Origin of the sequence: Paenarthrobacter sp. YIM B13468 (genome assembly GCF_042788025.1) — a bacterium.
In the GTDB taxonomy this organism is placed as follows: domain Bacteria; phylum Actinomycetota; class Actinomycetes; order Actinomycetales; family Micrococcaceae; genus Arthrobacter; species Arthrobacter aromaticivorans.
Genome location: NZ_JBHZPI010000004.1, coordinates 54802 through 109787 on the forward strand (window position 1 = coordinate 54802; position 54986 = coordinate 109787).

Here is a 54986-nt window from a genome sequence, read left to right on the forward strand (position 1 = left end):
GAACAAGGTCAACTTCTCCAACCCGATCAACCTGACCACGGCTGCTGTTGCCCTGATTATCGGCATTGCGGATTACACGTGGACTATTGGCGAGCTGAAGTTCACGGGCATTGCCTTGGGGTCTGCCGCCGCCCTGGTGATCTACCACGGCATGAAGGGCTTGGCTCGCTGGCGCGGCACGGTTGCGGAGCCCGAGACGGAAACGGCTGGGTTGCCTCCTGCCGTGAAGTCCGCGATGAACGCTGCGGCGAAGAGGACCGGGAAGAAGAAATAGGGGGTTAGGCCGCCCCGGCGTCCTCCTCTACCTCAGCTTCCCACCGCAGCAGATCCCCTGGCTGACATTCCAGCACCTCGCACAGCGCTTCGAGCGTAGTAAACCGCACTGCCTTTGCCCGCCCATTCTTCAGCACAGCCAAGTTGGCAGGTGTGATTCCAACCCGTTCAGCGAGCACGCCCACGGGCATCTTCCGCTTGGCCAGCATGACGTCGATGTCCACGATGATGGGCATCAGATCACCTCGTCGAGCTCGGAGCGCAAGCGTGCCGCTTCCACGTCGCGTTCCACAGCTTGGGCAAGCAGCGCCCGCATCACCAAAACAAGAAGCGCCACACCGCCGATCATCAGCGAAGCCCCGCAAATCAACAGCACAATCCCGGGCGCAATATCGCCCGGAGCCAAGATCACCGCGATGCCGAACATCAACACTGCGGCAATGGAAACAGCTCCGAAGATCACGTCTACGAACCGGAAGGCCGCGTGGGAGAAGACCGTTCCCCGGCGCACCATCGTGAGCAAACGCCACACGCAGACTGCAACAACCTGAACACAGAGAATCCCCAGGACCACGATCACCAGCAGTGCGATACGTGGACCGTCGGGGGCGCCAGCCTCAACAAGGTCGGCAGAGAACAGCGGCACCATCCACACCTGAACGAACAGTGAGCCAGCCAAAACCATCGCAATAACTACCCGCAACGCGAGGATTGTTAGCTTTCCCATGTGAGCTCCTTTTTATCGAACAACAATGTGATTCTATCGATATTCGATCGTTAAGCAATCAGCATCCCAGCGTTGGTCAATAGTCAGGTTGCTTACTAAAACGTCCTCCCCTAGGCTTGAACAGGTCAGACAAACAACTCTCACAGCGGCGGCTAACGCCCGCGCGCAATCGCAAGCGAACGCAAATCCGCCGCGCAATGGAGGAGGAACGATGTCAGAACACAGCATCACAGGCAAGAAGATCGCATTTCTGCTGACCGACGGCGTGGAGCAGGTTGAGCTCACCAGCCCGTGGCAAGCCGTGAAGGACGCTGGCGGCCAGCCAACGCTCGTGGCACTTTCAAAGGGAAAGCTGCAGGGATTCAACGGCGTGGAGAAGGGCGACACCTTCGACGTCGATCTCGCAGTAGCTGACGCCAACCCATCGGATTTTGACGCCCTGGTACTCCCAGGCGGCGTGGTAAATGCAGATCATCTCCGCGTGGACAAGGATGCGCAGAACTTCACGCGCGCCTTCTTCGAGCAGCACAAGCCCGTAGCCTCGATCTGCCACGGGCCGTGGATCCTCATCGACGCGGGCGTCATCAGGGGCCGCAACGTCACTTCGTACCACACGCTCCAGACGGACCTGAAGAACGCGGGCGCCAACTGGACCGATGAGGAAGTCGTCGTGGACCAGGGCCTTGTCACCAGTCGGAACCCGGACGACCTCCCAGCGTTCAACAGCAAGGTTGTAGAGGAAATCTCCGAGGGCCAGCACGCTGGCCAGACTGCTTAGCGCCACGCTCCCAAGGTCCTTCCCAAGCACGCCGTCACAACATAGCGTGATGCCTGAGAACCCGATGGAGGTACGTATGCGTAAAGTTACCGCTGGGCTGTTCCACTCCGTGGATGGCGTAGTTCAGGACCCGTTCAAGTTCCAGTTCGATAGCTTCGACGAAGAGCTGGGCAAGGGCCTGACCAAGATGATCAACACCGTGGACACGGTGGTTCTGGGCCGCGTCAGCTACCAAGAGTGGGCCGGATATTGGCCGAACGCGTCGCAGGACGAAGATTTTGCCGCATTCATCAATCCCGTGGAGAAGTTCGTCGCGTCCCGCACGCTCTCCGAGCCCCTCGAGTGGGAAAACTCGCACCTCATCGAAGGACCGCTGGAGCAGTTCATCACTGACCTGAAAGGGCGTGACGGTGGGGAGATCGCAGTCTGCGGCAGCATCTCCGTGGTTCACCAGCTGCTGTTCGCGGGGATCCTGGACGAGCTGACGCTCATGACCCACCCTGTGGTGGCCGGCAGCGGTCGGCGGCTTTTCGAAGACGGCGACCCCCTGAACAGACTCGTCCTGGAAGACCAGTACGCCACGAGCAAGGGCAACGTTGTGAGCACGTACAGCCTGCGAAGGGATTGACCTGCTGCTGCCGTAACGACGACGGAACCCCCGCGGTAGGCGGGGGTTCCGTCGTCGTGTGCGTTTAGGAAATTGTTTACGTCTAGGATTTTGAAGGGACCTCGACGGCGGCGCGCCGGGCCTGCGCGACCCGCACGAGACCGCTGGAGACGAGCGCCCCCACGAGGGCAAGTGCCGCGAGCACGATGAACACGATGTGGTAGCCGGCAGCTCCCGGGTTGGCATCCAGGATGGAGCCGTAGACGATGAAAGCGAACATCCCCGGCGCATAACCCACGAGGCATGCGATCCCGAAGGCGGTGCCGCTGGTCTCCTCGGGGATTCCAACCTCGTCCATCGGGGCCCAGAACACGCCGCGCATGGTGAAGATGATGAGTGAGAACAGCAGGGTGACGATCATGGCCGGAATCTGGCTGCCCGGATCAGCCGGGAGGAGCAGCAGGACCGCTACCACCGGGATCAGGCACAGGAACGCCAGTCGGATGTACCTGCTGGCACCCTTGAATACCTTGTCCACCAGGACGCCGCCGATGGGGCCGCCGAGGATCTTCAGGCCGTACTGGTTGATGATGCCGTAAGCGCCGACGAGCGCGACGGGAAGTCCGTAGACGTAGGTCAGATAGGGGATGAAATAGGTGAGGCCACAGTAGACCACGTACACCATGAACACGGTGAAACTGACCCACCAGAGCTGAGGCAGCTTGGCCGCGCGCCAGATTTCAGCGAGACCAGCTTTATGTTTCCTAGGCGTTGGATTCTCACTGGTCTGGTTGCGAAGCAGCAGGAACAGAAGCACACCGACGGCAATGTCAAGGATCGCATAGAAGGCGATGGCCGCTCGGAAGCCACCAACCCCCGAACCGAGCCAAACGAAGATTCCCAGGGCGGAGAAGGCCACCGCAGTGTCAACGACGCCGCGCCCGCCCTCGAGCAGGCCGAAGAGCCGCCCCTGCTCCTTGGAACCACCGAGCTGGCGGATGCTCTTCAGCAGCGCCGGCCAGACCAGGCAGTCTGAGCACACAGCGAGCAGCGAGCAGCGCGAAGACCACCAGGAGCGTATTGAATCCGGGGAAGGTGCTGAGGAACAGACCCAGCGCTCCGCAGCCTACGAGTCCGAGCGGGATGAGGACCCGCGTGGAGAAGCGGTCCGCGAGGTAACCGCCCACAACGAAAAGGGCCGTTGCGACGATCGAGTTTACGCTCAGCAGCGTCCCGATCTCGGTATGGCTGAGGCCCATGGCCTCCTGCATGGGAACGTAGAACGCGTCCTTGAGGTTGGAGAGCTTATAGATCGTACCGCCCGCCATGACGAGCAGAGCGAAGCGGATCCACTTGCTCCAGTCGATGCTTTTCGTCGTCTTCTCGGGGGCTATCGCGCTCATCGTGCACCTTCCAAGGACTTGTTTGTTTCCAGCAGCGAGACAGCGATATCGCGTAATGAGGCCAGCAGGCCTTTCACATACTTCACTTGGTCGTCGGCCCACCCGGGTTCGGCAGCGAGCAGATCCTCCCTGGTCCACCCTGCAGGGATTCCTGTTGTACTGAAATCCCGGTATGGGATGAAGGGGTCCTCTCCCTCGCCGGCGTGCCGGAACGCAGGCGCGTAGTACAGGTTCTCCTGCTCAAGAGCCAAGGCGATCACCTGGGGCTCGTCCTTGCCGAGCATCAAGAGCTCGAAGAGCATCCGCGCGCCGGGCAGGTCGTCCTCCGGACTTCCTTGGAGCACTCCGCGGTGGCCATACCCGTCTCCCTCGGGGAGAATGTGAACACCTTTCAAGTGTGCCTGAAGAATGTGCGGTGCGAGCGTCGATAGGGCGTCCATCGGTCTCTCACAGGCATTGATCATGTTCCCGAAATCGAACATAGCGTGAAGTCGCGGGTGGGAGATGCGGCGCAACAGCCCGGCAATCTCGGTTGATCGCAGCTCCTCGTGCTGCTCGAAGGAAAAATGCAGGCGGTGCTCGTCGGCCAGCTCAGCGAGCCAGCGCAGGTCTTCCTCTATCCGAGCTAAGACATCGGAGAGTACGCCTTCGAAACGCGAGTAGACGCGGATGTTTTGGACGCCGAGGAACCCGGCAATGCGGACTGCTTCCTCCACGTCCGGGCGTGCGGTGGTGCTGATCTCCAGGTGGATGCTGAGACCCAGGCTGCGGGCGCGGTCCGCGAACTGGCGCAAGCCGTCATCGCTCATCCGCCCCAGGCTCCGCTCCTCGCCGTCGAGGACGTGGATGCACACACCCGCCAGGCCATGGCGATGCGCGAAGTCGAGGACATCGTGCGGCGAATAATCTCCGTACGTCAGGTTGCCCAGGAGGGCGTAAGCATGGCCGAACAGTCGGGCGCCATCGATTCGGTCGATCAGGGTTCGGGCAAGCTCGTCGGTCAGTCGCGGCAGCGAGTCGATTTCCTCTTCATTGAGGCGAGGTTTCAGGAGCTCCTGAAATCGGGTGTCGGAAGGGGGCATGGCTGGCTCCTTGGGAGGCGTGCGAAGGGCGGTGAGGATTGTCACACACCATTTGTACGCGGGTAATGGACGTCGAAAAAGATCCATTATGAGCATTGCTGTTAAGTCCATTCAGGACCTTGCGCCGAGCTGCTCCCATCGATCCCAAGCAGCGGCCATCCTGCCCACCGCCTCAGGCATATGATCTTCAGCGGTCCCCGCGAACCCGATCAACAGGGCGGGCGGAAGGCGGCGGGTTACCCGGTATTCGCCGAGGGGGTAGGTGTACACGCCACCCGCAGCAAGCCCTCGCGCCACCTCGATGTCGTCCAAAGGTTCCCGGAGCCAGCCCATGACGTGCAGGCCCGCGTCCACCTGTTCTGCTTGGATCCTGCGGCTTAGGCGCTGATCGATCGCTTCGAGCAGGGCGTCCTGACGGGCCGCATACAGACGCCGGGTCCGGCGAAGATGCGCATGCAAATGCCCTTCTGAAAGGAAATCCGTAAGGGCCGCCTGGAGGACCGTCGCGGGCGGGCGGCCGATGATGGATGATGCGGACGCGAACGGCTCCACCAAATCCTCCGGCAGCACGCAGTAGCCGAGCCGGATGGATGGCGCGAGCACCTTGCTGAACGAACCCACCGTGATGACATGCCTGCTCAGATCGAGTCCGAACAGGGTGGGAAGAGCCTTACCGCGGTAGCGTAGCTCGCTGTCGCAGTCGTCCTCGACGATCCAGCTTCCGTTTCGTTCCGCCCAGGCGATCCACTCCGCCCGCCGTGCCGGACTCATTGCTATGCCGAGCGGATGCTGCCGCGCTGGAGTCAGGCAGGCAAGACGAGCCGGGGACTCGCCGTCGTTCTCGTCCGGAAGGACCGCCCCCTCCGCGTCAACGGGGACGCCCCGGACCGGGCAGCCTTGGGACTGGAAAGCGAGCCGTCCGGAGATATGGCCCGGGTCCTCGACGACGACCGTGTCGCCGGCGTCGAGCAGGAGCACCGCGAGCACATTGAACGCCTGCTGGGCGCCCGAGGTAACGATGACCTGGTCCGGCGTGCAGCCCAGACCCCTGACGTCGTTGACGTAGTCCGCGATCGCCTCCCGCAATGGACGGTGGCCATGCGGGTCGCCGTACCCGTTCATGAACTGCTCGGTGCTGCCGGCATGGCGCCCCAAGAGGCGTTTCCACGTAGCCGCGGGGAAGGCCGACGCCGCGACCTGGCTGGCGACGAATGATTCCGACTCGGTCGGCGCCCAAGCCTGCGGCGCCTCCCCGGACAGATCGGCGCCACGTGAAGAGGTGGCCGCTCCGCGTTCGGACAGCGGTGGCCGGGACAACGGCTGCCGCGGAGCGTTGTCACTCCATAAGGTGTCCACGTACGTGCCGTCGCCCGCGCGCGAGCGTAGGAAGCCCTCGGCGGTGAGTTGCTCGAACGCCGATACCACGGTGATCCTGGAAACACCGAGCTCAGCGACCAATGTGCGGGTGGAGGGCAGGCGGGTTCCGCTTGGCAGTGAGCCCGTCAGGATCTGCGTGCGCAATTGCGCGTAGAGTTGCCGGTGCAGGGGCTGGGCCGCGTCGCGGTGGAGTTCGAGCCCGGCAAGGAGACGGCCGCCGGCGCTCTTCATCCCGCGGACCGCAAAGCTGATTTCACTTCTTCCCCGCCTTCAAATCCGATACGACCTTTGCGATCCGCCGGGCACGGGTCTCCTCCGTTTTGGCGTCCCTAATCGGCTCCACGTATCGGCGTTGGGCACTGTAGTTCAACGTTCCGTAGAAGGCCTTGGCCTCGGGCTCAGCCTCAAGGGCCGCTGCCAGATCGTCCGGAACCTCGATCACCCGCGGTTGGGTGTCCACTTCCAGATCCACGTCCACGGTGTCGCCAGCGGACGCCCCGGTCAGGTCCCTGTTCGCGGAGCTGACACCCACCATGTATTTCCCACCCATTACGGCGATGCTGCTTCTGTAGCTCTGGCCATTGATGGTGACAACTACTGGGGGCCGTTTGCCGGCATCGAGCGCACTAACGATTTCCTCCGGAACCTCAATGCCGGCCTTGTTGCCATCGCCGATGATGGTCGTGGTGAATTTCATGTCCCAAGTATGCCGTCGGCCACCCGTAGACGCATCCCGCCAGCCAGACTACGTTCGTATAAGCAACTATCCAGTGAACCAAGGAGAGCAAGCCATGGACGAACAGGATCTTCTGGAACGGATTCAGTCACTCGTGGAAGAGGAGCACCGGCTGCGGGATGCAGCGACGGGCGGCGGAACGGAGGAGGCTGTGGACAGCGACGGCAGCCGCGCCCGCTTGGCCCAGCTCGAGGCTCAACTCGACCAGTGCTGGGACTTGCTCCGCCAGCGCCGGGCCAAGAAGCACGCTGGTGAGGATCCCGACGACGCCGAACCGCGGCCCATCAGCGAAGTCGAAGGCTACAGGCAGTAGTCTCGCCCAGCGACGAAGAAACTATGCCCCCTCAAGTACCTGACTGGTAGCCCAGGCAACATACTTGGCCGCGTTGGCAACGGCGTCGGCGACATCCGGAACACCGTCCTTGCGCTGAGCGACGTCCAACAACTGGGCCGCAGCTACTATCCCGTGCTTGGCGAGATCCTCAGGCGTCACTGTGATTCGGCCTGCCACAGCCACAACGGGGATTCCGTGCACGCTTGCGGCGTCTGCCAAGGCGATGGGCGCCTTACCGGTGAGTGACTGCTCATCCATCGAACCCTCCCCCGTAATCACCAGGTCCGCCTCGCCAAGGTGGGACGCCAAGCCGGTCAGCCCGGCGACCAGCGCGAAGCCGCCTTCGAGCGCGGAGTCGGTAAAGGCAAGGAACGACGCCGGGAAACCGCCTGCCGCTCCAGCTCCCGGAACGTTTACGTCCCGGCCCGTGGCTTCCCGAAGGAGCGACGCCCAGTTACGGAGGCCGGCGTCGAGCCGTTCAACAGCATCTTCGTCCGCTCCCTTCTGGGGGCCGAAAACATGAGCGGCACCGTCCGCGCCGAACAGCGGGTTCTGGACGTCGACGGCGATCCGGAACTTGGCTTGCGAAAGCCGCGGATCCAGCCCGGAAACGTCCAGGGCAACCACGTCCGCAAGGAAACCTCCGCCGAGGGGCACCACATTTCCGGCAGCGTCCACGGGCTTGAGCCCCAGCGCACGCAAGGCGCCACTACCGGCGTCGGACATGGCTGAACCGCCAAGTCCTAATACGATCTCGGTGGCCCCGGCGTCGAGCGCCGCAGCGATGAGCTGTCCGCAGCCGTAACTGTGGGCGCGCAGCGAATTCTCGGGGGTGGGCTCCATGAAGGCCAAGCCGGAAGCCTGGGCGGTTTCGATGACGGCGGTGGCTCCGCCGAAAGAATCTTTGCGGATGGCCCACGAAGCTCCCACCGGCTTGAGAATTGGACCCACAACGGCGTGGTTCCGCTCTTCGTAGCCAGCGGCAATGGCGGCGTCGAGTGTTCCTTCGCCGCCGTCAGCTACGGGAAATTGGGTGGTTACAGCGTCCGGATAGACGCGCAGTGCGCCCTCGGCCATGGCTGATGCGGCTTCCGCGGCGGTCAGGGACCCCTTGAACTTGTCCGGGGCGATGAGGATACGCATGGGTCCATCTTGCCAGCTTTGCCCGGAAAGCGATTCCCGGTTACGAAGATTGCGTCACTCGTTCAGTGGGCGAATGGGGGCACCCTCGAGCCACCCCTTGACGTCCTCGAATGCGCCACCGTAAAACTGCCGGTAGCTCTCGTGCGTCACGTAACCGATGTGTGGCGAGAGCACGGTTCGCGACGAATGAAGCAAAGCATGTCCAGCGGGCAGCGGCTCCTCGTCAAAGACATCCATGGCAGCGCCACGAATCCAGCCTTCCTCCAGCGCCCGAATCAGCGCTGCCTCATCCACCAGTGGCCCCCGCGCGGTGTTGACGAGCACCCCTTCGGGACCCAGGAGCCTCAGCTCTTCCGCTCCTACGATGCCCTCGGTCCGCTCAGAAAGCCGCAGGTGCAACGTCACCACATCGGACTCCCGGAACAGCTCCTCTTTGCTCACCTTCCGGGCTCCGGCGGCCTCGGCCGTCTCCGCCGTAAGGTTCTGGCTCCATGCCAAAACATCCATGCCAAAGGCTTTCGCGTAGCCCGCAATGCGCTTCCCAATCTTGCCCAGGCCGACGATTCCCAGCGTCTTGCCTTCGAGTTCAAACCCGACGGCGGTCTGCCAGCCGCCTGCCCGCAGCGAGTTTTCCTCCACCGCCAGGTTGCGGGCAAATGCGAGCAGCAACGCCCACGTCATCTCCGGTGCCGCTGCTGGCGAACCGCCAGTTCCGCACACCAGGATGCCACGCTCGGACGCTGCCTCAAGATCGATCGCAGCATTGGCCATGCCCGTGGTCACAAGCAGTTTCAGGTTGGTCAATGACTCAAGCACACGGCGAGGGAAACGCGTCCGTTCGCGCATCGCCACAATGATGTCGAACGGTGCCAAAGCTGCCACAGCCTGCTCTTCCGAAACAAAAGGTGCGCTGAAAACGCTGACCTTCACGCCGTCGTCGAGCAGTGAATCCCAAGGTGCGTAGTCGCTGGCGACCTGCTGATAGTCATCAATGATGGCCAAGCGGAAACTCGTCACGTCAATCTCCTCGCGCGGCGGCTAGTGGTAGAAACACCATCTCACGTGCGCTGGCGGGTGGGTGCACATTTTCCGGTGATGCGCTTGACTGGAAATCGAACCCCTCCACTTTCGAAGGAGATGCGTTGACACAGCCAAACTCGATGCCGGCCCTTCCCAAGCCCGAGCATCCCCGTCCCCAATTTGTCCGCGAAAACTGGATCAACCTCAATGGAATCTGGGGTTTTGAGATCGACGCCGGTGACTCAGGTTTGGAGCGCGGCCTCGCCAAGCGGGAGCTCACCGGTGAGATTCTGGTGCCGTTCGCGCCGGAATCGGTCCTTTCCGGAATTGAGCACGTGGATTTCATGGAAGCGGTTTGGTACCGACGCACCGTGACCATTCCCCAGGAGTGGGCTGGCCACAACGTGCTCCTGCACTTCGGCGCCGTGGATCACGACGCGACTGTCTGGGTCAACGGCATTGAAGTGGCCCGCCACAGGGGTGGTTTCACCCCCTTCACTGCCGATCTTGGTGGAGTGGCCGAGCCCGGCACGGAAGCGGTCATCGTTGTCCGGGCACGTGACTCGCGGCACGAGATGCAGGCACGGGGCAAGCAGGCAACCTGGTACAACAACACTCATTGCCAGTACACCCGCACCACTGGAATCTGGCAGACGGTCTGGATGGAAGCCGTCCCGGAGGTCCACGTTAAACGCCTCCGAATGACTCCCAACCTGGCCGGGTCAAGCATCACGGTTGAGGTTCCGATCAGCCAGAACCGCGCGGGGCATACGGTGACTGCTGTCCTCAGCGATAAGGGCGACGTAACTGTGGAAACCACGGCCAGGGCCGACTTGGATCTCACGCCAACATTGCGGCTGAGCATTCCCGCCGAGTCACTGCGCCCTTGGTGCATCGAGGACCCGTTCCTTTACGACCTTGAGGTGACAGTCCGGGACACTGCCGGAGCCGTCGTTGACCGCGTCAGCAGCTACGCAGCCGTTCGTTCAGTGGCCCTTGACGGCAAAGTGGTTCGTGTCAATGGCAAGGCCGTGTTCCAAAGATTGGTGCTGGACCAGGGCTATTGGCCGGAGTCGCTGATGACCGCGCCGGACGAGGCTGCGTTGGTCAAGGACATCGAGTTGTCCATGGCGGCAGGATTCAACGGTGCACGACTCCACCAAAAGGTGTTCGAGGAGCGTTTTCTCTATCACGCAGACCGACTCGGCTACCTGGTCTGGGGTGAGTTCGGCGATTGGGGCGTCTCCGGAGGAGGAACCATTGGCCACAACCAGAAGCCGACAACGAGTTTCGTAGCCCAATGGCTTGAGGTTCTGCAGCGGGACTTCAACCATCCTTCGATCATCGGATGGTGCCCGCTCAACGAAACGCACCAGGTCCTGCATGATCGACTGACGGTATTGGATGACGTCACGCAGGCCATGTTCCTTGCCACGAAATCAGCTGATCCCACGCGGCCGGTCATCGACGCATCCGGATACTCCCACCGCATCCGCGAAACCGACATTTACGACTCCCATTCCTACGAGCAGAATCCGGAGCAGTTCCGGATCGAGCAGCAGGGCCTTTCAGACGGGAAGCCGTTTGTTAACAGGAATCCACAGGGTGAGGAATACTCCGTGCCTTACGCCGGCCAGCCGTATTTCGTGTCCGAATTCGGCGGCATTTGGTGGAATGAGACGGAGGCGCGCCAAGCGGCGGCGGAAGCTGGCCTCGGATCGGACGTATCGACGTCGTGGGGTTACGGCCAGCGCGTCAGCAACGAGGATGAGTTCTACGCCCGTTTCGACGGACTGTGTGGCGTACTCCTGGATAACCCGGACATGTTCGGCTATTGCTATACGCAGCTGACGGACGTTTTCCAGGAAAAGAATGGCATCTTCACCTTCGATCGCAGAAGCAAGTTCGATCTCGAGCGGATCCGGGCCAGCCAAGTCCGTACGGCAGCCATCGAGATGGCCCCCTAAACCCAGTGCCCCCTGCGCACCATAAGGTCCTTCAGCAGGTCCAGCCTGTCGGACACGATGCCGTCCACACCCAGATCCAGTAGACGCCCCATTTCAGCGGGCTCGTTGATGGTCCAGACGTGAACTTGGATACCCAAGCGATGGGCGCGACGAACAAATCCGGAATTCACCACGGGGACTCGCCCATAGCGGACCGGCACTTGGAAAGCATCGACGCCGGTGAGCACCTTGCGGGCCAAACGCGCCGGCAGTACGGGTCCAAGAAGTACGAAAAGAGCGGTCAGGCTGCTGCCAGCCGAAGAAGCCGTCGGCTGGCTGAGGAGTTTCAAGACTGCACGACGACGCCGGTCGGAGAAGCTCGTTACCAACACCCGGCTATGGATGCCGTGCTTCTCGATAGCCTCGGCCATCGGTTTGACGGAATTCCAGTCCTTCACGTCCAGGTTCAGGCGGGCATCGGGGAAAGCTGCCACCAACTCGTCAAAGGTTGGCACAGGTTCCACTCCCCCGATGCGGGCCTGCGCCACCTCGGCCGCTGTGAGCTCGGCGATCCGGCCAGAAGAATTGGTGACCCGATCCAAGGAAGAATCGTGGAAAACGAGGAGGACCCCATCGGAGGTGGTGTGCACGTCAGTTTCAAGGTGCAGGTTTCCCAGCTCAACGGCGGCACGAAAAGCAGCCATGGAGTTCTCCAACCCATTCATGGAGAATCCGCGGTGAGCCAAGGCCAGCGGCCCCACGGTGCCGTCCTTGCGGAGGAAATATGGCAGCGTCACATCCGAAGCGTAGCCCATTGCGCATAGGCGCCTATGACTCCTCCGTGACCGTCGCCTTCTCCAGGGGTACCACCGCCACGTCATCGCTGATGTGCACCAGCGTGCGGCCCCGACCGCCGTCGAGCTCCACCCAAACTGCTGTTGCATCGCCCGTAATGGCATCCACTATGCCAGCCGATTCGTACCCCGGCGTCAGGGTTATGCTCACGCGGTCGCCTTGGCGAAGCGACCTCCAGTGGTGATCCGGCTCGATCCGCCGCAATGGAGCGGTGTTGAAGTCGTTGATCCTACGCTTGGCCATGATTCCCCTACATCCAAACAAGCTAAACGGGTCTGTGGCTGAAAGCCTATGGGCGCAAGTTGAACGCGGGTTGTATGGAGTCTGGGAAGTTGGTGACAGCTTGGCGGAGCATTGGGGCTGCGAAACTAGTGGCATGACTGTGTTGATTGCCGGGTGCGGCGACCTTGGGACCGAAGCCGGATTGCGATTCGCAGGGCTGGGCCATGACGTGATCGGGCTGCGCCGCTCCCCGGAAAAACTTCCCGCCGAGATCCGGGGCATGCAGGCGGACCTCGCCCGTGGAGTCCCGGTCATCCCAGCAGATGTGAACATCGTTGTGGTCGCAGTCGCCGCCGACTCTTCCACCGAGGAGGCATACCGGGCGGCGTACATCAACGGGTTGCGAAATGTTCTGGACGCCCTGGACCGTGATTCTGTTGAACCGGAACGTATATTGTTCGTCTCCTCCACAGCCGTCTACGAGGATTCCGACGGAGCGGTGGTGGACGAGACCACACCCACCGAGCCCACACGGTTCAGTGGCAAAGTGCTGGTGGAGGCTGAAAATATGCTGTTCGCCCGCACCCAGGGAACAAATATTCAACCCATCTCCCTGAGGCTCGGCGGCATTTATGGTCCCGGGCGAACGCGCCTGATCGACCAAGTCCGGTCAGGCCAAGCCGTGATTCCAGCGCGACCCCGGCACACCAACCGCGTTCACAGGGACGACGCCGCGGCCATAATCGCCCACCTCACCACCATGGATCAAGACCCGGATCCTGTCTACGTAGGCGTAGACGACCATGCGGCCGAGATGGGTGACGTCATGCGGTTTCTTGCTTTGGAAATGGGAATCCCCGAACCACCGACGGCGTCGGAAGACGCCCACGCTGGCCCCGGAGACAAACGCTGCTCCAATAAGAGGCTGCGCGGGACTGGCTTCGAGTTGGCCTTCCCCACATACATGGAGGGCTACCGCGCAGTGCTGGCAGGTCGCGGCGTCCGGCATCCGTGATGCAGGGGCTTTAGACCGTTTGCTCCGCCAGTATCGCTTCCAGGATCTGGGCCACGCCGTCGTCGTCGAAGTGTGGCGCCTGCTGCCCCGCAGCGAGTATGGCTTCCGGGTGGCCGCTGGCCATCGCGTAGCCGTGACCGGCCCAACGAAGCATCTCGATGTCGTTGGGCATATCCCCGAACGCCACGACGTCGGCGGCCTCGATGGCCAGCGACTCGGCGTACTTCGCCAGGGTGACGGCCTTGTTGATGCCGGGCACGGACATCTCAAGCATTGCGGTGCGCGGTGCCGAGTGCGTGGTGCTGACCAGATGGGCAACGGCAGGCTGAACTTCGGCAAGGAATTCGTCCGGGGTGCCTCTACGGGTTATCGCCAGGAACTTCACGACGGCGGCATCCGCCGCCAGCGTCTGATCCAGCGGTGCAGGGGTGAACTCGGCGAGCAGTTCGCTTGTTTCGTTCTCGAGGAAGCCCGGCTCCAGTTGAAAACCAGTCAGCGTTTCCACGGCGAACAAAGCGTCCGGCCGCAGGGACTTGATGATGCGTCGCGCTTCAAAAATGGAGGTGATATCCAACGTGCAGGAAGAAATGGGCTTCTCAGTTTCAAGATCCCAGACCACGGCCCCGTTGGAGCAGATCACGATACCGCTGTGTCCGAGTTGTTCCTGGAGCGGGTACAACCAGCGCGGCGGGCGGCCCGTGACGAACACAAGCTCCACCCCAGCGTCCCGGCATGCTTTGAATGCCTTGACGGTCCGATCACTGATCTTGCCGTCATGACCGAGGATGGTGCCGTCAATATCACTTGCTACGAGGCGCATCATGTCAGTCTACGTGGCTGTTGAGAACCCAAATGCCGCCGCTAACGCTCGAACATGCCCGTGATGGTGCCGCGCGCCAACGTGTGCGCAGGAAGGGCTGAAGCAAGTATGCGCGCCTCGGAATCCTTTTCGATGCCCAGGTCCTCCACGTTCAGAGCATGCACGGCCACTATGTACCGATGCGGTCCATGCCCTCTGGGTGGCGCCGCCCCAACATAGCCGCTGCGGCCGCCGTCGTTCTTTAACTGGAAGGCACCAGCAGGCAAGGCGTGGCCGTCTTGGCCACCGGAACCGGCCGGAAGGCTAGATACCTCAGGTGGAATATTAAGCACCGCCCAATGCCAGTAGCCACCAGGATCGGGAGCATCGGGATCCCACATTGTGACAGCGAAACTCCTTGTCCCCTCCGGAGCTCCGCTCCAGCTCAGCTGGGGAGACATATCTTTGCCGCCCGCACCTAGAATGCCGCTCCGCTGATCGGGACCCAAGGTGTCGCCGTCGTTGAACGACTCGCTCGCGACCTGTAATTCCGGCGCGGGCGTCAGGGCGGAAGGATCGTGGTCTTTCATAACGCACCTCCTCTTGGCCGGAAATCACCGGCAACGGTTCTGGCTGGCAACAGTTTTAGCTTGCAACAGCACGATGGTTGAGCTCAGCCCGCGTGGGCGGATTAGCCCCTGCCCGCGACACCGTGACGGCGGCAGCACGGGTCGCGTGGTCCATGATGGCGGCAAGGGTCTCAGCCGGCATGGCCCTGAGAGCCCCGCGGTTTTGCGCACCGTCCAGACCGTGGTCAACTATGGCCGACAGCAGCCCGGCCATGAACGAATCGCCGGCACCAACGGTATCCACCACGGTCACGGAAGGCGCCGGGACCTGGGTCTCACCGACGGCCGTGATTCCCCACGGACCGCGCGCCCCCCGCGTTACCACCACAAGGGCGGGTCCTTCCGTACCTCCCAGCGACAACCAGCGGCGCGCCGACTCCAGCGGATCAACGCCCGGATACAGCCATTCGAGATCTTCGTCAGAAGCTTTGACGACGTCGGAGAGCACTACGAAGCGTTCTGCCTGCCTCCGTGCGTAATCACGATCGGTAATGATGCTGGGGCGGCAGTTGGGATCGAAGCTGATGGTGCTGCTCGGGTGGGCATGCTCGACGGCGGCAAGCACGTCCGCGGCACCAGGCTCCAAGGCGGTGGCTATTGAACCCGTATGCAGCAACGTGGCGCCCTGCAGCATGAGCGGCAACCGCTCTCCGAGTCCCGGCAAATCCCAGGTGAGATCGAAGGTGTAGGTGGCGGCGCCGACGTCGTCGATCACTGCCGTGGCTATGCTGGTGGGTTTGCCGTCAGGCGGAAGGGGGACCATCACGGAACTGGACCGGAGGTGCGCCGCAACGGAATCGCCGTACGCGTCCTTGCCAAACCGCCCGATGAACTGCACTGGGTGATCCAAACGCGCCAAGCCAACCGCGACGTTGAGCGGGCTGCCGCCAACGTGCGCCTCGATTCCACTGGGGCGCTGCACGACGTCAACCAAGGCCTCGCCAATCACAGTCAGCATGGGACCACTCTGCCAGAGGAAGGGCGGGCGCTACCAGTGATTCAGGAGAGCAGGCGTTGTACCAATTCGCGGCACTTCTTGTAGGCCACGGCCTTTGGGTCTATGAGATCGAAGTGATCCCCAGGGACACGCAGCAATTGCGCTGCGCTGCCGGCAGCCGTTGCTGCGGCGACATAGGCCTCGGACTGACTGGCTGGAACGTCCTCGTCCTCGGTGGCATGGACGGCGAAAACCGGAACATCAATGGGCAGGGAACTCATGGGATCTGCGTATTTATGCCGTTTGGGGTATCTGGCAGAATCGCCGCCCATGAGATTGCAGACTGCACCATTGCTGAGGTTCAGTTTTTCGGCCGCGGCTAGGTTCAGCAAGCCGGACTGGCTGACGACGCCCGTCAGGTGGACGGCGTTATCCTCCGGTCCGCGCACCAGTTGGCGGTCGGCGTCGGGCGCTCCGATGGCCGAGAGGCGCTGCCGTCCGGCGGCCCACACAGCCAGGTGACCGCCAGCGGAGTGGCCCAAGGCCACTACCTTGCCCAGCTGGAGCTCGTGCTTCCCGGCGATCTCGGCGAGATGGTCAATGCCGGCCAGGATGTCTTCGAATGTATGGGGCCAACCACCGCCGTTGCCGGCCCGCCGGTATTCAAGGTTCCAGGCGGTAATTCCATGCGCCGCGAGGTCGCGGGCCAGGGGCTCACCGAGCTCGGCGCCGTACTGTGAGCGCCAGTAGCCGCCGTGGATCACCACCGCAACACCACCCGCGACGGCTGACGCGCCGCGATGGTTTCCGTTGTTCGGTTCCGGTATGAAGAGTTCGCCCCATTGACTGGGGTGTTCGCCGTAGCTGTACTTGTGCCGCAACATTGCGCCCTCCTTTGTACCGAGCCTATCGTGACGTCCCGCAACTTTGGCTAGGGCACCCCGACGGCGGGTGGCCCTCCGCGGTGTCGGACCCGCCCCGTAAGCTGGGGGCATGGCAAGCAATTGGGACAGCCTGGACCAGGACCAGCGCGATGCAGTGGATGCGAACGTGGCGCTCTATGAGCGTGTTCGCCCTGCCCTGAAGCGGGTTACACGGGATGTGCTGCTAACCCTAAGGGACATGCTTAACGACGCCGAAGTCACTCCCCTGTTTGTCACCGGGCGAACCAAAACCGTGGAGTCGTTCCGCGAAAAAATCTCACGCACGGATGATCCTTTGGAGCCGGGCGGCCCGCGGGTCCTCAAATTCCCGGACCCGTTCCGCACCTTGAATGACATGGTGGGCATCCGCGTCATCACCAAACTGCCTGCCGAGAACGCAGCCGTAGCCAACATCATCAAGCGCCAACGCCAGCTCTTCGATTGCCGTGGAGACCGCGAGAAGGACATCGGATCCATCGAATCGGGCACGTACGGCTACTCCAGCCGGCACCTGATCCTGCGAACCATCCAGAATGAGGCTGTCAAGGAGTATCAGCACGTCTTCAACCCGGACATGCCTGCCAACGGCAGCTACTTCTTCGAGTGCCAGATCCGCACGGTTTTTGCGCACGCCTGGAGCGAGATCGAGCACGATATCCGGTTCAAGGCGGAGGATCCGCGCGCATGGACCCCGCATTTCGATCGCCAGTTCACAGCCACTGCGGCCATGTTGGAAACAGTGGAAAGCGCCTTCGCGGACCTCCATGAGCGGTACGAAGAGGTTAGAAGCTATTGGGACCTGCATGGCGAGGGCGCTTCCCCGCTGACTCCCAACCGCGTTCGGGATGTCTGGCGTACGCTACTGCCTCACGTTGACCGTAAAGTTGATGACGACTGGGGGTGGGCTGCCGAACTTCTGGCCGCCCACGGACTCACCAAAACCGTGGAACTCGCGGGGCTCCTTAGTGCCAACCGGATCACGGAGGTCCGCAAAGCCCTGGATCACCGCTACTCCCCGGGCCCCGACCGCCTCCTGGATGACCTCCTGCTGTGGCAGTACGGAACCGAACACATTGACCTCACCGCTGAGGCGCCCGACGTCGTACCGCACCCGCGGCGCGATAGCCTCCAGCGGCGTCTAAAGCAGATTGAGCGTTACCGCCAGACTGCACTGTAAGGACGCCATGACTCCCGAGCAACTCATGTCACTGCGGGCAACCTTCCGCTCGCCCCGCCGCCTGCTGACGGAATCCCTGGCTGGACTCGTGGTTGCACTGGCGCTCATTCCAGAGGCCATCGCGTTCTCGGTCATCGCGGGCGTCGATCCCCGGGTCGGGTTGTTCGCTTCCTTCACCATGGGTGTGGTCACGGCCCTTGTTGGTGGCCGTCCAGCCATGATCTCTGCAGCGACAGGGGCTGTGGCCTTGGTCATCGCTCCCGTGATGAAGGAGCACGGACTGGACTACCTGATCGCCACGATCATCTTGGCGGGTGTCTTCCAGATCATCCTCGCTGTCCTCGGTGTCACCCGGCTCATGCGCTTCATTCCGCGGTCGGTGATGATCGGCTTCGTGAACGCACTGGCAATTTTGGTGTTCATCTCGCAGATGCCGGAACTCTTCAATGTCCCGTGGATGGTCTATCCAATTGTTGCCGTGGGACTCGTCATGGTCTTTGGCCTACCCCGCCTGACCACGGCCATTCCCGCGCCCCTCGTGACGATCGTGGTCATCACTCTGGTGACGGTTCTGGGGCATATCGATGTTCCGACGGTCAGTGACAAAGGCGAGCTCCCCCACAGCCTGCCCGGGTTCTTCCTGCCCAATGTCCCGCTGAACCTGGAAACGTTCCAGATCATTGCGCCCTTCGCATTGTCCATGGCCCTCGTGGGCCTCCTCGAATCACTGCTGACGGCCAAGTTGGTGGATGACATCACGGATACCCGCTCCGACAAAACACGGGTTTCCTGGGGTCAGGGACTGGCCAACATCGTCACGGGATTCCTTGGTGGACTGGGTGGGTGTGCGGTAATCGGACAGACAATGATCAACGTCAAGGGATCTGGAGCCCGGAGCAGGCTCTCAACGTTCCTGGCCGGCGTCTTCCTGCTGGTCCTGGTGGTTGTCCTGGGCGACATTGTGGGGATGATTCCCATGGCTGCCCTTGTTGCCGTGATGATCTTCGTTTCCCTGATTACCTTCGAGTGGCATTCTGTTCGGCTATCCACCCTGAGGCGCCTTCCCAAATCAGAGACCGCCGTCATGCTGATCACTGTTGCCGCTGTTGTGGCGACGCATAATCTGGCGGTGGGTGTAGGCGTCGGCGTCTTGACCGCGATGGTGCTGTTTGCGCGCCGCGTGGCCCATTTCGCGAGTGTCGAGCGCACCGAACTGGAGCTCAACGGGGAAACCGTGGCTACTTACACAGTGGACGGAGAACTCTTCTTTGCCTCATCCAATGATCTGTACACCCAGTTCGACTACGCAAAGGATTCCTCGGAGGGCATAGATCGCGTGGTGATCGATCTCCATAACTCGCACCTTTGGGATGCATCCACTATTGCCGTGCTGGACTCGGTCACTGAGAAGTACCGCAATCACGGTCGCGAGGTGGAGTTCATCGGACTCAACGAAGCAAGTATCCTCATGCGCGAAAGGCTCGCGGGAAAGCTGAACAGCTGACACACGCAGCCGAAACAGCGGTCATCTGACATATATGCCGCGGTGGAAGTAACGAACTCGGCCATGCCCGCGGACCAATGTGAGCATGGATAAATGCTTGAGGCAACGAATTCCCAGACAGAGACCTCAGGGTCCGCGGCTCCCGTCAACGCAGCTCTCGCCGCAGAGGCCAAGATCGCGCGGATAGCCGTGACAGTTTTCCCGCTCTTGGTTGTGCTGGCTGGCGTGCTCGGGTTCCTCCTTCCGGAAATGTTCAAGCCCATGGGCGTCGCCGTTCCTTACTTACTGGGCGTCATCATGTTCTGCATGGGCCTCACCCTGACGCCGCCCGACTTCGCTTCTGTGGCGCGCCGTCCGTGGGCTGTGGCACTCGGCATTGTGGCGCACTACGTGATCATGCCTGGGGCAGGCTGGTTGATTGCCGTCCTGCTTCAGCTTCCTCCCGAGCTTGCGGTCGGCCTTATTCTTGTAGGCTGCGCACCGTCCGGTACAGCGTCCAACGTAATGGCGTTCCTGGCCAAAGGTGACGTGGCGCTGTCGGTCGCTGTTGCCTCAGTTTCCACGTTGATCGCTCCCATCGTTACGCCAGCACTTACTCTCTTGTTGGCCGGTTCGTTCCTGCACATTGATGCCGGCGCCATGGTCCTGGACATCGTGAAGACCGTGTTGCTTCCGGTCATCGCAGGCCTGCTCGCTCGACTCTTCCTATCCAAGCTCGTCGCAAAGGTGCTTCCGGCACTTCCGTGGGCGTCCGCCGTCGTGATTTCACTGATCGTGGCGATCGTCGTGGCCGGCAGCGCCAGCAAGATCGTTGCAGCCGGCGCCATCGTGTTCCTCGCAGTTGTCCTCCACAATGGCTTTGGGCTGGGCCTTGGCTACTTGGCCGGTAAGTTCGGCCGCCTGGATGACAAGGCCCGCCGCGCCCTGGCATTCGAGGTTGGCATGCAGAACTCCGGCTTGGCCGCGACCCTTGCCACGGCGCACTTTAGTCCGCTGGCTGCGCTGCCCTCCGCCGTCTTCTCGCTGTGGCACAACATCTCCGGCGCGATTGTCGCGGCATGGCTGGCTCGCCGTCCACTGAAGGACTAGCGTCCCGCGGCTCCAGCTCTGCTCCAGCCAAGTTGGACACCTCTTGACGCAATTAGTTGTGAACGTTAACAATTACGGAAGCCGATAAGTAACCAAGCGGGAAGATCATTCAATGAAGAACTGGGCAGGAAACCTTGAGTATTCGTCCGCTGACGTCCAGCGGCCCACCTCCGTGGACCAGCTGCGCGGGCTTGTGGCCAACGCGCCGCGGATAAAGGCCCTCGGTTCCCGCCACTCCTTCAACAAGGTCGCAGACACCGATGGCATGCACGTTCTCCTGGATGCATTGCCGCAGGAAATCTCACTTGATGCCGGGAAGGGCACCGTCAAAGTCAGCGGCGGTATCAGCTATGGCGCACTTTGCCGGGCGGTCGAGGAACAGGGTTATGCCATCCACAACCTCGCTTCGCTCCCCCACATCTCGGTAGCCGGAGCTATCCAAACCGGGACGCACGGCAGTGGTGTCGGCAATCCCTCCTTGGCTGGCGCGGTCGTAAGTATCGACCTGGTGCGAGCAAATGGCGAGCTGGTAACGCTTAGTGCGGACGACGACGAGTTCCTCGCCAGCGTTGTGGGAATCGGCGCCCTGGGAATCGTCACAGGACTGGAACTGGCCGTCCGGCCGAGCTATCAGATGCGGCAGCGCGTGCTCACGGGCCTGCCGTGGGAGAGGGCGTTGGCGGACTTCGCGAACATCGCGTCGGCCGCGTACAGCGTCAGCTTTTTCACCGACTACACCGGCGGGTCCATCCCGCAGGTATGGTTCAAAGCCCTGGATACCGAGCCGGCTCTGCCGGAGCTCTTCGGTGCAACCGCCGCTACTGCCGCTCTCCACCCGCTGCCCGGGATGTCGGCGGAGAACTGCACGGGCCAGCTGGACGAGCCCGCCAAATGGCTGGACCGCCTGCCGCACTTCCGCCACGAATTCACGCCGAGCAACGGTGAGGAACTGCAGAGCGAATTCCTCCTGCCGCTTGAGCACGCGCCCGCGGCTCTTCAAGCTGTCCGAGAGCTCGCGGACAAGCTGGCGCCGCTGCTGTTCATCTCCGAAATCCGCACAGTAGCCGCGGACGAGTTCTGGCTCAGCCCGTTCTATGAGCAACAGAGCGTGGCCCTCCACTTCACATGGAAGCCACTGCAAGCCGAGGTGGAAGCGGTACTCCCCGAGCTTGAAGAAGCACTGCGTCCCTTCGGCGCCAGGCCGCACTGGGGCAAGCTCTTCACGCCAAGCCTGTACGACTTCGCGGCCCTCTACCCACGCTTCGAGGACTTCTGCAGCCTCGCCATCACCAACGACCCCTCGGGCAAGTTCCGCAACGGCCTATTGGACAGCATTTTGGGAGCCAAAACCTCGTCGCTTGGCCGCTAATCCGTTGCTGCCCCACCACGGGATCAGGTTAGCGACGTTCCAGCGGCCCTCCTGACCCACTACTGGATGTGCGCCAGCACGGCTCCGGCGGTAACCACACCGCCGGGTGCCGAGAACACCTCGGAGAGCGTGCCTGCTCGGTGGGCTGCAACCTGCGTTTCCATCTTCATGGCCTCGACCACCAGCAAGGGGTCGCCTGCCGAGACCTCGGTGCCGGGCTCCACCAGCCACTTCACTACGGTGCCGGCCATGCTGGAGACCAGGGCTGACTCCGCTGGCGAGGCTCCCGTTGAATCGGACGCTCCCAGGGAATCACCCTGCAGCCCCGTGACCACCGAGCCTGAGGGAAGTCCCTGCCCTGACCGGGCCCAACCCTCCAGCAGATCAGCCGGGAGTCCCACTGCGAGCCGCTTGCCGTCGACATCCACGGTGATGGTGCGCCGCACGCCACCGGGTGCGACCACGTTGTATTCGGAATCAACGGGGATCTGATCTGCAAAGTCGGTCTCGATCCAACGCGTGTGAACGCGCAGCCCGGCTACGGAGGTAAAGTCATCGGACTCCACAACCGCTCGGTGGAACGGCAACACGGTGGGCAGTCCGGTGATCTCCATTTCCGCAAGTGCACGGCGTGCGCGGCGCAGCGCTTGCTGGCGGTCTGCACCAGTAACAATCAATTTGGCCAGGAGCGAATCGAACTGCGGTGCAATAAACGAGCCCGCGCGCACGCCGGTGTCCAAGCGAATGCCGGGACCCGTGGGCGCTTGGAACGATGCGACTGTGCCCGGGGAAGGAAGGAATCCACGGCCAACGTCCTCGGCGTTGATGCGGAACTCAAAGGAATGGCCGCGGGCGATGGGATCCTCGGAAATGCTCAAGGGCAGGCCGGCTGCAATACGGAACTGCTCCTGAACGAGGTCTATCCCGGCCGTTTCCTCGGTAATGGGGTGCTCCACCTGCAGGCGCGTATTTACCTCAAGGAAGGCCACCGCCCCATCCGCGGAGACCAAGAATTCAACAGTCCCGGCGCCGTAATAGCCGGCCTCGCGGACGATTGCCTTGGCGGCGTCATAGATCTGCTGCTGCTGGGACTCGGTAAGGAAAGGCGCGGGTGCCTCTTCCACGAGCTTCTGGTGACGGCGTTGGAGGGAGCAATCGCGCGTGCCCACCACAACGACGTTGCCATGGTTATCCGCGATGACCTGCGCCTCAACGTGCCGCGGCCTGTCAAGGTACTGTTCAACGAAGCATTCCCCCCGCCCGAACGCTGTGATGGCTTCACGCACTGCGGAGTCGAAGGCCTCCTCCACTTCGGCCAGTTCGCGGACAACCTTGAGCCCGCGACCACCGCCGCCAAAGGCCGCCTTGATGGCCACCGGCAGTCCGTGTTCCTCGGCAAACGCCCGGGCTTCAGCAGCAGTGGCAACCGGCCCATCGCTACCGGCCACAAGGGGGGCTCCAGCCCGGACGGCGATCTCGCGGGCTGTAATCTTGTTGCCCAACTGGCGGATCGACTCCGGCGACGGACCGATCCACTCGAGTCCGGCGTCGAGGACTGCTTGCGCAAAGTCAGCGTTTTCCGAGAGGAAGCCATATCCGGGGTGGACGGCGTCAGCCCCCGACTGCTCGGCAATGGAGAGCAGCTTCGCGACGTTGAGGTATGTCTCAGCAGGGCTGTTTCCGACCAAGCTGTAGGCTTCATCCGCGGCACTTACGTGCATTGCGTCGGCGTCGATATCCGCATAGACGGCCACGGACGAGATGCCGGCGTCATCGCAGGCTCGGGCGACTCGAACAGCGATTTCTCCGCGGTTCGCAATCAGGACCTTTCGCATCAAATACTCACTTCTCTGGGGTCTTGGTGAAGTCGGGGGAATCGGGGACCATCCGGAACCGGATCCGTCCGCCAATGGGGACCTGCCCGGCAAGGTCAAGGTGTTCGTCGCGAACGACGCCGATCACGGGGTAACCACCGGTGATGGGGTGGTCGGCCAAGAACAGCACGGGGAGGCCCGCGGGCGGGATCTGGAGGGCACCAGCCATAGTCCCCTCACTGGGAAGTTCACCCTCGCGGGCGCGCTGGAGAGGAGTCCCGTCCAGTCGCATGCCAACGCGGTTGGATTGTGGCGTGACCACCCATTCCTGGCTTGTTAGGGACTCGATGGCCGATTGATCGAACCAGTCAGCGCGCGGTCCGGGAACCACATCGAGCACAGTGACGCCCGTACCTGGGAACTCCGGTTGCAGCTCCGGGCTTCCAACGGCAGTGGAGGCCGTGGCGTCGCCCGCCAGAAGCTCCTGCCCAACCACCAGTGGGGCCGGTCCAATCCCGGACATCGTATCGGCCGAACGACTCCCCAGGACTTCGGGTACCGCTATGCCGCCGCGGATTGCGACGTAGTTCCGGAACCCGGCCTCGGGCGGTCCGAGCGCAAGAACTTCGCCGTCGAGTAATGCGAATGGAGCAGCCATCGGGACGGTGCGCACTGCGTCCTGGGCGTCTCCGTCAGGCTCCCTGGAATCAGCCGACGACGGCGACTGGACAGTTAGGGTGGTGGGCGCACCTGTCACAGCAATCACCTGGTCGCCGCACGCTTCCACCGTAAGTCCGCCATTGACGGTTTCGATGGCTGCAGCCGACGAGTTGTTGCCGACAAGACGGTTGGCCCGGCGGAGCGATGCCCTGTCCAACGCACCGGCCGCCGAGACACCCAAGGCACCGTAGCCTCTGCGGCCCAGGTCCTCGATGAGGCTTTGCGCGCCGGGGTTGAGTATCCGCAGGCCGAAGTCCGTGTGGTGATCCGCGTCGGGTTCGGCTTGATGCTCAACACTGGTTGTGACAACCTCGCGAGCCGTCACAACCTCACGTACAGCGCGGTACTGCACCCTGTCACCGGGCCGAACCAGGGCCGGTTGCGAGCGGTCCAAGTCCCACATCCGGGCTCCCGTTCGGCCAATCAGCTGCCAACCGCCTGGAGAACGCCGGGGATAGACGGCGGAGTACTGGCCGCCCAGAGCCACAGAGCCAGCGGGAACTGCCGTGCGCGGCGAGGAGCGGCGGGGAACCGTTAAGACGTCATTCTCGCCCACCATGTAACCAAATCCGGGAGCGAAGCCAGCGAATGCAACAGTCCAAATCTGGCCGGTGTGAGCCGCAATCACGCCCTCCACGCTAAGCCCGGTGAGCCCCGCGACATCGGCGAGGTCATCGCCGTCGTACACGGTATCGATGACCACCAGCCCGGAGTCGGTCGACTTCGTCGCGATGAGTTCCAGTTCGAGCAACCGGGCACCGATGGCCCGGGTTGCCGCTGCGGATTCGCCAACAACCATCACGGTTTCGGCTGCTGCCAGGACGTCTACCTGGCCAGGGAGCGGAGACTTGTAGAGCATGTCCTGCAGGGCCAGTACGTCCTGCAGCCCATCCAGCTCCGCAAGGACGGCACGGGTGCCGACGGGTCGCACCGAGCGGACCCTCTTCGCAGTGCTCGATTGCGTCGGGGTGGTCGTTTGCATCACGGTCTCCATCATCCGCTTCGTCGCCAGTTAGGCGGCCGACTCCTGCAGCAGGCGAAGGTCTTCTTCGGGCTTCGGATCCCGGCCCAAGAGCATTCCCACGATCGTGACAACGGCTGTCAGGACGAGGTATCCGGCGATCAAATACCAGCCGCCGGATGCCGCGCCGTAGAGAGCAGTGAAGATGATGGGCGCAACGGCTCCACCAATCACGCCGGCCAGGGTGTAAGCCAGTGAGCTGCCGGCATAGCGCAGGCGGGCTGGGAACTGCTCAGTGATGAAGGCGGCCTGTGGGCCATACATGAACGCGTGGAGCGCCAAACCGATCACTGTGCCGATGGTCAGCATAACCACTGACTTGCCCTGGATCATGAGGAAGAACAGGGGAATGTATACGGCTGTAGCGGCCGCTGTAACGCCGTAGACGAGGCGGCGGTTGAAGCGGTCTGTAAGTGCGCCGGCCAACGGAATGAGAAACAGCTGGAATGCGGATCCGATGAGGATGGCTGCCAGGACATTACCCGTGGTCATGCCAAGTTGCTTGGTGGCGTAAACCGCTACAAACACCGTGAAAAGCGCGTAGAGGACGTCCGGGCAGACCCGGGAGAGCGCTGCCGAAACCAAGGCCTTGGGTTCGGTGGTGAAGACTTCCTTGATGGGTGCTTTGGGTCGTTCGCCGTGGGCTTGGATTGCCTTGAAGACCGGGGTTTCTTCGAGCTTGAGGCGGATGATCAAGCCGAAGACCACCAGGAGCGCGGAGGAGAGGAAGGCTACGCGCCAGCCCCAGGAGAGGAACGCCTCATTGCTCAATGAAGCAGCAAGGATAGCCAGGACGCCGTTGGCCATGAGGTTGCCCGCGGGCGGACCGATCTGGGCTGCCGAGGACCAGAAGCCGCGCTTGTTGGGGTCTCCGAATTCGCTGGACAGCAGGACCGCTCCGCCCCATTCACCGCCTACACCGATGCCTTGGGCGAGGCGAAGAAGAACCAGGATGGTGGGCGCCGCCACGCCGATCACTGAGTAATCAGGCAGCGCACCTATGAGGACGGTCGCGACGCCGATAAGCACCAGCGTGAATACAAGGACGTACTTGCGACCAATCTTGTCGCCCAAACGCCCGAAGATGACGCCGCCGATCGGGCGGGCCAAGTAGCCCACCGCGAAAGCTGAGAAAGAGAGCAACAGTGCAACGAACTCATCGTTGCCGGGGAAGAAGATCTTGGGAAAGACGAGGGCCGAAGCCACGGAGTAGATAGCGAAGTCATAGTATTCAAGCGATGTGCCGGTGAGGCTGGCTATGTATGCCTTGAGGGCGCCGGCCGGTGGCTTCCTTGTCACGGCCTTGGCTGCGTTGGTGCTGGTCATGGTTTCCTCCGGGGGGATGAGGGGTGTGCTGCGGGGCCTGGTTCAAACAGGTCTAGAGGAACGAGCCGATGCTGACGCCGGCGTCGTCGAGAGCGGACTTCACTGCAGTGGCCATCGCGACGGCCCCCGGTGAGTCACCATGCACGCAGATGCTCTCTGCGCGGATCTTCAGGATGGAACCATCGATCGTCCTGACGGACTGTTCGGTGGCCATCCGCAAAACGTGCTCCGCCACTTCGGCGGGGTCGTGCAGGACGGCGCCTGGCTGTGAGCGCGAGACCAGGGTTCCGTCCGGGTTGTAGGCGCGGTCCGCGAACGCTTCGGCAACGCCACGAAGGCCGGCTTCCTTAGCGAGGCGCAGGACTTCGGAGCCGGGAAGGCCGAGGATCGGAAGGTTGGGATCAACTGATTTCACTGCCTCAACCACGGCCCGTGCCTGCGCAGTGTGCTTAACTATCGCGTTGTAAAGTCCGCCATGGGGCTTCACGTACTGGACGCTCCCACCCGTCGTGGCAGCCAGCGCCTGCAGGGCGCCGATCTGGTAAACGACATCGTCGGCCAACTCCATGGGATCAACGTCCAGGAAGCGGCGGCCGAATCCAGCAAGATCCCGGTAGCCGACGTGGGCGCCAATCACGACGCCGGCCTCAGCCGCCTTCTTGCAGGTGCTGCGAATAACGCTGGGGTCGCCAGCGTGGAATCCGCACGCAACGTTGGCACTGGAAACGGATTCGAACATGGCTGCGTCGTCGCCCAGCGTCCAACGTCCGAAAGACTCTCCGACGTCGCTGTTCAGGTCGATGACTGCCATGGTGTGATTCCTGCCTCGTGATGTGCGTTACATCAAGGATGCACCAAATTACCGGATTGTTCAACAATCCAGCGATCTTAATTTTTGAGCAATCGTGTAATTTTGGTGTCATGGCCAGTGCAGATCAGAAACCGCAGCAAAAAGCTGGCGTCGACGGCGCCGGCGCCCGCATGCGCCTACGCGTACCTTCGGTTGCGGAGAGGGTTGCGGAAGAACTGCGCTACCAGCTGGCCGAAGGCTTCCTCGTGCCGGGTGCCAAGCTCACGGAAGCCACCATCGCCGAGGACCTGGGCGTTTCGCGCAACACCGTCCGCGAAGCCTTCGCTGAACTGGCCACTGAACGCCTCCTGGTGCGCCACCCCAACCGCGGGGTGTACGTCGCCACCCTGGAAGCAGGGGATATCCACGATGTCTATACCGTCCGCCGTGCCATCGAGGTCAGTTCCATCCGTGCCGGCGGTTCTCCTGAGCGCATTGCCGCCGTCAGGGCCGCCGTCGAGGAAGGCAAGCGCGCAGCAGCAGCCGATGACAATGAGGGACTGGGCAGCGCCAACCAGCATTTCCATGGGGCCATCGTTGCCCTGGCCGAAAGCGGGAGGCTGAACACGATCATGGCCCAAGTGCTCGCTGAGATGCGTCTCTACTTCCACAAGGCCACCATGAACGCGCACTTTTACAGCGACTGGCTGAAGGAAAACGAGCAGATTTGCTCGGCACTCGAATCCGGCGACTTGGAGCGCGCCGGGGACCTTCTGCTCGCTTACCTCAACAGGTCAGAGCAGCAGCAGACCACAATCCACGGCGAATAGCCGGGATTCGCTGCACTCCTTCCCACTCGCCTCAGTCCGTAGCCCGAATTTCCGCCGATTGCAGCGCTCCAGGCCGCAAAATCGCGGAGCAACCGGGCAGGAGCGTCAGCGCTTGCCCTTCTTACGGGAACCCTTGCCACGGCCCTTGTCCGGATTCGGGGCGTAGCGCTGCGCCACCGCGGGCTTCTTGGGCCCGCTGCCTCGACGATCCGGCTTGGGAGCCTTCTTCGGCTTCTCCTGCTGGGCGGACGGCTGGCGTGAACTCTGCGCTGTCCGGCCCCGCACGATCCCGATGAATTCCTCAATCACCGGGCTATCTGTTCCAGCAAGCCAGGCGAGGCCGATCTGCGTTCCAGGAGCGCCAGTCAAAAGCCGCATCACGGTCTGCTTGTTGTTCAGGTGCCGGGCCACTGACATGGGCAGGATGGCCAACCCGGCTCCGGAAGCCACCACCTGCAGGGCCATGTCCGGTCCGCCCATTTCCTCCACGTCCAGGAAGTTCTCCTCGGACAGGTCCTCCAGCGCTACCTCTTCAAACACGGAAATCTCGTGCCCCTTCGGAGCGACCACAACGGGCTGCTCTTCATAGAGGGGAATGACGTTCAGGCCTTCCCGGTCCACGGGCAGCCGAACAAAGCTGAGGTCAGCGGAACCGTCACGCAAAACCGAAAGCTGCGCACCGTCGTCGGACATGAACGCGTGCAATGGGACGTCCGGCATCCGCTCTTCCCACCGCCGGATCCATTTCCCAGGCGTCACTCCCGCAACATATGCGAAGCGAAGCTCGGTGATGGGCTCGGTTATTTGGGCGGATTCGTCAGTGGCTGGCACACACTCACAGTACCGGCCAGATACCCTTGAAGCATGACGTCCTCGAACTCCCAGTCCATGAAGCCGGCCACCGTTGCCAAGAAACTCGGCATCTATCTGCCCGCGACACCCCAGGAGTTCCAGGATTCGTCCATCTCCCGCGAAGAATTCGCCGAACTCCAGGCCAACCCGCCGGAGTGGCTCGCCGAGCTCCGCCGCAACGGCCCGCACCCGCGCCCGGTGGTGGCACAGAAGCTGAACGTCTCCATCAGCGGCCTCGCCCGCGGTGGCGTCGAAGAAGCACTCACGACGGCGGAAATCACCGAGCTGCTGCAGGCTCCCCCGCAGTGGTTGGTTGTGGAGCGCGCCACCCACGCTGCAGTCCGCGCCGAGGCCCAGCGGGTCAAGGAGGAAGCTGCGAAGAAGGCCGCCACCAAGGAAGCCAAGGACAACGCAGCAGCCAAGCGCGATGCCCCGAAGACGTCAAAGCGCGATCACGCATAGTTTGAACGGGCTATGGCCGGGACCAGTTGGTCCCGGCCATAGCTGTTTAACTAGTCTTGGTGTAGTTGGACGAAGTTCCCGCACCCGTCGTCGAACACAGCGCTCATCCCGGAGAAATCCTCAGTGGGTTCGCCCTGGAACGTCACGCCGGCAGCCAGCAAACGCTCATACTCAGCCTGTACGTCAGGCACGCCAAAGGTGATCGCTGCCAACCCGGCCTCATGCAACGCGTTCATGTAATTGGCGCCGATCGGGTTGTCGCTCGGCTCCAGCAGGAGGCCCACGGAATTGTTGTCCGCCCCGGGATCCTTGATGATGAAGAGGTTGTACTCGGGCATGGCCATCAAAGTCTCGAAGCCAAGCGTTTCCGTATAGAAAGAGTGGGCCGTAGCGGGGTCCTTGACGTGGATGCTGCACATTTTCAGTCTCATGGTGCCTAGGCTACGCCCGCAAAGCGGTGAATTGTCCGTACGGAGGTGTCGCCCGGAAACACTCTGGCGCATACTGAAATCACAGCATCGCGTACTCGCCTGGAGGTGGTCAAATGCCCGCCATGATGCTCCTGTGGGGCGTAGCCCTCGTGCTCGCAACAGCGGCAACCACGTTCGTCCTCCACAGAAAACTCACGCATGGGCGCGGCCCGGAACCGGACACGATCTTCTGGGACCTCTTCGCGGGCCTGGTGGTGATTCTTCCGGCCATCCTCGTTCCCGCAGTGGAATGGGCGCCAGCCGGACTGATCATGGTCTTTGTCGGGGTGACCACTGCAGCAGCAACGCTGGCGACCAGCCGCAGGGTGGACCGTCTCCACGCAGCTGAGCCCCGGCGTCGTCCTGGTTTTGCGGAAGCTGCCGCCCGCCACGCGAGCGTCCTCCAGCAGTGGCAGCGCTACGAACTCGATCCCGGGCAAGCAATAGACTTCCCGGCAATGACGGACATCAGAACGGCCGAGACGGCTGCACTTGCCCGCGCCATGCGGGAGGCTGAGCACTGCCGGGTGACACCCGGGACCGACTACCAGGCCGCCGTCGAGCGTTTGGCCCAAGCACTTATCGAAGCGGAGCGGGCGGCAGGAGTGCCGAAGGCCGGACTACGCGCGCCGAGGTGACACCTAATGCGGATCCCACGCTGGAACATTGTCATCTAGTGCCACCTCGGCGGACTTCTGCGTAATGGTTAGCCGACCGGCAGCGCGCTCAACTTGTTGGCCTCGACGATGCGGGCAGCGGTTGCCTGCCCCATCCGGACCGCGCCGTCCACGTGCTGGTAGCCCTCGGCCGCGAGGTCGGACGAGGACCAGTAGATCGGTCCCACGTTCGCGTGCTGGTCCTTGCCGTAGCGGTGCAGGCCCCCGAGATCGTAGCTGGATGCGTACGCGCCGCGGGTCCATTCCTCGGAGCCCCAGTCCGATTCGTAGTAGACCTCGGGAGTCAGGGCCTTGTCGCCGAGGAAACCGGCGATGGACTTGAGGACGGCCTTCTTGCGGTCTTCGGCGCTGAGCTCGAACACGGCGTCGGCTTTTTCATCGGAAATGAAGCCCACCAATGTGCCGCGGGAGTCGCCGTGGTTGGTGTTGTCGTAGACCTCCTGCACCAAGGCGCCGGCGCTGAACCCGGTGCCGGAGAGGCCTTCTTCGCGCCAGAACGGCGTGCTGTACACAGCGTGAACCTTGATGACCAAGCCCAGTGACTGGTGCTGGTGCATCTGGTGCTGGCGGCGCGGCAGCGGCGGGTTGAAGGAAACGCGTGAGTACAGGTTGGGCGGCACCGCCATGATCACATACCGCGCGTTCACCGTGGCCCGCTCAGATTCAACCGTCACGCGGTCGGCGTCCCAGTTGATGGTGCGAACCGGGCTGTTAAGCACGACGTCGGAACCCAGCTCGGCTGCCTGGAGCAGCGAAACCTGCTGCATGCCACCAATGACGCGCTTGTCCAGGATGAAGTCTTCGTCCGTCAGGTGTGTGAAGGACCCTGCGGAAGCGGCCATGAGGACGGCCTGCAGCGCAGAGAAGGCGTGGGCAGGCTTGGTCAGCATGCCGCCGGCGATGAAGAGCCCGATGTTATTGCAGGCTTCCTCGTCGTTGGAGTTCTGGCGGAGCCAGTGGTGGAAGGAGATGGTGTCCAGTTCGCGGGCCTTGGGGTGCGCCCAGGGCTCCGTCGGCCCGATCTCCGCGGCGAGCCCGTCCAGGATGGCAACGAGCTTGTCCATCTCCGCCTTGGTGTGCTCGTTTACCGGGAAGGTGTCACCCGTGTACTGCACGCGCTTGCCGTCGGCACCGATGTAAACGGACTCGCCGTCGCGGTAGCGCGGGTACATTTTCAGTCCCAGCTCGTCCAGCAGGTCCATGAGGGCCGTCTGGTCCGGGGAAACCCACTGGCCGCCGATTTCCAGCATGGCGCCGTCGATGGTGTCGGTCCAGGTGCGGCCGCCCACGCGGTCGCGTGCTTCCAGCACGGCAACGCTGAGTCCGGCCTTCTTCAATTCGCGTGCCGCCGTCAACCCTGACGGTCCGGCACCGACGATCACAACGTCGCGATCAAGATTCTGCATGATGTCCTCTCCGTGGCCGTCCGTGGTGGCTGACCAATAAATGAATGCCATTCATTTATATTCGATGATAGCGGCCAAGTCCGCGACTGGGAAGACCCGATGGAATAATGCTGGAGATACAGGCAGCAGAAAGGCTTCCGATGCCCGCACCCACACCCGCTCCAGAACCCGAGCCGGGCGTTGCCCCTTCTCCTGCCAGCAAGGCGCGGCGCCGCGCCGGACGGCCCATGGCACGCATCCTGGACCAGAACGGCATCACGACGGCGGCCCTGGAGTTAATCAGCAGCAAGGGTTACGACGGACTCACCATGGCAGCGCTGGCACGTTCGCTGGGCGTGGCGCCATCCGCCCTTTACAACCACGTAGCATCCAAGGACGACGTCCTCTTGCTGGTAGAGGACCACTTGGCCGCGATGGTTGATGTCTCTGCCTTTGGTGTGGAGCCGTGGGATGTGGCTGTGCGCCGCTGGGCGTGGTCGTACCGGGATGTGTTCTCGGAGCACACGCCCCTGATCCCCGTCATTGCGGTGCTGCCGGTTGCGAACGCCCCGAAGACCCTTGCGATGTACGAGGCCGTGACGGCTGGATTCCGCGACGCCGGCTTCCCTGAGGAGAAGATCATTTCCGCGATTGTTGCCTTGGAGGCCTTCGTCTTTGGGGCCGCCTATGACGTCACCGCGCCTGAAGACATCTTCGACGCCGGCTCGCTCGCGGACCAGGTACCCAACTTCACCGCCGCCGTGGACCGACTTGCCCTTGAGCAGCATCCGCGGCCAACGGACGTTGCTTTTAGCCTGGGGCTGGAGGCTCTGATCGGCGGGTTCGGGGCGCTGCGACAAGCTGTTTCCGACTGACGCGACTGACTGGGAGTTTGAGGAGTTCTTGTAGTACAAGTTAATAACTTGTATCCTAGGTGTCAGGCAAAGATGCCCACCCCTTAGGAGAACCATGAGCCCCGTAGATCTCATTCGACACATCAAGTTGTCAACGGCCCGCTTGCCCCTCGTAGTGCCCATCAGCGATGCCAAGGTCTTTACGGGCCGCCAGAAACCGATGACCGAAGTCGTCTTCCTCTTCGCAGAGATCACCACGGAGCAGGGCCACAGCGGCATCGGCTTCAGCTATTCAAAACGTGCTGGTGGTCCGGCCCAGTACGCCCACGCGAAGGAGGTCGCGGAGGGCGTCATCGGCGAGGACCCCAACGACATCGGCAGGATCTATACCAAGCTTCTCTGGGCCGGAGCTTCCGTGGGCCGCTCGGGCGTTGCAACCCAGGCCCTGGCAGCAATAGACATCGCGCTCTACGATCTCAAAGCCAAGCGCGCCGGACTCCCCCTGGCCAAACTGCTGGGCTCCTACCGCGACTCGGTGCAGACCTACAACACCTCCGGCGGCTTCCTCAACGCCACGTTGGAAGAGGTCAAGGCACGCGCAACGCAGTCCATCGAAGAAGGCATTGGCGGCATCAAGATCAAAGTGGGCCTCCCGGATTCCAAGGAGGACATCCGTCGCGTGGCGGGCGTCCGCGAACACATCGGCTGGGACGTACCGCTCATGGTGGACGCAAACCAACAGTGGGACCGGGCAACCGCCCTGCGCATGGGTCGCCAGCTTGAGGAATTCAACCTCATCTGGATCGAAGAGCCGCTGGACGCGTATGACTTCGAAGGGCACGCACACCTTGCCCAGGTCTTGGATACCCCCATCGCCACAGGCGAGATGCTGGCCTCCGTTGCGGAACACAAAGGCCTTATCAACGCCAACAGTTGCGACATCATCCAGCCCGACGCACCACGCGTTGGCGGCATCACCCAGTTCCTGCGCCTCGCAGCCCTCGCCGACGAACGTGGCCTTGGCCTGGCTCCGCACTTCGCCATGGAGATCCACCTCCACCTGGCTGCCGCCTATCCGCGCGAGCCGTGGGTGGAGCACTTCGATTGGCTGGATCCATTGTTCGAGGAACGCCTTGAGACCAAGAACGGCCGGATGATCGTTCCGGACCGCCCCGGACTCGGCGTAACGCTGAGCGGGCAGGCCCGTGCCTGGACCACCGAATCCGTGGAATTCGGCGCGTAATCTTGAACCCATGAGCCGAAACCTGACAGCGGATCTCGCCGCCGACCTTCGCAGCCGCATCGTCGACGGCGTCATCCAGCCAGGTGAGAAGCTCCCCAGCGAAAATACCCTCATCGGCGAATACGGCGTCAGCCGGACAGTGGTCCGCTCCGCCCTGACCCGTCTGCAGGCAGAGGGACTTGTCGAAACCGAACGTGGGCGGGGCAGCTTCGCGCTGACCCCGCCATCGGACGGCCCACTTCAAGCGCCGGGCACAAGGCCGGTTGTGAGTATGGAAGACCGGCTGCAGATGCTCGACTTCAGGATCGGCGTGGAGACTGAAGCCGCAGCGTTGGCGGCCTTGAATCACACTGAGCATCAATTGAAGGCAGTCCACGGTGCCCTGGAGCAATTCACGGCAAGTTCCGGCCACCCGGCCCACTCCATGAAGGCTGACTTCGAATTCCACCGGGCCGTTGCCGCGGCGTCAGGCAATCCCTTTTATACGGACTGCATCAGTGCGTTGGGCCAAACCATGATCACCATGCCCCGCACGCGCCTCCTGGCCAGCGACGAGGAAGACTCCCGGGAACGCTTCGAGCAAGTGGTCCACGAGCACTCCTCTATATACGCGGCCATCGCCGATGCCGACCCAGCGGCTGCCTCGGCAGCCATGCGCCTACACCTGAGCAATTCGCGACGCCGGTTCAAGGGTTCGCGGCGCGGCTGACCTCCCGCTTCGCAGCCCAACTAAGTCGCATTAGTGCGCGTTTAGAGCCGTCTAAACGCGCACTAATGCGACTGAGTTGGGGGAAACAACAAAAGAGCCCCGATCCTAAGACCGGGGCTCTTTCTATGCGTGCGCGAGGGGGGATTTGAACCCCCACACCCTTTCGGATACTGGCACCTGAAGCCAGCGCGTCTGCCGTTCCGCCACTCGCGCGCAACTTCTTTTTCAGGACTTCCACCGGTCTCCCAGCTTCGTTTCCTTCAAAAGCAGCGAGATCAAGCATAACGGACATTCCAGACAAAACACCAATCGAGCCCCTGTGGGGGTGTGGACAACGCGGAGGTAAGGTTCCCACGCCGTACAACTTCTGCTTAACGGCACGGAAATTTCACACCCTCCCTGCCCCGCCAGAACAGGCCGGAATCGAACTTTTCCGCGTCGTAAGGCGTTGTGGATTAAGGCCATTCCCAGACACTCCCAGTAGTATCGGGAAGTGGAAGGGCCGTTCGGCGCTCACTTTGCTGTGTGCATGGACGGGTCGAAGCACCGAGTATTGAACCAGGCACAGTGGGTGCCGCGACGAGGAAGGGAGAAGGACCATGGGTTTGCTGGACAAAGTCGAGCGCGGCATTGAAAAGGCTGTCCGCAACGTCTTCTCCACGGGGTCGCGGGCACGTGTTGAGCCGGTGGAAATCGCGAGCAAGCTACGGCGCGAGCTGGACAACAAGTCCATCACCATCGCGGCCGGGCGCACTCTCGCCCCCAACGTGTTCGATGTCCTCCTCAGCGACGAAGATTTTGGACGCGCCCAGGAGTGGGGGACTCCGCTGGCAGAGGAACTGTGCGATGTGGTCATCCAGCACGTTCGCAGCCAGGGCTACACACTCCAGGGTGCGGTCCGGATTTCGTTCCGTCGAAATGAAGAGGAACGCGCCGGACACTTCGAAATAACTTCCCGGACCGAGAAATCCTCCGACGACGCCGCTGCCGCGCCGCAGGCCCCTCGGCCAAATGTTCCAGCTGCACCAGCCCGGCAGCCAACCCGACTCCAGCCTGTCCTGGACATTGCCGGCCAGCGGTATTCACTCAATGCCCAGTCGGTGGTGCTCGGCCGCTCTTCGGAAGCGGACATCCTGGTGGATGACACCGGCGTCTCCAGGAAGCACCTTGAGGTCCGCACCCAGAACGGCACCACGTGGGCCGTTGACCTCGGTTCCACCAATGGCAGTTACGTCAACGGTCACAAGGTGGACGGTAGCGTGGAGCTCACTGACGGCTCAACCATCACGATGGGACGTACAAAGATCATTTTCCGCCTCCTCCCCCAAACCCTGGGTGGCCACGCGTGAACGACATCAGCGAACTGACCATCACGGCACTTCGCTTCGGTTTCCTGCTGTTGCTGTGGGTCTTGATCTTCAGCATCGTGTCCACCATGCGCCGCGACTTCCAGATCGGCCGCAAGGCCGTGACCGGAGCCCCTACGGCGCGCGAAGTCCGCAAGCACCCCGAATTGGCCGCTTCCCCAACGCCCGCCATCCAGCATGCGCGCAATCTGGTGGTGACTGAGGGACCTCTCAAAGGCACCACCCTTCCTTTGGCGGCAAGCCCTATCCTGTTGGGCCGCGCCCAGGAAGCCACGCTGGTCCTGGAAGACGACTACGCTTCCGGCCGGCATGCACGCTTGTTCCCGCAGGGCAGCCGCTGGTTCATTGAGGACCTTGGGTCCACCAACGGCACCTACCTGGCCGATCAACAGCTCACCCGTGCCCTGCCGGTGGAGCTTGGCGTTCCCGTGAGAATCGGCAAGACGGTTATTGAATTGAGGCCGTAGTCCATGGCCTCTCCCGAGACCCCGGAAGGCAAGGAAACGCCTGCGGAGCGCCCGCTCATCATGCGCTACGCCGCGCGATCCGACGTCGGACGGATCCGCTCCAAGAATGACGACTCCGCATATGTGGGCCGCCATCTCGCAGTCGTTGCCGATGGCATGGGCGGTCACGCAGGCGGAGACGTCGCCTCGGCCTCCACGGTGCTGGACATGATCCACCTCGATCATGATGACTACCCCGACGGCGCCGACACGATCCTCGCCGATGAGATCCAGACCGCCAATTCACTGCTGTCCGAGCTGGTGCATCAGAATCCCAAGCTATCCGGAATGGGCACCACCGTTACTGCCCTGCTCCTTGAGGGCCGCAAACTGCATTTCGCCCACATCGGCGATTCCCGGGCCTACCGCCTGCGGAACAAGAAGTTCGAACAAGTCAGCATTGACCATACGTTCGTTCAACGCCTTATTGACGAAGGCCGGCTCCGCCCCGAAGAAGCCGAAACACATCCCCACAAAAACGTTCTGATGCGCGTCCTGGGTGACGTCGATGCCAGCCCTGAGCTGGACTTGGATGCCCTCGACGTCGAACCGGGCGAACGATGGCTGCTGTGCTCGGATGGCCTCAATTATGTGGCAGGGCACGTGGTGGAGCGGGTATTCCGGGAAACCAAGGACCTGCGTGAATGCGCGGAAATCCTTGTCAATCTCACGTTGGAAGCCGGCGCCCCGGACAACGTCACCGTGGTCGTGCTGGAGATTGCTGAGGAGACCGACGACGACGTCAACACGGCCGCCGTCGACGTCGTTCCTCCCGCGGCGCTTGCCGCGCTCGACGAGCCGGACTCCTCTGCCACAGATAAGCCGGCGGAAGGTCCCTCCGCTACCAAGCCCGCAGATGCAAGTCCGGGCGAGCTTAAGGCAGCGGCGCCCGATGATGGCAAGGTTGCTGAAGCCGGTTCCTCCTTCAGCACCGGCGACCCAACTGCGGAGAAGGCTGAGTCCGGTGACGAAGCCGGGACCTCCAAGGAGCCGCCCACCACTACCGACCCGCATCTGGGTGAGCATCTTTCCGCTGAGGTCCTCCGCGAGGAACTCGCCAGCCGTCCCCACGAGCTTGTGGGGGCTGCGGCTACAGCGGCCGAGACCGGATCCATCCCCACTGTGGCAGGCCGCACCGTTGCTCGACGCGCGGCTACTGTGCTCACGCACAAGGCCGAACAGGACCGCCTGGAAACCGAAGAACCGGCACGCCGCCGCATTCGCTGGCTCATGCCTGCCGTCGCAGCTGTTGTTGTGCTCGGCGTCGTGGTGGGCCTGTGGCTTGGTTACGCTTGGACGCAGACCCGCTATTACGTTGGCGAGTACGACTCCCGTGTAGCAATCTTCAACGGCATTTCGCAGCGGCTCGGACCCATCCAGTTGTCCCGGCTTGAAACTGTCACTGACCTCCGTGTTGCGTCTCTTCCCGAGTATGGTCAACAGAGCGTTCGGCAGACTGTTCCTGCCGGAGACCTTGATGATGCCCAACGTATTGTGGAGAACTTGAAGAACTACGGCAGTACCTCTGGAACCTGCCCCAGCACCGCACCTTCCCCCACTCCGTCAGCGACAACAAGTGTTCCAATTCCCAGTACAGCGGCCATTGCCAGCCCCACGCCTTCGCCCGTACCGACTCCCTGTGAGGCGGCAAAATGATCCAGACTGAGACCACGCCCAAGCCGCGCCGCAACGTTGAGCTGGCGCTCATCGTGCTTGCGCTTGCCGTTGGCATCGGCGCCAGCGCTTTGGTGAGCATCAATTCCGAAAGTGGACTGGACAGCGACTTCTGGTTCCAATCGAGCCTGCTTGCTGTCGCTGCCTTTGCCTTCCACGTTGTTCTGAGGTTGCGCGCTAAGTATGCCGACCCAGTAATACTTCCGATCGTTGTTGCCTTGAACGGGCTCGGCCTCGCTTTGATCCACCGCATGGACGGGCCTGGGGACGATACCGGTAATAATCAGCTCCGTTGGACGCTTATTGCCATGGCAGTATCCATCGCTGTGATTTGGTTCCTCAAGGACCACCGCATCTTGCGCCGGTTTACCTACATTTCCCTGGCAGCGAGTGCTTTCCTTCTGGTTTTGCCGCTCGTTCCGGGCATTTCAGCCGGTGAGGTACTGGGCGCGAGCGTGTGGATCCGGATCGGCCCGATGACGTTCCAGCCCGGTGAAATTGCCAAGATCACGCTGGCAATATTCTTCGCGGGGTATCTTTCCTCCAACCGGGACCTCATCCTGCTGGCCGGACGGAAAATCGGCCCCATGCAGTTCCCGCGGTTCAAGGACCTGGGTCCCATGATCACGGCCTGGTTGGTGAGCATCGGCGTCCTCGTATTCCAGCGCGACCTCGGATCGTCAGTCCTCTTCTTCGGCCTCTTCATTGTGATGATCTACGTCGCCACAAGCCGCATCTCATGGGTGGTGATCGGCCTTGCCCTGATCCTTGGCGGCGGCTTCATCGCTTCCAAGATCTTCTCGCACGTTGCCTTCAGGATCGACAGCTGGATCAACGCCTTCACACCCGAAGTCTTTGGCAGGTCGCCCGGTGGCAGTGGGCAGATCGTCCAAGGCTTGTTCGGCATGGCTGACGGCGGGCTGGTGGGCACGGGCCTTGGTCAGGGCCGGCCGGACCTGGTGCCCTTCGCCAATAGCGACATGATCGTGGCACTCATCGGCGAAGAACTCGGCCTCATTGGTCTGTTCGCTGTCGTGATGCTCTACCTGTTGCTTTTTACCCGCGGTTTCCGTGCCGCATTGGGCACCCGTGATGCTTTCGGCAAGTTGTTGGCCTGCGGGCTCTCCTTCGCTATCGCGCTCCAGTGCTTCGTGGTCATTGGCGGCGTCACCAGGCTTATCCCGCTGACGGGCCTCACCACGCCGTTCCTGGCCGCCGGTGGATCCTCCCTTCTGGCCAACTGGATAATCGTCGGCCTCCTGCTCATGATCTCCAACACCGCCCGCGGGCCCATAGATACCACTCCGATGGTCAACAAACCTCCTGCAAGCAGCACCAACCCGGCCGCCCGCAAGTCGTCCGCCGTACCCACACCGGGCGCGCCCACGGAAGCGGTGAAGCACCCGTGAACCAGGCAATTAGAAGTTCGTGGATGGCTGCCGTCGCCATGTTCGCGTTGATTTTCGGCGCCATTAGCTACGTCCAGGTCATTGGCGCTGACGATCTCAACGCCAATCCATGGAACCAGCGGGCCATCCTTGCAACGTTCTGCAATGACCGCGGGGCGATCATCGTCGCAGGTAAGCCGATTGCAGAGTCCGTTCCGGGAAACGAGTCCTGCGCGTTCCAACGCAAGTACACGCAGCCTGAACTTTATGCGGGCATCACCGGATACTTCTCCAGGGGATTTGGTTCTACGGGGCTCGAGCAGTCCCTGAGTGATCAGTTGGCTGGAAACTCTGACCAGCTGTTCCTGGATCGCGTCAGCCAGATGTTCCTTGGGAATGAGCCCAAGGGCGCCTCCGTGGAACTCACGCTCGATCCCGCCATCCAGCAACTTGCCTACGACCTCATCCCGGAGGGTCAGCGTGGCTCCATCGTTGTGACCAACCCGAAAACCGGCGCCATCCTGGCCATGGTTTCCAAGCCGTCTTACGACCCCAACCTGATCGCTACCCACGACACCGCTGCCGCAGCGGCCAATTACGCCGAGCTGAACAAGATTCCCGGCATCAACTTGAACCAGAATGTCAGCGGGCCCACGGGTAACCTGTTGTCCCCGGGCTCGGTGTTCAAGCTTGTCGATACTGCGGCCGCCCTGAATTCCGGCAAGTACAACAAGGACAGCGAACTGCCGAACCCCAGCAGCCTGCCATTGCCTGGATCCAGTGCGAGCCTGCCCAACTACGCCGGAGGCAACTGCAACGTCCGTGAAACGGCAACGTTCTCCTTCGCCCTGGAACAGTCATGCAACACTCCCTTTGCGAGCATCGCGCTGGACCTTGGCCAGGACGCCATTCGGGACCAGGCAGAGAAGTTCGGTTTCGGTGACACCTTCGGCGATCAGCTCAAGCTCCAGCAGGCCGTCAGCGTCTTCCCGAAGGATCTTGACCAAGCGCAGCTTGCCCAGTCCTCGGTGGGTCAGCGCGACGTCAAGGCAACTCCGCTGCAGATCAACCTGATGACTGCGGCAATTGCCAACGGTGGTGTGCAAATGAAGCCCAACCTGGTCAAGACAGTCCGTGCACCCGATCTCCGGGTAATCAGCGAGTTCAAGCCCGAGGCCCTCCGTACAAGCACCACCCAACCCATCGCGAACCAGATCACCCAGTGGATGAGCAGCGCGGTCTCCAACGGCATCGCCAGCGGCGCTGCCGTCCCGGGAGTTCAGGTAGCCGGTAAGACCGGTACTGCCGAGCTCGGCGATTCAGGTTTGAACAACTCTTGGTTCACCGGGTTCGCCCCGGCGAACGATCCGCAAGTGGCCGTCACCATCGTCATGGAAGGTGTGGATGTGCTCACAGGCGCCAAGCTAACCAGTCCGAACGCAAAGAAGATTTTTGAGGCGGTGTTGAATAAGTGAGACCTACTTCGGGAATCACACTCGGCGGCAGGTTCCAGCTGACCAGTCGCATTGCGATTGGCGGCATGGGCGAGGTCTGGAAGGCCAAGGACCAGATCCTGGGCAGGATCGTTGCCATTAAGGTGCTCAAGGAGGAATACACCGGGGACCCCGGCTTCCTCCAGCGTTTCCGCGCCGAAGCCCGCCACACAGCACTCCTTAACCACGTGGGTATTGCCAACGTCTTCGATTACGGCGAAGAAGCCGGCTCGGCCTATCTGGTCATGGAACTGGTACCCGGCCACCCTTTGAGCGGCATCCTTGAGCGCGAGCAGGTCCTGTCGCCTGACATGACCCTTTCGATCATCTCCCAGACGGCGCGCGCACTGGCGGTGGCACATGCCCAGGGACTGGTCCACCGCGACATCAAGCCGGGCAACCTCCTGATCACGCCTGACAACCGCGTCAAGGTCACCGACTTCGGTATCGCCCGCCTGGCTGACCAGGTGCCGCTGACCCAGACCGGCCAGGTCATGGGCACTGCCCAGTACCTTGCTCCAGAGCAGGCAACAGGACAAACTGCCACCGGCTCGTCTGACATCTACTCGCTGGGCGTCATCGGCTACGAATGCCTCACCGGCCATCGTCCGTTCTCCGGTGAATCGCAGATCGCCATTGCCCTTGCGCAGGTTAACGATGCCCCGCCACCGCTTCCGGAGACGCTGCCTACTCCGGTGCGTGCCCTCCTGATGTCGATGCTCGCCAAGGATCCCAAGAACCGTCCGGCCAACGCCATCAAGCTTGCGGAGGCCGCCGAGGCTATCCGCAACGGCGATATCACCACTGCCCACGCCGCGGTGCCAGGAATGCTCCTCTTCGAAGCCGCTACTGGACCCATCACGGCACCGGTCAACACTGCCACGGCCCCAACCGGCGTCGTTACCTCGCCTTTTGGCAAGGAGCATTCCACGACGTCGACTTCCGCGCTTCCGGTGCTCGGTGCAAGCGCCGCTGTTGGAGGCGCAGCCGGTGCGGCTGTTGGAGCTGCCGGCGCTTCCGCGGACAACCATTTGGCGCGCGCGAATGCACTTGAGGCAGAGCGGCAGCTGAACGACGATGAAGAAGTCATCTACAGCGATGACGACAACTACGACGACGTCGAGCCTGAGCGTAAGAAGCGCAGCCCCTGGACCTGGCCGCTCGTTGCCCTGATCCTGCTGGTGCTCTTCGCGCTGGTTGGTTTCCTGATTTCACAGTCTGGCTTCTTCTCACCGAATCCGGGTCCGAGCGAGTCCCCATCTGCAAGCACAAGCCGGAGCGCAAGTCCAACGTCGCAATCGGCCACCCCAACGCAGACGTCCCAGGCCCCGTCCCCGACACCGACGCAGTCCACCCCCCAGAAGATCAACCTGATCCCTGAGGAGTATCTCGGACAACCGTTTGAGACTGTCCGCAGCCAGCTCGTTGGGTTGGGCCTGCAGGTAAACGGGCAGGAAGTATTCAACACTGCTGCGGTGGGCACGGTAACTGACCTTAACCCCACGGGACCTGTTGATCCAGGGGAAGTTATCACTGTCCAGTACTCCAAGGGTCCGGAAATGGTCTCCGTGCCCAGCATCGGCGTGGGGCTCAGCGAGGACGAGGTCCGGGGACTGATCGAAGCAGCGAACCTGCGGTGGGTCCCGGGCGATCCCGTCAATGGTGCCGTCGGCCAGAAGCCAGGCACGTTCGTACGTTCCGAGCCAGCCCCTGGAACAAAGGTTGCCGCCGGTTCGGTAGTCACGTACCACCTGTCCAAGTCGCTTGTACCGAGCAATCCGACATCCCCGAGCGCCAGCCCCAGCGGCTCCGGCAGCCCGAGTAACTAAGTAGCCGCCATGTCTACGCCACGGCCCGGTCCAGCGCACCGAGAGGAGAGTACACCTGTCTCTTCGCAGCGCATCCTCAATGGTCGCTACGAACTCGGTGACCTGATCGGCCGTGGCGGCATGGCAGACGTCTACCGTGGTTCAGATACGCTCCTGGGACGCACCATTGCAGTCAAGGTCCTGCGTGCTGATCTGGCCCGCGATCCGCAGTTCCAGGCCCGTTTCAAACGCGAGGCCCAGGCTGTCGCAGCACTGAACCACCCTTCCATCGTGGCCATCTTCGATACAGGTGAGTACTCTGTCCCGGGCGGACCGGGTGAGGACGTGCGTGTCCCGTACATCGTGATGGAGTTCGTCGCAGGACGGACGCTGCGGGACATGATTAAAGCGCACGAACTCGGTGTCGAAGACTCCGTCGGCTACACCCTTGGCGTCCTCGCGGCGCTGGAGTACAGCCATCGGGCGGGCATCGTGCACCGCGATATTAAGCCCGCCAACGTCATGGTCTGTGCTGATACCGGGGACGTCAAGGTCATGGACTTTGGCATCGCCCGGGCTATGGCTGACTCCGCTGCCACCATGACGCAGACGCAGGCTGTGGTGGGAACGGCCCAATACCTTTCCCCCGAACAAGCACGGGGAGAGACAGTGGATGCGCGCAGCGATCTCTACTCTGCAGGCTGCCTTCTGTACGAGCTGCTTACGGGCCGGCCACCATTCGTAGGCGACAGCCCGGTTTCGGTGGCCTACCAGCACGTGCGCGAGACGCCAGACCTTCCCAGCGCCCATAACCCCGAGGTTTCCGAGGCTTTGGATTCCGTGCTTGCCAAGGCCCTCCAAAAGAACCGATCGGACCGATTCCAGGATGCGGCTGCCTTCCGGCGGGCACTCAGGGCCGCGAGCAATGGCATCCCCGTTCCCGTCCTTCCCGCCAGCGAGGCACCCACCGACCCCAACGACCTCATCTCATCCGACGACCCGGAAACGCAGCTCTTGAGCGCCACGGCCGTTGGATTCCTTGACGTCGAGCACTACAACGGCGTGACCCAGGACCCCATTGAGGAACCGCTGGACGAAGCACTTCCCTTGGACCTCCCACCCGAACGTGAGCGGACCTCCCACCAGAAGTCCCGCCGTCGCACTTGGGCGGCGACGCTGGCAATCTTCACTATCCTTGTTCTCGCAGGCGCCGGATTCTGGATCTACAGCCTGGTCAATGCGCCCCCCGCGGCGCCGGCCAAGGTGGCGGTTCCCTCGGTGACCAACATGTCGGAGTCCCAGGCGCTGCAAGAGCTCTACTCAGCAAAGCTGGTTCCCAAAACGGCACGTGTGGCCAGTGACAAGGTTGCCAAGGACATGGCGATCGGCACGGCACCCACTGCGGGCTCCATGCTTGAACAGAACGCCGAGGTCATCCTTAACATCTCCAGCGGTCCCAGTTCGGTAACCATCCCTGCAGACATTGTGGGCCGCACCGAGTCAGACGCCCGCGACACCCTTCGGCGCCTGGGAATCACGGGCAACATCTCCAGCGTGAGGACGCACAGCCCCACGGTTCCCATCGGACTCGTCATCACCACGGGTCCTGCCCCCGGGGCGCCCATAGCCGCAGGATCCAACGTTGAGCTGCAGGTCTCCTCCGGCAAAGTCCTGATGCCCCAACTTATCGGTCTTACCCAGCCGGAAGCCGAAGCGCTGCTGAAGGAGAACGGCCTCGTCATGGCCGTGGTTGAGCAGGAAAATTCCCAGGTCACGCCCGGCAAGGTCACGGCGCAAAGCGAAACCTTCAATACGGAAGTGGATCAGGGCAAGACGGTGACGGTAACGGTAGCCAAGGCGCCGGCTCCGACTCCCACACCCACGCCGACTGACACCTCGAGCCCCAAGCCGACGCCCACCAAGAAGGACTAACGGGGTCTCATCCCTCAGCCGCCGCTACACTTCAGTGCTGGATCAGTGGGCTCAGCTTCGAAGCGCGTTCGGCAGCACCGGTCATGCCCAGGGACTCCAGCCAGTTGCCCAGCATCTGGTAGCCGCCTTCGGTGAGGACCGATTCCGGGTGGAACTGCACACCGCAGAGGGGAGCGGTCTTGTGCTGCAGGCCCATGACCACACCGTTCGTGGTCTCGGCTGTGATCTCCAGGACGTCCGGGATCGAGTCGCGAACTGCAGCGAGTGAGTGGTACCGCGTGGCCGTAACGGGCGACGGAAGCCCGACAAAGACGCTCTTGCCTTCGTGCTGCACAGGCGAGGTTTTGCCGTGCATGAGCTCAGGCGCATGGGTGACAACGCCGCCATAAGCTTCGGCAAGGGCCTGGTGGCCGAGGCACACTCCGAACATCGGCTTGGCGGCCTCGCCGCACCACTTGATGAGCTCGATACAGACACCAGCTTCCGCCGGCGTTCCTGGACCTGGAGAGATGAGGACTCCATCACGGGCTGCGGCAAGCTCTTTGGCTTCTGCGAGTGTCACGTCGTCATTTCGGACCACGGTTGTCTCGGCGCCGAGTTCTTGCAGGTAGCCCACCAGCGTGTAAACGAAGCTGTCGTAGTTGTCCACGACGAGGATTTTTGTTGAGCTCATGGCTGCTGCACTAAACCAATCGTTGAGTCGGTCAAAGAAGTGAATTGGGAGAACCACGGGAAGAGGAACTCCACCATCAGGACGAGGGCTACGGCCACAAGCGCCACCGATATGAGTATCCGCAGCCACAAGGGGCCGGGCAAATTCCGAAAGATCCAGGCGTACATCCGTTACCCCTTTCCTTGGGCTTGGGCTACTTGGGTAGCGATTTCCGACGGCGGTCCGGCTGAGGACGGTTGCCAACCCTCAAGGACGGAGTAGGCGATGATGCGTTCCTGGGATCCGAAGCGCGGGTTGCAGCTGGTCATGGTCAGGATGCTTTCACGGGGCGTTACACCGGGTTGGGTGGGGACCGGCATCAGGACGTCGGTTTGGCTGGGCAACACAATCTGGTTGTTGCGGAAGACATAGGTGTAATAGCCGTCCGGCGTCTGGACGTAGATTTTGTCACCGGGGACCAGGGTGTGGATGTTATCCAGGACAGCGCCGTGTGTTTGCCGGTGCCCCGCGACGGCGAAATTACCGAGGGCTCCGGGCATGCTGGTGTTGCCGTAGTGTCCCAGGCCCAGTGTGTCCAGGACATCCTGGTCTGTTCCTTCGATAATGGGCCGCGTGTAGTCCGGACCGAATCGCGGGATGTACATGATCCCGATCGTTTTCCCATGGGCAGGAGCCGTCCCTACGACGGGCGGACCGTAGTCAGTAGCCTGGCTGACGGCCGGCGTTACCGGTCCCGCAAATTCCTGCGCAAAACTCTTCACGGCTTCGGTCTGCTTGGCGTCGGCCTCCACGTTGGTCCACCACAGCTCCCAGCCCACAAAAAGCAGGAGGACAATGCCTGCGGTGATGAGCAACTCGCCCAGTACTTGGCTGATTTTGCGCAGAATGTCCGAGGCTGTGAGCCGGCCGCGGGGAGGTTTTCGCTGCGTCCCGCGGGCGGACGGCACGGCTGCAGCCGCCGTCGTCTGCTGGTCCGCCACAGGGTCTCCTCGAATAGGGCGCGGGCGGCACTGGCCTACCCTGGTTGCGGCTAGACTTGACAGCTAGTAACAACCCGGAGCATCGCGTGGCCGTTGACCGCTGGAATTTTTCCTTCCTGCAGGATACCAAGGCCGGCAGCATCGGGTTTCAATCGAACAGCCAAGGAGGATCCGTGCCCGAGTCCAAGCCCCGCAAGCGGCCTGCCCGTCAGGCCCAGCAGACTTCCGCCGCGCAGCAGTACAAGCCGAATCCCGTTTGGTACAAGCCGGTCATGTTTGGCCTCATGATCATTGGCCTGATCTGGATCATCACGTTCTATATCACTGAGGGCCGGTTCCCAGTTCAGGAATGGGCTTCGTGGAACATCGTGGCTGGTTTCGGCATCGCAATCGTCGGATTCCTGATGACCACGCGCTGGCGCGCCTAGGAATCCCACACCTCACATTCCGGTGCCCGCGAACGTCTACAGGATATGAACACCAGGCACACCACCATGGATTCCCCGCTGGGGCAGCTGACGCTGACCGCCCGTGGGGAGTTCTTGACGGGCATCTTTTACGAAGGCCATTGGCACATGCCTCCGCCGGACTACTTTGGCGTCCCGGCAGTGATCGAGGAACCACTCTTCGAGCAGACCCGTAGCGAACTCCACGAGTACTTCGAAGGAAAGCGCACCGACTTCGAGGTTCCCTTTGAAGCCCGGGGCAATGCCTTCCAAGAGAAGGTCTGGCATCGGCTCCAACACATTCCTTTTGGGGAAACCATCAGCTACGGTGAACTGGCTCTCGAGATGGGCGATCCCCACCTGGCCCAGACCGTCGGGTCCGCAGTAGGGCGAAACCCCATAAGCATCATCATCCCGTGCCACCGCGTGGTGGGGCGCAACGGGCAACTCACCGGCTACGCGGGTGGCCTGCGCAACAAGCGATTCCTCCTCGAGCTCGAAGAGCCTGCCGTCGTGAAAGAGAGCAAGCTCTTCTGATGCAGCGTCGGCAGCCGGTCCAAACCAAGAGGCCGTTCGAGGCAGTCGTACAGGAACATGGCGGCACTGTTATCCGGGTGTGCCGTGCAGTGGTGGGCCTTCACGATGCCGATGACGCTTGGTCCGAAACCTTTCTTGCGGCTTTACAGGCTTATGGCGCCCTCCCTGCGGATGCCAACGTTGAGGCCTGGCTCGTCACTATTGCGCATCGGAAATGCATCGACCTCATCCGTTCCGGTAATCGCCGCGCTGTGCCTGTGGACCAGCCGCCCGAGCGGCCTTCGAAAATTGGCATTCCGGGTGACAACCAAGCGGAGTTACTCAACGCCATCGGGCAGTTGCCACCTAAACAACGCCAGGCAGTGGCCTACCACTATTTGGCGGGTCTCCCATATCGGGACATTGCGTCACTTTTGGGCGGGACACCAGATGCTGCACGACGTGCGGGATCCGACGGTGTGAAAGCCCTCCGTGCCATGCTCCGCGAAGAGCCCGAATCCGTCCGGGCGTTCCTGGTTCATTCCACGTCCGTGACTGCATCATCAGTCCCAACATCGGCGAAAGGAGAAATACGATGACTTTTGAATCTCCTTCGGACCACGCCGCGGTGGCCGTGCTCCTTCAACCCCTCGACGCCGGAATCGAGCCTGCTCTGGCCAGCCTCCATGCGCGGCTTGTCCGCTCTGCACAAGAAAGCCATTCCCTGGACATCGCCTACACAGTGGTGGACTCTCCTGTGGGCAGGTTGCTTTTGGCAGCTACGGAACATGGCGTGATACGGGTAGCGTTCGAGCGTGAAAACCACGAGGCCGTATTGCAGTTGCTGGCCAACACCGTGAGTCCCCGCATCCTGTATGCACCTTCGCAACTTGAGTCCGCTGCCCGCCAGCTGGACGAGTACTTCAGCGGCACGCGTAAGGATTTCAACCTTCCCCTGGACTTCCAGCTAGCACGCGGGTTCCGCCTGAACGTCCTCCATCACTTGCCGCAGATCGCCTACGGCAGGACCGAAAGTTACGCACAGGTGGCCCAGGCTGCCGGGAGTCCCAAAGCCGTCCGTGCCGTTGGAACAGCCTGCGCTACCAATCCCCTTCCGGTCATTGTTCCCTGCCATCGCGTGGTGAAGTCCGACGGCACTTTCGGCGGTTACCTCGGTGGAACCGAAGCGAAGCGAAGACTCCTCACGCTTGAGGCTGCCGCATGAGCGAGGACGCCCTGTTTCCGTTGACGCTTATCCAACCTGACACCCACGACGCCGGCCCTCGGGTTATAGCTCCAGGCGCTGTGCACGTGCCGGGCTGGCTCAGCCTGGAGCAGCAGAGGTGGATCGTCCAACGCTTTCGCGATTGGACGCACGGGCCGGTGCCCCTCAGGGCAGCTACATTGCCGGGCGGGCATCAGATGTCCGTCCGGACCGTTTGCCTTGGATGGCATTGGCAGCCCTACCGCTACACGCGCGAAGCTACAGATGTGAACGGGAGGCCCGTACTCGAATTCCCGGAGTGGATGGTTCGCTTGGGCAGGAAGGCCGTATCCGATGCTTACTCGATGGGGGTCGAAAATGATGCATTGGCCCAACTCGCCAGTGACTACACACCGGATGCCGCGCTCGTGAACTACTACGACCACGGCGCCGCCATGGGAATGCATCAGGACAAGGATGAACGCTCCGATGCTCCAGTGGTCTCCCTCAGCATCGGGGAGACGTGCAACTTCCGCTTCGGCAACACCCAAACGCGTAGCAAGCCGTATACGGACGTCGAACTTCGCTCTGGAGATCTCTTCGTTTTCGGCGGTCCGTCAAGGTTTGCCTATCACGGCATCCCCAAGGTCTTTCCCGGAACGTGCCCCGAGGGGTGTGGACTCGCCCATGGACGAATCAATATCACCATGCGTGTCACCGGATTGTCCTAGGGACCGGCTCGCAGCGGCAAAATGTCATGGGCAAGGGCAAAATGTCACAGCCAACGGGCAGAATGTTTCTAAAGGCAAATAGCAAGGGTGGGCGCCGCGTGCCGGCCGCAGAGGAGCGTTCATGACCCCGGAAGAAACCGGCATCATCATCGGCGAGGACGGCTTGGCTCGGCCGCTCTGGGCTGCCTCGGACCCGCTGATGCAGGCTTACTACGATCACGAGTGGGGAATGCCGGTCCGCGACGAGCAAGGGATGTATGAGCGCATCAGTCTCGAAGCGTTCCAAGCCGGCCTGTCATGGGCAACCATCCTTCGGAAACGGGATGCCTTCCGGAAGGCTTTCCTGGATTTCCACCCTGAAAGCGTCGCTGCTTTCACAGACGCGGATGTCGAGCGGCTGATGCTGGACGCAGGTATCGTCAGGAACCGCCTAAAGATCCAGGCAGCCATCACCAACGCCAAGGCCACCATCGCTATTAGGGCAGAAGGCGGGCTGGTGGACTTCGTGTGGTCCTTCAAGCCGGAAACCACCCCTGCGCCCCGATCCTACGCAGAAATCCCCACAACTTCGCCCGAATCCATTGCTTTGTCCAAGGCTCTCCGGAAGAAAGGCTTCGCATTCGTTGGCCCCACCACGATGCACGCGCTCATGGAAGCCGTAGGGATCATCGATACCCACTTGGTGGACAGCCACAGACGCGGTACTTCCGGCGTTTGGCTCGAGCAAGGTCAGAAGTAGGGCCTCGGCCTTCCCACAGACGCCCATAATCCTTTTCCACAGAAGTGCGTAACTTTATCCACAGGAGTGGATAAGTTCTGTGGACATCCACGCACTTTTCGCAAAAACCCTTGCGCCGGTGCTGATTCCGGACCCCGGACTGAGCGGCGCGAAGTTATGCCCACTGTGCATCGCGTTGTGGATAGTGGCCGCATCTTCACCGAACGTTCATGGCTCGGGCATTGCTGGATTTACCCACCGGCGTTTTCACCGACGGAGGCGGAGCCAAAAATCATCCCTCAGCGGGCTTTCCGCCCTCACTGGTCACTTTCACGCCTCTCACGGCCTGGGCAGTTACCCACTTAACAACAGCCCCCTACCCACAAGTTATCCACAAGTGGGGAAAACTTGTGGGTTTCTCAGCGGAGATCCGCGCAGTTACAGCCCTGAGGGGGTCACCAAGCACATGAACTACACCTGTGTAAGTTATTAACATTGTTGATAAGGCTGTTGATAGGTGCCGTGCTGAGGCGTAATTAACAGCTTTATCCACACATGGCCAGGAATTGGCTTAGTTGTCCACAATGGACTCAGAACCTGGGACATAGTTATCCACAGCTGTGGATGAACGCATGCCTTTCGGGGGATATCTGCCGCCCTGACGACCCGTACGAGGGGTTGGCGAGCTAACTACACGCATGTAAGTTACACACATTGTGGACAACCACTGTGGATAACCTAGTCAGTCAGCGCAGAAGGGGAGGGGATTGCCAGTCGTGAAAGTCGACCTCAAAAGACAGATCGAAACATACAAGGCTTCGTGTGGCAGGTTTTCCGTGGTGACGGTTTCAGCCCTGCAGTTCCTCATGATCGACGGCCATGGCGATCCAAATACCTCGCAGGAGTACAAGGACGCACTGGCCACCCTTTACCCTGTCGCTTACAAGATGAAGTTCTTCAGCAAACAGGAGCTGGGCCGCGACTACACCGTGATGCCCCTGGAAGCGCTCTGGTGGGCAGAGGACATGGATACGTTTACAAGCGCCAGGGACAAGTCGCGCTGGGACTGGACCCTGATGAATATGGTTCCTGGCTGGATGACCCAGGACCACTACGAGGAGGCACGTAAGATCGTCGCGAACAAAGGCTCCGCGCCGGCAATCGACGGCCTTCGCTTGGAAACACTGGATGAAGGACTAAGCGTCCAGACACTCCACATCGGCCCCTACGATGACGAAGGTCCCGTGCTGGAGGCAATGCATAACAGCTTCATCCCCGGGGAGTCACTGATGATGACGGGGAAGCATCACGAGATCTACGTGAGCGATCCTCGCCGCACTCCACCGGAGAAACTGAAGACGATACTGCGGCAACCGGTCACGGATGCAGAAAGAGTTGCACCTAGCCCGCAGTGATGCGGAACCACGCGACCACGGCCAGAAGGCCTGCCACGAGGATGAGGCCGCCTGCTTGCAGCAGGGCTTGGTTCTTGCCCCGCGGGGCATAGGCGATGGCGGCGGCAGCGAGGGCGCCGGTGATCAGGCCACCCAGGTGTGCCTGCCAGGCGATGCTGGGAACAAAGAAGCCAATGGCGCCATTGATCGCAATGAGGATCCACAGTTGTTTGGTTTCACCGCCGCGGTGACGCTGCACTACGAGCATGGCACCGAACAGACCGAAGATGGCGCCGGAAGCTCCCACAACGCCCACCACGGGAAAAGTGGGAGTCAACAGCAGATAGCCCACGGATCCGCCAATGGCGGAGAGCAGGTACACGGCGAGGAACCGGATCCGTCCGAGCAAAGGCTCAAGGGCTTGTCCGAAAATCCACAGCGTGTACATGTTCAGGACGATGTGCAGCAGGAACCCTTGCGAATGAAGGAAGGCCGCCGTAAGCATCCGCCAGGGCTCGCTGGCAGCTGCATAGTTTGCGAAGGCAAAATTCTGGAATACAGCGTCGCCAGGAACAATCCATTGAAGGATGTAAACCAGCACGCACAACCCGATGATCGTAAACGTCACCAAAGGCCGGCCGGTTGCCAAGGCACCGCCGTAGGGAGAGCGGTAGCTCGGCGTCGTACGTTTTTGTTCGTTGACGCAATCAACACATTGGAACCCGACGGCGGCCGCCCGCTGGCACTCGGGGCACGCTGGGCGCCCGCAGCGCTGGCACCGCACGTAGGAGGGCCTGTCCGGGTGCCTTGGGCACACCGGGATCGTGGCGGACGGCTCTGCCGACGGGATTCCGTAGCTCATGAATGCAGGCTAGAGCTGTTCGATGTCGATGCTGTTGATGACGACGTCCTCAACGGGGCGGTCGCCCATGCCGGTGCGGACGCCCTCAATGGCGTCAACAACCTTGCGGGATTCCTCGTCAGCTACTTCACCAAAGATGCTGTGCTTGCCGAACAGCCAGTCCGTGTTGACCGTGGTGATGAAGAACTGTGACCCGTTGGTGCCCTTGCCCATCTGGATGCCGGCGTTGGCCATGGCCAGTTTGTAGGGAGCGTTGAAGGTCAGCTCGGGGTGGATTTCGTCGTCGAACTTGTAGCCCGGTCCACCAACGCCGCGGCCCAGGGGATCGCCACCCTGGATCATGAAGTCCTTGATGATGCGGTGGAAGATGGTGCCGTCGTAAAGGGGCGTGCCGGTCTTGTCTTCGCCGGTTTCCGGGTGCGTCCAGGACTTTTCGCCAGTGGCGAGGCCAATGAAGTTGGCGACCGTCTTGGGGGCGTGGTTGCCGAAGAGGTCAACCTTGATGTCGCCGAGGCTCGTATGGATCGTTGCTTTTGCGGTTGCGATGGTCATGGCCCCATTCTTTCATGCAGGGTCAACGCCGGCATGGCTGTAATGCCGGTTCCGCGCTGGGTGAAATCCGGGAAGAATCCTGCAGATGAATAGCCGCTGTTCCTCAGGGCACGTAGGCTAGCTTCAAACGAGCATGTGTATCGGGAGGTAGTTGTGAAGAAATCAGACCGTATTGCCCGCGACCTTGAACACTCCGTTGCGGCTGGTGTGGATAACGCCCGCGACTGGGCGGCGCCCCGCGTGGAAGCAGCCGTCAATTGGGCTGTTCCCCGTATTCAGCACGGCATTGATACCGCTTCCCCGAAGATCCAGGAGGGACTGAAGTCGGCGGCGCACAACCTCGCCGACGGCGTGGCAACAGTTACGCCGCGGCTTCAGGATGGACTGGCGCACCTCGCGCCGAAGATCCATGACGCTGTGGAGGACGCCACGCCGAAGATCCAGGAGACCCTTAATAAGGCAACTCCGGCCCTCGGAATCGCCCGGGACAAGGTAGTTGAGGAGTACCTGCCCAAGCTCTCCGAGCAGTTGGGCCAGGCTTCCGTAGTTGTCCATCATGTCCTTGAGAACGCGCCAGCCCAGGTGGATGCCGTTGCGCAGAAACTGGTGGACTCGGGTGTGGTTCACAGCGTGCAGGAGCAAGCTCAGGCCACCAGCAAGCAAATCAAGGCAGTGGCGGACCAGACCAGCAAGGCTGTTTCCCAGCAATTGGCTGTCCAGCAGAAGCCGAAGAAGCGCGGATGGCTGGTTGTCACAGTTATTGCAGCCGCGGTTGCTGCCGGTGTCGCTGCGTGGAAGGCCTCCAAACCTGTGGAGGATCCTTGGAAGACGCCGGCCCCGGTCAATCCAACCCCTGCCCCAACGCCTGCACCGGCTCCCGCAGACACTGAAGCATCAGCTACGGCGACGTCAACCTTGCCGGCCGAATCCAAGACTTCTGACATTACGCCCGAGGAAGCGGCTGCCGAAGTGGAGCAGGCAACCAAGGATGCGTCCGAGAAGGGCAAGGATTCCAAGGCCAACGTCGCTACGGATGCCAAGACCGCGGTCAGGAACATTGCCGCAAGCGGCCAAAAGGACCACGACACCCCTTCCACGTCCAAGGACCCTCAGCTCTAGGGTTCTGATTGGCCTGGTTCATAGAGGCCGTCACTGAAACATCATCTGAAGGGATCCCGGCTGGCCGGGATCCCTTCAGTGTTTGCCACCTTGTAACCCAATGGTCCGCTGGGGACGCTATGCCGGGTGTTAGATTTGAACTGATGTCAGCCGATAGACCCATTGCGGGTGCCCTCAAGGAAGTCCCGGTCCCTCCGGGGGTTTCAATCGTCATCCCGGCGTATAACGAGGAAAGCGTCATTCGCCAGTGCCTTATCGCGGCCATCTACCAGTCTGTTCCTGCTGAGGAAATCATCGTGGTGGACAATCTCTCCACTGACCGCACTGCCAGGATCGTGCGCCAGATGCAGCAGGAATACCCGGAAAGCCCCATTATCCTTTTACGGCAGGACACCACGCAGGGGCTCATTCCCACGCGTAACTTTGGCCTCAACAGCGCCAAAGGAGAGATCGTGGGGCGCATCGACGCCGATTCTGTCCTGGAACCTGACTGGGTTGAGCAGGTCCAGAAGGCCTTCATGGACC

58 protein-coding genes and 1 tRNA gene (2 of these 59 only partly in view) are annotated in these 54986 nt (G+C 61.9%); 32 read left to right on the plus strand and 27 right to left on the minus strand.

Annotation, left to right across the window (positions count from 1 at the left end; all coding sequences use genetic code 11):
- Positions 1-274 carry the 3' portion of a uracil-xanthine permease family protein gene (locus ACFX4T_RS05260; RefSeq protein WP_216924282.1) on the plus strand. The gene continues 1079 nt to the left of window position 1, outside the view, so 274 of the gene's 1353 nt are visible here — the last part of the coding sequence; the start codon falls outside the window, past its left edge; its stop codon occupies positions 272-274.
- Between the two features lie 4 nt (positions 275-278).
- Here ACFX4T_RS05260 and ACFX4T_RS05265 read toward each other — a convergent pair whose 3' ends face one another.
- The gene (locus tag ACFX4T_RS05265) at positions 279-509 is read right to left on the minus strand and encodes a helix-turn-helix transcriptional regulator (protein WP_223947480.1); all 231 of its coding nucleotides are present in this window, start codon (positions 507-509) and stop codon (positions 279-281) included.
- Positions 509-1000, minus strand: a complete 492-nt coding sequence (locus ACFX4T_RS05270) for a DUF2975 domain-containing protein (protein WP_216924285.1) — start codon at positions 998-1000, stop codon at positions 509-511. Before ACFX4T_RS05270 ends, ACFX4T_RS05265 begins: the two co-directional genes overlap by 1 nt.
- Positions 1001-1211: 211 nt before the next feature.
- Between ACFX4T_RS05270 and ACFX4T_RS05275 the strand changes: the two genes are divergently transcribed.
- Positions 1212-1778 (plus strand): type 1 glutamine amidotransferase domain-containing protein, encoded by a 567-nt coding sequence (locus tag ACFX4T_RS05275; protein ID WP_223947479.1) that lies wholly within the window; start codon positions 1212-1214, stop codon positions 1776-1778.
- 76 nt (positions 1779-1854) lie between these two features.
- A complete protein-coding gene (locus ACFX4T_RS05280) occupies positions 1855-2406 on the plus strand; it encodes a dihydrofolate reductase family protein (protein WP_377651035.1) in 552 nt (183 codons plus the stop codon).
- A gap of 82 nt (positions 2407-2488) precedes the next feature.
- On the opposite strand, the gene ACFX4T_RS05285 is transcribed toward ACFX4T_RS05280, so the two are convergent.
- The 5 genes from ACFX4T_RS05285 to ACFX4T_RS05305 form a co-directional block, all read right to left on the minus strand.
- Complete coding sequence (locus ACFX4T_RS05285; RefSeq protein ID WP_377651036.1) at positions 2489-3427, minus strand: MFS transporter; 939 nt, start codon at positions 3425-3427, stop codon at positions 2489-2491.
- Positions 3312-3788 carry an MFS transporter gene (locus ACFX4T_RS05290; protein WP_377651037.1) on the minus strand — a complete coding sequence of 159 codons (477 nt, stop codon included), beginning with the start codon at positions 3786-3788 and terminating at the stop codon, positions 3312-3314. The genes ACFX4T_RS05285 and ACFX4T_RS05290 overlap by 116 nt, the downstream gene beginning before the upstream one ends.
- On the minus strand, positions 3785-4870 hold the full coding sequence (locus ACFX4T_RS05295; protein WP_377651039.1) for a sugar phosphate isomerase/epimerase family protein: 1086 nt from the start codon (positions 4868-4870) through the stop codon (positions 3785-3787). Before ACFX4T_RS05295 ends, ACFX4T_RS05290 begins: the two co-directional genes overlap by 4 nt.
- A gap of 111 nt (positions 4871-4981) precedes the next feature.
- The gene (locus tag ACFX4T_RS05300; protein WP_377651040.1) at positions 4982-6478 is read right to left on the minus strand and encodes a PLP-dependent aminotransferase family protein; all 1497 of its coding nucleotides are present in this window, start codon (positions 6476-6478) and stop codon (positions 4982-4984) included.
- Between the two features lie 22 nt (positions 6479-6500).
- Positions 6501-6944 carry a YdeI/OmpD-associated family protein gene (locus ACFX4T_RS05305; RefSeq protein WP_377651042.1) on the minus strand — a complete coding sequence of 148 codons (444 nt, stop codon included), beginning with the start codon at positions 6942-6944 and terminating at the stop codon, positions 6501-6503.
- Positions 6945-7038: 94 nt separating this feature from the next.
- Between ACFX4T_RS05305 and ACFX4T_RS05310 the strand changes: the two genes are divergently transcribed.
- Positions 7039-7296, plus strand: coding sequence for a DUF2630 family protein (locus tag ACFX4T_RS05310; protein WP_377651043.1), 258 nt, complete (start codon positions 7039-7041; stop codon positions 7294-7296).
- A gap of 21 nt (positions 7297-7317) precedes the next feature.
- Here ACFX4T_RS05310 and ACFX4T_RS05315 read toward each other — a convergent pair whose 3' ends face one another.
- Both ACFX4T_RS05315 and ACFX4T_RS05320 read right to left on the minus strand, forming a co-directional pair.
- On the minus strand, positions 7318-8460 hold the full coding sequence (locus tag ACFX4T_RS05315; RefSeq protein WP_377651044.1) for a glycerate kinase: 1143 nt from the start codon (positions 8458-8460) through the stop codon (positions 7318-7320).
- Positions 8461-8514: 54 nt separating this feature from the next.
- Complete coding sequence (locus ACFX4T_RS05320) at positions 8515-9477, minus strand: D-2-hydroxyacid dehydrogenase family protein (RefSeq protein WP_216924298.1); 963 nt, start codon at positions 9475-9477, stop codon at positions 8515-8517.
- Positions 9478-9620: 143 nt separating this feature from the next.
- Between ACFX4T_RS05320 and ACFX4T_RS05325 the strand changes: the two genes are divergently transcribed.
- Positions 9621-11447, plus strand: a complete 1827-nt coding sequence (locus ACFX4T_RS05325; RefSeq protein WP_377651164.1) for a glycoside hydrolase family 2 protein — start codon at positions 9621-9623, stop codon at positions 11445-11447.
- Here the strand turns inward: ACFX4T_RS05325 and ACFX4T_RS05330 are convergent.
- Both ACFX4T_RS05330 and ACFX4T_RS05335 read right to left on the minus strand, forming a co-directional pair.
- The gene (locus tag ACFX4T_RS05330; RefSeq protein ID WP_377651045.1) at positions 11444-12241 is read right to left on the minus strand and encodes a glycerophosphodiester phosphodiesterase; all 798 of its coding nucleotides are present in this window, start codon (positions 12239-12241) and stop codon (positions 11444-11446) included. The two genes, ACFX4T_RS05325 and ACFX4T_RS05330, sit on opposite strands and share 4 nt — an antisense overlap.
- A 13-nt stretch (positions 12242-12254) precedes the next feature.
- Entirely contained in the window at positions 12255-12524 is a 270-nt protein-coding gene (locus ACFX4T_RS05335; RefSeq protein WP_377651046.1) for a hypothetical protein, read from the minus strand.
- 133 nt (positions 12525-12657) lie between these two features.
- Here ACFX4T_RS05335 and ACFX4T_RS05340 point away from each other — a divergent pair, with 133 nt between their 5' ends.
- Positions 12658-13518 (plus strand): SDR family oxidoreductase, encoded by an 861-nt coding sequence (locus ACFX4T_RS05340; protein WP_377651047.1) that lies wholly within the window; start codon positions 12658-12660, stop codon positions 13516-13518.
- Positions 13519-13528: 10 nt separating this feature from the next.
- On the opposite strand, the gene ACFX4T_RS05345 is transcribed toward ACFX4T_RS05340, so the two are convergent.
- From ACFX4T_RS05345 to ACFX4T_RS05360, 4 genes are read right to left on the minus strand one after another with little or no spacing between them, the layout of a single operon-like run.
- Complete coding sequence (locus ACFX4T_RS05345) at positions 13529-14338, minus strand: HAD family hydrolase (protein ID WP_377651165.1); 810 nt, start codon at positions 14336-14338, stop codon at positions 13529-13531.
- Between the two features lie 41 nt (positions 14339-14379).
- Complete coding sequence (locus ACFX4T_RS05350) at positions 14380-14907, minus strand: YbhB/YbcL family Raf kinase inhibitor-like protein (RefSeq protein WP_377651048.1); 528 nt, start codon at positions 14905-14907, stop codon at positions 14380-14382.
- A gap of 55 nt (positions 14908-14962) precedes the next feature.
- A complete protein-coding gene (locus ACFX4T_RS05355; protein ID WP_377651049.1) occupies positions 14963-15904 on the minus strand; it encodes a carbohydrate kinase in 942 nt (313 codons plus the stop codon).
- Between the two features lie 41 nt (positions 15905-15945).
- Positions 15946-16767, minus strand: a complete 822-nt coding sequence (locus ACFX4T_RS05360) for an alpha/beta hydrolase (protein ID WP_216924308.1) — start codon at positions 16765-16767, stop codon at positions 15946-15948.
- A 109-nt stretch (positions 16768-16876) separates the two neighbouring features.
- Between ACFX4T_RS05360 and ACFX4T_RS05365 the strand changes: the two genes are divergently transcribed.
- The 4 genes from ACFX4T_RS05365 to ACFX4T_RS05380 all read left to right on the plus strand — a co-directional run bounded on the left by ACFX4T_RS05365 (position 16877) and on the right by ACFX4T_RS05380 (position 21945).
- On the plus strand, positions 16877-17983 hold the full coding sequence (locus tag ACFX4T_RS05365) for a GTP pyrophosphokinase family protein (RefSeq protein ID WP_216924310.1): 1107 nt from the start codon (positions 16877-16879) through the stop codon (positions 17981-17983).
- A gap of 7 nt (positions 17984-17990) precedes the next feature.
- Positions 17991-19487 carry a SulP family inorganic anion transporter gene (locus tag ACFX4T_RS05370; RefSeq protein WP_377651050.1) on the plus strand — a complete coding sequence of 499 codons (1497 nt, stop codon included), beginning with the start codon at positions 17991-17993 and terminating at the stop codon, positions 19485-19487.
- Between the two features lie 93 nt (positions 19488-19580).
- Entirely contained in the window at positions 19581-20576 is a 996-nt protein-coding gene (locus ACFX4T_RS05375; RefSeq protein ID WP_377651051.1) for a bile acid:sodium symporter family protein, read from the plus strand.
- 112 nt (positions 20577-20688) lie between these two features.
- Positions 20689-21945: a D-arabinono-1,4-lactone oxidase gene (locus ACFX4T_RS05380; RefSeq protein ID WP_377651052.1), complete on the plus strand. Its 1257-nt coding sequence runs from the start codon at positions 20689-20691 to the stop codon at positions 21943-21945.
- A 59-nt stretch (positions 21946-22004) separates the two neighbouring features.
- Here ACFX4T_RS05380 and ACFX4T_RS05385 read toward each other — a convergent pair whose 3' ends face one another.
- The 4 genes from ACFX4T_RS05385 to ACFX4T_RS05400 are packed head-to-tail and all read right to left on the minus strand — an operon-like array spanning position 22005 to position 27637.
- Positions 22005-23780: an acetyl/propionyl/methylcrotonyl-CoA carboxylase subunit alpha gene (locus ACFX4T_RS05385; protein WP_377651053.1), complete on the minus strand. Its 1776-nt coding sequence runs from the start codon at positions 23778-23780 to the stop codon at positions 22005-22007.
- Positions 23781-23787: 7 nt separating this feature from the next.
- Positions 23788-25473: a 5-oxoprolinase/urea amidolyase family protein gene (locus tag ACFX4T_RS05390; RefSeq protein ID WP_377651166.1), complete on the minus strand. Its 1686-nt coding sequence runs from the start codon at positions 25471-25473 to the stop codon at positions 23788-23790.
- Between the two features lie 18 nt (positions 25474-25491).
- Positions 25492-26826 carry an MFS transporter gene (locus tag ACFX4T_RS05395; protein WP_223947461.1) on the minus strand — a complete coding sequence of 445 codons (1335 nt, stop codon included), beginning with the start codon at positions 26824-26826 and terminating at the stop codon, positions 25492-25494.
- Between the two features lie 52 nt (positions 26827-26878).
- Positions 26879-27637, minus strand: a complete 759-nt coding sequence (locus tag ACFX4T_RS05400) for a LamB/YcsF family protein (protein WP_377651054.1) — start codon at positions 27635-27637, stop codon at positions 26879-26881.
- Between the two features lie 110 nt (positions 27638-27747).
- Between ACFX4T_RS05400 and ACFX4T_RS05405 the strand changes: the two genes are divergently transcribed.
- A complete protein-coding gene (locus ACFX4T_RS05405; RefSeq protein WP_377651055.1) occupies positions 27748-28446 on the plus strand; it encodes a GntR family transcriptional regulator in 699 nt (232 codons plus the stop codon).
- Positions 28447-28551: 105 nt separating this feature from the next.
- On the opposite strand, the gene ACFX4T_RS05410 is transcribed toward ACFX4T_RS05405, so the two are convergent.
- Positions 28552-29277: a LysR family transcriptional regulator substrate-binding protein gene (locus ACFX4T_RS05410; protein ID WP_216924329.1), complete on the minus strand. Its 726-nt coding sequence runs from the start codon at positions 29275-29277 to the stop codon at positions 28552-28554.
- Positions 29278-29310: 33 nt separating this feature from the next.
- On the opposite strand from ACFX4T_RS05410, the gene ACFX4T_RS05415 reads away from it, so the two are divergent.
- Entirely contained in the window at positions 29311-29760 is a 450-nt protein-coding gene (locus tag ACFX4T_RS05415; protein WP_216924330.1) for a DUF5997 family protein, read from the plus strand.
- Between the two features lie 50 nt (positions 29761-29810).
- Here the strand turns inward: ACFX4T_RS05415 and ACFX4T_RS05420 are convergent, their stop codons facing one another.
- A complete protein-coding gene (locus ACFX4T_RS05420; protein ID WP_377651056.1) occupies positions 29811-30191 on the minus strand; it encodes a VOC family protein in 381 nt (126 codons plus the stop codon).
- Positions 30192-30304: 113 nt separating this feature from the next.
- Here ACFX4T_RS05420 and ACFX4T_RS05425 point away from each other — a divergent pair, with 113 nt between their 5' ends.
- Entirely contained in the window at positions 30305-30868 is a 564-nt protein-coding gene (locus ACFX4T_RS05425) for a hypothetical protein (RefSeq protein WP_377651057.1), read from the plus strand.
- 68 nt (positions 30869-30936) lie between these two features.
- On the opposite strand, the gene ACFX4T_RS05430 is transcribed toward ACFX4T_RS05425, so the two are convergent.
- Positions 30937-32364: an NAD(P)/FAD-dependent oxidoreductase gene (locus ACFX4T_RS05430; RefSeq protein WP_216924336.1), complete on the minus strand. Its 1428-nt coding sequence runs from the start codon at positions 32362-32364 to the stop codon at positions 30937-30939.
- 56 nt (positions 32365-32420) lie between these two features.
- On the opposite strand from ACFX4T_RS05430, the gene ACFX4T_RS05435 reads away from it, so the two are divergent.
- The 3 genes from ACFX4T_RS05435 (at position 32421) to ACFX4T_RS05445 (ending at position 35098) form a co-directional block, all read left to right on the plus strand.
- Positions 32421-33167, plus strand: a complete 747-nt coding sequence (locus ACFX4T_RS05435) for a TetR/AcrR family transcriptional regulator (RefSeq protein ID WP_216924337.1) — start codon at positions 32421-32423, stop codon at positions 33165-33167.
- A 94-nt stretch (positions 33168-33261) separates the two neighbouring features.
- Positions 33262-34389: a mandelate racemase/muconate lactonizing enzyme family protein gene (locus tag ACFX4T_RS05440; RefSeq protein ID WP_377651058.1), complete on the plus strand. Its 1128-nt coding sequence runs from the start codon at positions 33262-33264 to the stop codon at positions 34387-34389.
- Positions 34390-34399: 10 nt separating this feature from the next.
- Positions 34400-35098, plus strand: a complete 699-nt coding sequence (locus tag ACFX4T_RS05445) for a FadR/GntR family transcriptional regulator (protein ID WP_223947454.1) — start codon at positions 34400-34402, stop codon at positions 35096-35098.
- A 130-nt stretch (positions 35099-35228) separates the two neighbouring features.
- On the opposite strand, the gene ACFX4T_RS05450 is transcribed toward ACFX4T_RS05445, so the two are convergent.
- Positions 35229-35311 (minus strand) — tRNA-Leu (locus tag ACFX4T_RS05450).
- 386 nt (positions 35312-35697) lie between these two features.
- On the opposite strand from ACFX4T_RS05450, the gene ACFX4T_RS05455 reads away from it, so the two are divergent.
- The 7 genes from ACFX4T_RS05455 to pknB are packed head-to-tail and all read left to right on the plus strand — an operon-like array spanning position 35698 to position 45266.
- Entirely contained in the window at positions 35698-36447 is a 750-nt protein-coding gene (locus ACFX4T_RS05455; protein ID WP_216924342.1) for a DUF3662 and FHA domain-containing protein, read from the plus strand.
- Between the two features lie 5 nt (positions 36448-36452).
- Positions 36453-36932: an FHA domain-containing protein gene (locus tag ACFX4T_RS05460; protein ID WP_216924646.1), complete on the plus strand. Its 480-nt coding sequence runs from the start codon at positions 36453-36455 to the stop codon at positions 36930-36932.
- A gap of 3 nt (positions 36933-36935) precedes the next feature.
- On the plus strand, positions 36936-38627 hold the full coding sequence (locus ACFX4T_RS05465; RefSeq protein ID WP_377651059.1) for a protein phosphatase 2C domain-containing protein: 1692 nt from the start codon (positions 36936-36938) through the stop codon (positions 38625-38627).
- The gene (locus ACFX4T_RS05470; RefSeq protein ID WP_216924346.1) at positions 38624-40054 is read left to right on the plus strand and encodes an FtsW/RodA/SpoVE family cell cycle protein; all 1431 of its coding nucleotides are present in this window, start codon (positions 38624-38626) and stop codon (positions 40052-40054) included. The genes ACFX4T_RS05465 and ACFX4T_RS05470 overlap by 4 nt, the downstream gene beginning before the upstream one ends.
- Positions 40051-41508, plus strand: a complete 1458-nt coding sequence (locus ACFX4T_RS05475; RefSeq protein ID WP_216924348.1) for a penicillin-binding transpeptidase domain-containing protein — start codon at positions 40051-40053, stop codon at positions 41506-41508. Before ACFX4T_RS05470 ends, ACFX4T_RS05475 begins: the two co-directional genes overlap by 4 nt.
- On the plus strand, positions 41505-43355 hold the full coding sequence (locus ACFX4T_RS05480; protein ID WP_223947451.1) for a protein kinase: 1851 nt from the start codon (positions 41505-41507) through the stop codon (positions 43353-43355). The genes ACFX4T_RS05475 and ACFX4T_RS05480 overlap by 4 nt, the downstream gene beginning before the upstream one ends.
- Positions 43356-43364: 9 nt before the next feature.
- Positions 43365-45266 (plus strand): Stk1 family PASTA domain-containing Ser/Thr kinase, encoded by a 1902-nt coding sequence (gene pknB / locus ACFX4T_RS05485; protein ID WP_377651060.1) that lies wholly within the window; start codon positions 43365-43367, stop codon positions 45264-45266.
- Positions 45267-45297: 31 nt separating this feature from the next.
- On the opposite strand, the gene ACFX4T_RS05490 is transcribed toward pknB, so the two are convergent.
- Together ACFX4T_RS05490 and ACFX4T_RS05495 are read right to left on the minus strand one after the other, a co-directional pair.
- The gene (locus ACFX4T_RS05490) at positions 45298-45939 is read right to left on the minus strand and encodes an aminodeoxychorismate/anthranilate synthase component II (protein ID WP_216924352.1); all 642 of its coding nucleotides are present in this window, start codon (positions 45937-45939) and stop codon (positions 45298-45300) included.
- 170 nt (positions 45940-46109) lie between these two features.
- Complete coding sequence (locus tag ACFX4T_RS05495) at positions 46110-46934, minus strand: class E sortase (protein ID WP_216924648.1); 825 nt, start codon at positions 46932-46934, stop codon at positions 46110-46112.
- 158 nt (positions 46935-47092) lie between these two features.
- Here ACFX4T_RS05495 and ACFX4T_RS05500 point away from each other — a divergent pair, with 158 nt between their 5' ends.
- The 7 genes from ACFX4T_RS05500 (at position 47093) to ACFX4T_RS05530 (ending at position 51949) form a co-directional block, all read left to right on the plus strand.
- Positions 47093-47347, plus strand: a complete 255-nt coding sequence (locus ACFX4T_RS05500; protein ID WP_216924354.1) for a cell division protein CrgA — start codon at positions 47093-47095, stop codon at positions 47345-47347.
- A 45-nt stretch (positions 47348-47392) separates the two neighbouring features.
- Positions 47393-47902, plus strand: a complete 510-nt coding sequence (locus ACFX4T_RS05505; protein WP_377651061.1) for a methylated-DNA--[protein]-cysteine S-methyltransferase — start codon at positions 47393-47395, stop codon at positions 47900-47902.
- Positions 47902-48480 carry an RNA polymerase sigma factor gene (locus ACFX4T_RS05510; protein ID WP_377651062.1) on the plus strand — a complete coding sequence of 193 codons (579 nt, stop codon included), beginning with the start codon at positions 47902-47904 and terminating at the stop codon, positions 48478-48480. The genes ACFX4T_RS05505 and ACFX4T_RS05510 overlap by 1 nt, the downstream gene beginning before the upstream one ends.
- On the plus strand, positions 48477-49106 hold the full coding sequence (locus ACFX4T_RS05515) for a methylated-DNA--[protein]-cysteine S-methyltransferase (RefSeq protein ID WP_377651063.1): 630 nt from the start codon (positions 48477-48479) through the stop codon (positions 49104-49106). Before ACFX4T_RS05510 ends, ACFX4T_RS05515 begins: the two co-directional genes overlap by 4 nt.
- The gene (locus ACFX4T_RS05520) at positions 49103-49816 is read left to right on the plus strand and encodes an alpha-ketoglutarate-dependent dioxygenase AlkB family protein (protein WP_377651064.1); all 714 of its coding nucleotides are present in this window, start codon (positions 49103-49105) and stop codon (positions 49814-49816) included. The genes ACFX4T_RS05515 and ACFX4T_RS05520 overlap by 4 nt, the downstream gene beginning before the upstream one ends.
- A 121-nt stretch (positions 49817-49937) precedes the next feature.
- The gene (locus ACFX4T_RS05525) at positions 49938-50555 is read left to right on the plus strand and encodes a DNA-3-methyladenine glycosylase I (protein ID WP_216924362.1); all 618 of its coding nucleotides are present in this window, start codon (positions 49938-49940) and stop codon (positions 50553-50555) included.
- Between the two features lie 755 nt (positions 50556-51310).
- Positions 51311-51949 (plus strand): GyrI-like domain-containing protein, encoded by a 639-nt coding sequence (locus tag ACFX4T_RS05530; RefSeq protein WP_377651167.1) that lies wholly within the window; start codon positions 51311-51313, stop codon positions 51947-51949.
- Here ACFX4T_RS05530 and ACFX4T_RS05535 read toward each other — a convergent pair.
- Positions 51936-52790, minus strand: coding sequence for a rhomboid family intramembrane serine protease (locus tag ACFX4T_RS05535; protein ID WP_377651065.1), 855 nt, complete (start codon positions 52788-52790; stop codon positions 51936-51938). The two genes, ACFX4T_RS05530 and ACFX4T_RS05535, sit on opposite strands and share 14 nt — an antisense overlap.
- 9 nt (positions 52791-52799) lie before the next feature.
- Positions 52800-53342 carry a peptidylprolyl isomerase gene (locus tag ACFX4T_RS05540; protein WP_216924370.1) on the minus strand — a complete coding sequence of 181 codons (543 nt, stop codon included), beginning with the start codon at positions 53340-53342 and terminating at the stop codon, positions 52800-52802.
- A 153-nt stretch (positions 53343-53495) separates the two neighbouring features.
- On the opposite strand from ACFX4T_RS05540, the gene ACFX4T_RS05545 reads away from it, so the two are divergent.
- Positions 53496-54461 (plus strand): hypothetical protein, encoded by a 966-nt coding sequence (locus ACFX4T_RS05545; protein ID WP_377651066.1) that lies wholly within the window; start codon positions 53496-53498, stop codon positions 54459-54461.
- 143 nt (positions 54462-54604) lie between these two features.
- Positions 54605-54986, plus strand: the beginning of a protein-coding gene (locus tag ACFX4T_RS05550) for a glycosyltransferase (RefSeq protein ID WP_377651067.1). The gene runs 494 nt beyond the window's last position; 382 of the gene's 876 nt are visible here — the first part of the coding sequence; it begins with the start codon at positions 54605-54607; its stop codon lies off the right edge, out of view.

Excerpts from the sequence above, each read along its gene's own strand:
- ACFX4T_RS05540 (WP_216924370.1), bottom strand. The coding sequence starts at position 53,342 with ATGACCATCGCAACCGCAAAAGCAACGATCCATACGAGCCTCGGCGAC.
- ACFX4T_RS05270 (WP_216924285.1), bottom strand. The coding sequence starts at position 1,000 with ATGGGAAAGCTAACAATCCTCGCGTTGCGGGTAGTTATTGCGATGGTT.
- ACFX4T_RS05345 (WP_377651165.1), bottom strand. The coding sequence starts at position 14,338 with ATGCGCCTCGTAGCAAGTGATATTGACGGCACCATCCTCGGTCATGAC.
- ACFX4T_RS05290 (WP_377651037.1), bottom strand. The coding sequence starts at position 3,788 with ATGAGCGCGATAGCCCCCGAGAAGACGACGAAAAGCATCGACTGGAGC.
- ACFX4T_RS05295 (WP_377651039.1), bottom strand. The coding sequence starts at position 4,870 with ATGCCCCCTTCCGACACCCGATTTCAGGAGCTCCTGAAACCTCGCCTC.
- ACFX4T_RS05340 (WP_377651047.1), top strand. The coding sequence starts at position 12,658 with ATGACTGTGTTGATTGCCGGGTGCGGCGACCTTGGGACCGAAGCCGGA.
- ACFX4T_RS05370 (WP_377651050.1), top strand. The coding sequence starts at position 17,991 with ATGACTCCCGAGCAACTCATGTCACTGCGGGCAACCTTCCGCTCGCCC.
- ACFX4T_RS05445 (WP_223947454.1), top strand. The coding sequence starts at position 34,400 with ATGAGCCGAAACCTGACAGCGGATCTCGCCGCCGACCTTCGCAGCCGC.
- ACFX4T_RS05465 (WP_377651059.1), top strand. The coding sequence starts at position 36,936 with ATGGCCTCTCCCGAGACCCCGGAAGGCAAGGAAACGCCTGCGGAGCGC.
- ACFX4T_RS05510 (WP_377651062.1), top strand. The coding sequence starts at position 47,902 with ATGCAGCGTCGGCAGCCGGTCCAAACCAAGAGGCCGTTCGAGGCAGTC.
- ACFX4T_RS05275 (WP_223947479.1), top strand. The coding sequence starts at position 1,212 with ATGTCAGAACACAGCATCACAGGCAAGAAGATCGCATTTCTGCTGACC.
- ACFX4T_RS05515 (WP_377651063.1), top strand. The coding sequence starts at position 48,477 with ATGACTTTTGAATCTCCTTCGGACCACGCCGCGGTGGCCGTGCTCCTT.
- ACFX4T_RS05335 (WP_377651046.1), bottom strand. The coding sequence starts at position 12,524 with ATGGCCAAGCGTAGGATCAACGACTTCAACACCGCTCCATTGCGGCGG.
- ACFX4T_RS05310 (WP_377651043.1), top strand. The coding sequence starts at position 7,039 with ATGGACGAACAGGATCTTCTGGAACGGATTCAGTCACTCGTGGAAGAG.
- ACFX4T_RS05355 (WP_377651049.1), bottom strand. The coding sequence starts at position 15,904 with ATGCTGACTGTGATTGGCGAGGCCTTGGTTGACGTCGTGCAGCGCCCC.
- ACFX4T_RS05455 (WP_216924342.1), top strand. The coding sequence starts at position 35,698 with ATGGGTTTGCTGGACAAAGTCGAGCGCGGCATTGAAAAGGCTGTCCGC.
- ACFX4T_RS05430 (WP_216924336.1), bottom strand. The coding sequence starts at position 32,364 with ATGGCATTCATTTATTGGTCAGCCACCACGGACGGCCACGGAGAGGAC.
- ACFX4T_RS05395 (WP_223947461.1), bottom strand. The coding sequence starts at position 26,826 with ATGACCAGCACCAACGCAGCCAAGGCCGTGACAAGGAAGCCACCGGCC.
- ACFX4T_RS05405 (WP_377651055.1), top strand. The coding sequence starts at position 27,748 with ATGGCCAGTGCAGATCAGAAACCGCAGCAAAAAGCTGGCGTCGACGGC.
- ACFX4T_RS05525 (WP_216924362.1), top strand. The coding sequence starts at position 49,938 with ATGACCCCGGAAGAAACCGGCATCATCATCGGCGAGGACGGCTTGGCT.
- ACFX4T_RS05535 (WP_377651065.1), bottom strand. The coding sequence starts at position 52,790 with ATGAGCTACGGAATCCCGTCGGCAGAGCCGTCCGCCACGATCCCGGTG.
- ACFX4T_RS05505 (WP_377651061.1), top strand. The coding sequence starts at position 47,393 with ATGAACACCAGGCACACCACCATGGATTCCCCGCTGGGGCAGCTGACG.
- ACFX4T_RS05420 (WP_377651056.1), bottom strand. The coding sequence starts at position 30,191 with ATGAGACTGAAAATGTGCAGCATCCACGTCAAGGACCCCGCTACGGCC.
- ACFX4T_RS05365 (WP_216924310.1), top strand. The coding sequence starts at position 16,877 with ATGGCAAGCAATTGGGACAGCCTGGACCAGGACCAGCGCGATGCAGTG.
- ACFX4T_RS05380 (WP_377651052.1), top strand. The coding sequence starts at position 20,689 with ATGAAGAACTGGGCAGGAAACCTTGAGTATTCGTCCGCTGACGTCCAG.
- ACFX4T_RS05425 (WP_377651057.1), top strand. The coding sequence starts at position 30,305 with ATGCCCGCCATGATGCTCCTGTGGGGCGTAGCCCTCGTGCTCGCAACA.
- ACFX4T_RS05300 (WP_377651040.1), bottom strand. The coding sequence starts at position 6,478 with ATGAAGAGCGCCGGCGGCCGTCTCCTTGCCGGGCTCGAACTCCACCGC.
- ACFX4T_RS05385 (WP_377651053.1), bottom strand. The coding sequence starts at position 23,780 with ATGCGAAAGGTCCTGATTGCGAACCGCGGAGAAATCGCTGTTCGAGTC.
- ACFX4T_RS05390 (WP_377651166.1), bottom strand. The coding sequence starts at position 25,473 with ATGGAGACCGTGATGCAAACGACCACCCCGACGCAATCGAGCACTGCG.
- ACFX4T_RS05400 (WP_377651054.1), bottom strand. The coding sequence starts at position 27,637 with ATGGCAGTCATCGACCTGAACAGCGACGTCGGAGAGTCTTTCGGACGT.
- ACFX4T_RS05265 (WP_223947480.1), bottom strand. The coding sequence starts at position 509 with ATGCCCATCATCGTGGACATCGACGTCATGCTGGCCAAGCGGAAGATG.
- ACFX4T_RS05490 (WP_216924352.1), bottom strand. The coding sequence starts at position 45,939 with ATGAGCTCAACAAAAATCCTCGTCGTGGACAACTACGACAGCTTCGTT.
- ACFX4T_RS05280 (WP_377651035.1), top strand. The coding sequence starts at position 1,855 with ATGCGTAAAGTTACCGCTGGGCTGTTCCACTCCGTGGATGGCGTAGTT.
- ACFX4T_RS05330 (WP_377651045.1), bottom strand. The coding sequence starts at position 12,241 with ATGGGCTACGCTTCGGATGTGACGCTGCCATATTTCCTCCGCAAGGAC.
- ACFX4T_RS05470 (WP_216924346.1), top strand. The coding sequence starts at position 38,624 with ATGATCCAGACTGAGACCACGCCCAAGCCGCGCCGCAACGTTGAGCTG.
- ACFX4T_RS05350 (WP_377651048.1), bottom strand. The coding sequence starts at position 14,907 with ATGAAAGACCACGATCCTTCCGCCCTGACGCCCGCGCCGGAATTACAG.
- ACFX4T_RS05315 (WP_377651044.1), bottom strand. The coding sequence starts at position 8,460 with ATGCGTATCCTCATCGCCCCGGACAAGTTCAAGGGGTCCCTGACCGCC.
- ACFX4T_RS05415 (WP_216924330.1), top strand. The coding sequence starts at position 29,311 with ATGACGTCCTCGAACTCCCAGTCCATGAAGCCGGCCACCGTTGCCAAG.
- pknB (WP_377651060.1), top strand. The coding sequence starts at position 43,365 with ATGTCTACGCCACGGCCCGGTCCAGCGCACCGAGAGGAGAGTACACCT.
- ACFX4T_RS05305 (WP_377651042.1), bottom strand. The coding sequence starts at position 6,944 with ATGAAATTCACCACGACCATCATCGGCGATGGCAACAAGGCCGGCATT.
- ACFX4T_RS05360 (WP_216924308.1), bottom strand. The coding sequence starts at position 16,767 with ATGTTGCGGCACAAGTACAGCTACGGCGAACACCCCAGTCAATGGGGC.
- ACFX4T_RS05440 (WP_377651058.1), top strand. The coding sequence starts at position 33,262 with ATGAGCCCCGTAGATCTCATTCGACACATCAAGTTGTCAACGGCCCGC.
- ACFX4T_RS05520 (WP_377651064.1), top strand. The coding sequence starts at position 49,103 with ATGAGCGAGGACGCCCTGTTTCCGTTGACGCTTATCCAACCTGACACC.
- ACFX4T_RS05325 (WP_377651164.1), top strand. The coding sequence starts at position 9,621 with ATGCCGGCCCTTCCCAAGCCCGAGCATCCCCGTCCCCAATTTGTCCGC.
- ACFX4T_RS05435 (WP_216924337.1), top strand. The coding sequence starts at position 32,421 with ATGCTGGAGATACAGGCAGCAGAAAGGCTTCCGATGCCCGCACCCACA.
- ACFX4T_RS05375 (WP_377651051.1), top strand. The coding sequence starts at position 19,581 with ATGCTTGAGGCAACGAATTCCCAGACAGAGACCTCAGGGTCCGCGGCT.